The following is a 57,671-nucleotide window of genomic DNA, read 5'->3' on the forward strand; positions in this document are numbered from 1 at the left end:
TAAAGACCCGGCGACCCAGGCCGTCATAGCCATAGCGTACCTGACGGGTTCCCCGGCGAACCGCAGTCAGCTGACGGTGTTCATCCCACACGAAATGCTCCGCTTCAGCATCGCTTTGCCCGGACTGTCGCTGCCGGAGCTCGCCTGCCCGGTCAAAACAGTAGCGAACGCCGTTCAGGCTGCCGGTCCGCGACCAGCGTTCAGGCTGGTTTTCGCTCTCATTAAGGACGGAGGTGAACGGATTGCCCGCCGCGTCCTGCACGAAGCGCCGGATAACGCCCTGCGGATCGCAGTGTGCCAGCAGACGGCCTGTCGGATCATAACGGTATCGATCGTCACCCCACAGGCTGTCCTGTTTCAGCGTCAGGTTGCCGTCGCGATCGTAGCTGAAGCCGGTGCTGAACAGCGGCTGCTCGCCACGCACCACCTGTTGCGCGTTCAGCCTTCCCTGGGGATCGTAGCTCAGCAGGCGGGTGACTTCGTCCGAAAGTTGCTCGTGGCTTCGCTGACCATGCGCATTGTAGCTAAATCTCACGGGCTTATCGCTGTTAAGCTGTACGCCAAGCAGCCGGTCGTGCCCGTCCCATGCGTAAGATACCTGATGTCCGGCATCGCTTTCGCGCGACAGCAGCAGACCGCGTTCATTCCAGCGATAGCGTAGCTGGAAATCATCCTGCTCTTCACAGAGAATCCTGCCTGCCGCATCGTAACGCCAGGTCAGCCTGCGCCACGGGTTTTCGCACAGTACCAGCCGTCCACAGGCATCATACTGGTATCGCGTGTCCGGATTGTCTCCGCAGCGGCGTTCACTGAGCTGACCGGCGGCGTTGTAACGATACCGCACCTCTCTTCCCAGCGGATCCCGGCGGGCGATCAGATTCTCGCTTTTATCCCAGCGATAATGGGTGGACTGGCCATAATAGTCCGTTTCAGTCACCACCCGCCCCAGCGCATCGCGGGTAAGCTGCCAGCGCTGACCGGTCTGATTAATCACCGCCAGCAGCCTGTCTTCCGGATCATAGTGGTACAGGGTGCGGGCCCCGTCTGCGGTTTCGCAGCCAGACAGCATCCCCGTGGGGGTATAGGACAGGCGCGTAATCCGCCCGGCTTCATCGGTACAGCAGACTGGCCTGTCTTCCCGGTCATATTCAAAACGGATTTCGCGGCCGTCTGGTTCGCATATGGCTGTCAGCCGATCTTTCCGATCCCAGAAATAATGTGTTACGGCCCCGTTGCCGTCGGTTTTCTGCTCCGGGTTGCCCCGTACGGAGTGGCGCAGCAGCAGGGAGGCCGCCCCGCTTTCAGTAATGGCGCAGGGAAAACCCAAATCGTCATATTGGTAACGGGTGATGCCGGTCCCCGGTTCATCAGCTTCAGACAGCTGTCCGAGCGAGTCGTAGCGATAACGGCGCGTTACCCCGGTCGGATCGGACTGCGCAGTCAGGTTACCGCGTTCATCGTATTGTAATTGCCATTCTTCCCCGTTTTCATCGATATGCGAAAGGGGCTGTCCCGCCGCGTTGTAGCGAGCGTGGATCACACCACCGCCGGGAAGATGTTCAGCGACTATCCGGCCCTGTTCATCATATTCCCAGCGATAATGGCGTCCCTCAGGATCGATGAGAGAAACGGTGCGGCCCAGCGTGTCATAGCCCAAAATGGTATTGCCGCCTTCCGGATCGATTTCAGAAACAGGCAGGCCATTTTCATCAAACGTGATGCGCGAAGTATGTCCCAGTGAATCAGTGACCACCACTTCGTTGAGCAGGGGATGATAGTCAAAATGGTAATCCCACACGCCACCATCGCCCCAGGCGTGCACTACCCGCCATGCGTCATCGAAGGCATAGTGAAATCCCTGCCCAAGACGATCGATATGGCTTACCATGCGCCGCTGTCGGTAGCGAAAAGTATTCGCATGCGAAAAGGCGTCCAGTTGGGCTATAAGCTCGCCTGCCTGGTTATATTCATAGCGGATTAGTGGAGAAAGATCCCCCGTACGGGTGTCGAGCAGGCGCAGGGCGAGCAGCCGCCCATGTTCACTGGTGACGATGATTTCCCGTCCGGTCGGCCCCAGCAGACAGAACTCCCGAATAGCCTTCAGTTCGCCATGCTGACGAGAGAACAGCCAGGCGTTGCCGTTGAAATCAGCTACTTTTTCCAGCGGCAGCTGGCCTGTCTGACCCAAAAAATGCAGTTCAGTATTGTTTTCAAGCGCCACCCGCCAGCAAGTGGCATCGCTGCCCTGTTCGCGCCAGAGACGCGCGCCTTCCGGCAATCCGTTTACCGCATGTTCAATGCCATCGCTATCTGGCAGAGCCGGGAACAGCATTACGCCTTCCGGCTGATGCAGCATCGCAGCCTGCTCTTCAGGCATGATTTCCAGCGTGATATCTGCCGGTGTGCTCCAGCCGTAGCCGCACCAGCCCTCTTCATCAATATCTGCAGAGGAGTAATAACGTACCCAGCTCAGAGGCAGACGGCCCCGCACCACAAAATCCTGCTGTTCAAGATGCACGCTGCCATCCCGAATATCGACAGGCTCTGCGCGCAGCATATTGCATTTAAGAAAACCGGAATCCATGTTTTTGAACAGTTTTTTGCGTAGCTTCTTAAACCGTTCCATAAACTGTTGCCACTTTGGCGTTTTTTTCAGTTTCTTAATGCCTTTGCCCAGCCCGCTTAGACCGGCTTTCATCAGCAATGCCATAAGATTGATCGTGGGCGGGCCGCCAACGTTCACATTATTAGGCAGGGCCAGATTAAAGGTCAGCGGTAGCGTCAGTGAGAGCTGCTTCGGCTTAGTTGTACGTTTCAGACGCAACGGCGGGATCATACCCACTATATTGCAGCCGAGTACGGGCATTCCGATGCGGGAAAAGGGTTCGCCATCAACGGAAACCGTTTTACTGCCCATAAACAGTTCATTGTCTAGCTGAGGTCCGCCCGGAGCACGGAAGGGGGGCACCCAGACGCCACCAACCGGAATATGTACTGCAATTCCGCCCGTTCCTGCGCTGGAACGTTTAATGCTGTTGACATTCACCGTAGTGCCCAGCAGGGGCAGATAGTCGAAAACATCGAACACCAGCCCAATATGGGGCGTAGGCAGTGGCCAGGGGTAGAGATGAATATCCAGACCAAGCTGCGGATCAAAGTGTGAACTGGAGTGCATCATTCACTCCTTTAGAAAAGCGCCCGCAATAGCGAGCGTAAAAAGGTACGAAATTCCGTCGCCAGCTCGCCGTTGGAGATGCTGAGATAAATAAGGGCAACCACGGTGATTACGCTTATGAAAATGATAGGATTTTTCATGTTTGGTCCGGTGAACTGTGGGTCAGAGAGGGGGCCGCTTCAGCGGTATTTTTCCCCCAGGCTGGCAGGCTCTGCCATTCGCCGGGAGGGGCATCAAAAGGGTGCGCTATGCCAGGTAAACCATTCCAGTGCGGATGCAGCTTCTCGCGCGCCAGATCTATCACCTGGCGGAATTCTCTACTGCCATGCTGGATGAGCGCCTCACGCGCCTGACGGATGGATAAAAAGGCTTTTTCCAGCCGTAGCTGAAAATGGTTATCAATGCGGCTTACCGCCCTGGTCTCCGGCTTTTGTAGCTGGCTGACGGCCGCGTCAGCCTCCAGCACCAGCCGTTTTTTTTCCTGTTGCCAGCGTTCCGCACATGCCTCCAGGGCGCTGACACGCTTTTTGTCCTGAATACGTAACAGGTCCTGGAAAACGAGTGGCAACGAGGTCTGCTCACGTTCTTCGTAGGGAACGGCCTCAGCGGCATGGATGGCGTGGGCATAATCTGACATGGCCTCAGTTGGACGGCCTGCCTGCAGCAGTGAGAACCCCGCCATGCGCCAGGCCTCCGTTTCAAAAAGCGGATGAGGGATTGCTTTTGCCTGCCGGGCCGCCTCGCGATACTGTTTTGCCGCTTCATGGTACTGCTTATCAGCAAACCAGGCGCCCGCTTCACCAAAGGCGCTCTGGGTCATTAACTGGCCGCGAGTCAGGGGATCGGGCACCTGAATGGCGCTGCGCTTCGCCTGTTGATACTGCGTAATCGCGTTAAGACAGTTTTTTTCTTTGAGCCATGCGCCAGCCATAATGTTGTACAGCACCGTTTCCTGATCGGCCCAGCCGCGGCGCTGTACAACCGGTAATGCCAGCTCAGCCCGACTGACCACCTGTGAGGCGCTCCCTTTTTCAAGCAGCAACATGGCATCAGCCAGATAGCGCCGCAGCTGCAGCCGATCGGGATCGGGATCGCTTTGCTGCCGTGCGGTCTGGTGCATGACCTGCATAACATCGGCATCATCAATGATGCGCTGGATTTGTTGCGGATGTGACTGCTCCAGTGCCTGCCAGAGCGGGTATTCAGCCGTTTCAATCAGCAACAGGCGCACGGTCTTTGATGTTTGGGACAACCAGTGTGTTAACCAGCGCTGTAACGCTTGCATATCACTGACGTCAGAAGGTTGCAGCACCAGCACCAGATAACGCATATCTTTTGCGAAAGTTCGGGTGAAATCTTCTGCAAGATCGCGAAAACGGGCGGCACTGTAGCAGGGCAGTCGCGCTTCACCGCGCCAGTGCGCTGCTTCAGGCGTGGCCTCGCAAAGTTCGATAAACTCTCGGGACAGCGACTCACTGTAGCCATATCCGGTATCAAACTGTGTGGTAAAGGTGACAAACAAATCGGGCAGCGTGCGACCTTCCGGATGTTGCTGCATGGCAAATAGCGCATTCAGTAAGGGTTCTCCGGCGGCAGGCACCTGCCAGATGAATAGCGGCGCCTGGCTCTGTTTTGTCGCTTCCAGCCAGCTCATTTCCAACTGGCTAACCGCTTTTTCGCTTGGGTTTTGTTCAGAAGAGATCATGGTAGCTTCCCGTCAGGCGTTCAGATCGATCTTTTTGCCATTCACCATGACGCCGGCGGCGTTGATGGTGATACTGGCCCCGCCAGCCATAATTTCGATGCTGCCTGAATTCAGCGTTATCCCGCTTTCACCCACATTGATAGTAAAGCTGCCGGTGGCGCTGTCGGACACATTTCCTTCGGTAAAACGGGTATCGCCACCCGTAATACTCAGCGTGCGCCCGGCGCCGATCTGAACCGACTGCTTTTGCGCCACCGTGCGGATCTCATTACTGCAGACGGTCACGTTGCGGTCGCCTGTAACATTCAGCGTCTGGTTGCCAGTAACGGCCATCGAGCGATTCTGCTGCACCTGCACCTTTTCATTGCCAGACACCGTGCGGCTGCGATCTTGATTCACCGTTAGCGTTTGATTGCCTTCAACATTACTGGTGTGATTGCTTTTTACCGTGGCGGTATGGTTACCCGTAATATTTTCATCCCGATTCTGCGTGACGCTCAGTGAAGCGTTGCCTTTAACCTCCTGGCTATGGTTCTGCTGCACGGTGATATTTTCGTTTCCGGTAACGGTTTTGGTTCGATCCTGGCCGATTGTGACGGTTTCATTGCCGTCAACGGTACGCGTGCGGTTCTGTTTGATATGGCTGGTTTCATCTTTACCGACGGTTTTGTTTCGATTGCTGCCGACAGAATGGGATTCATCCTGTTTCACTTCGATATCCATGTTGCGTTCGGCTTGCAGCCAGAGTTGCTCTTCACCTGACTTATCTTCAAAACGGAGCGCATTTGCGTTATCCGGCGAGCCGTCTTTTGTCCGGCTCATAAAGCCCATTTGCGTGGCAGCGGCGGGGAGCGACCAGGGCGGCATACTGGCTTCGTTGTAAACCCGGCCGATAATGATTGGGCGATCCGGCTCGCCGTTGATAAAGTCCACGACCACTTCATCGCCAACGCGAGGGATCTGAATGCCGCCGTAGCCCTGACCTGCCCAGGCGCTGGAAACCCTCACCCAGCAGGAGCTGTTTTCGTCGCCATTACTGGCGCGATCCCAGTGAAATTTCACTTTTACCCGACCATATTTATCAGTCCAGATCGATTCTCCGCTGGGGCCTACTACCCGTGCCGTTTGCGGGCCATAGGTGCGCGGCCATGAGGTACGCGCTTTTGGTCGGAAAGGGGTGCTGGCGGGGATAACCGTGAAATTGATGTGGTGCTTCGCGCTACCATTGCTGCCTGACGCGTACTGATTCTCTTCAAAATTATACCGGGCGCTGATTACCAGTAGCGCTCTGTTATCTGTATCGTTAGGCGCGCCCGTCAGGGTAAACTGATAACCCGGTGCAATACCGGTTGCTGTACCGGTTCCCCGAATTTGCTGCTGCCCGGCCTGCCAGCTTTGCTGACGAATACGGGCATAGCTTTCGCCATCAGTATGTTCGATAAAGTGACCCGGCCAGTCGTAGACATCAATTTTGCCGGGATCGGGCGAGACAGGATTTTGCAGGGCCTGTAGCAACCAGGCGTGGGGTTTACGGAAATCGTAATCGTCAATGCTGTATAAGCCGGGCGTCACGACATAGCGCGCTTTCAACTGACTGACGCCTTCTTCATCAATAGCGCCGCCGCCAGCCTGGGCATGCCAGGGGATTGTTTCATAACCAGGAAAGGTGCCGGTTGCGGTGGTATCGTCGCTCAGGATTAGAGTATGCCCGTCCTTTTCGTGGCGGAAATAATAGCTTATTCCCTCCAGCTCCAGCAGACGACTGATGAAGTCAAAGGTGCTTTCGCCATATTGTACGCAGTAGTCCCACTGGCGATAGCTGCCACTCAGCCGATCTTCAATCCTGACGTTATTTTCTGCAAACAGGGATTTAACAATATCCGGCACCCGCTGTTGCTGAAAAATACGAAAATTCTTGTCGCGAGTCATCGGCCAGAAATCAGGCTCCAGCGTGATCTGATAAACCGTATAACGATTATCTTCAATTTCATCCTCACGGATGGAAATAGCGGTAATTTTTCCCGTCAGGTATCGCTCCTGGTTGGCTAAACGTCCAGGTAAAATAACGGTCAGGGACTGACCCAATAATTTCTGACGATCCACTGCCGGGTCCTGACTAAGCAGATCAAGTGAGAATCGAAAAGGCGTGGAGACAGCTTCTTTTCCCTTCAGAGCCCAGAAACGCAGAGATTCTGCTCCTGATGGCGGCTGTATGGTTATCCGGCTAAACATGTTTTTCCTTATCAACACAAATAGCGCTATTTGTTATTAACCATTTAAAATTATTAGGTTAATATTAATTCGCTTCTTTGTTTGCCTGTTTTTCCCTGGCATTTATTAAAATTCACTGATCATTTCATCTTTAAATCAAATATTACCTGGTTCGCCCAATCAGTTTTGTCTGGAAAGTTGAAAAGTGGTGGAGGTGAAGCTGATATACAAAGCAGAGGATCGCGTGCCTGACTACTTTTACTCTTTACCCATAAATCCCGGCCACGAAAGATAATATTACGCAGCCGCGATGCTAAAATTTTTATCGTTTGCCGCGGGTTATTGATGCTGACCAGTTAAAATCATTGACTTCACTTTCTGCCAGCGAAGAAGGTTTCTTTTTACGGACCGGCTTTTTGGCCGCCAGCTCTTTTTCCTTCTCATTATTCTGCTTGATAGTCATGACCATTTGTCTGGCTTCGGCGGTAAATTCTTTCTCTTTTTTACCGTCGGGCTCTTTACCGGTACGAAGTTTATATTTCTGCACCAGTCCCCTGAACGTTTCATCTATAACTGCTCGTTCATTAGTATTAAACCGATCGATGGAAATCATTTTTTTATCGTTCATAGGGCTTGTTCCTGAGAGTGAACTAACTGAACAAGATAGAGGATGCCTGACCTGAGAACAATGACTCTATGCGCCGGGAAGGTAACTAAAGTAAAAACCTGCTAATACCGTCAATCTTCTTTGACTCTTTCCGGCAAGCCGGTGTTAAATTCCAGCTGGCTCCAGGCGGGCCGATAACAAAGATAACGATCTTCCTGCGCGGGTTGCGCCTTGATTCTGACGAGCACAGCTATGTTTCTTTCCTTTTTAACACGACTGCTGATAACCACGGTGGTGACCGGTAGCTATGCGGTTGCCGCCGATCTGCCTGATATTAACGGTGCGATCCTTACGCCGCCTGCGGAACAGTTCTCTATGCTGCCCACCGCATCCGCAGCTGAGACACGAGCGGAAGCCCCTGCGGCGCAGCCGCCAGAGTCGGGCTCCGATGAGGTTACATCGCCAGAGACGGGTACCGATGCGGTTGCGCCGCCTTCAGCTTTGCCTGCGCCAGCAGAGAGCGAAGAGGTAAAACAGGATGCCGTTATCCGCGCGGCGCTGCAGGCAATCCGTCAGCATCAGCTCACGCCGCTTGCCACTGACTGCCTGAGCATGAGTTTTGTTGATAACAGCGACGACCCGGAAAACTACCTGATCGACGTTCGTGAAAACCGTAACTCTCCGGCCTGCGGCGGCGATCCGGAAACCGCGCCGCACCTGTTTTTCCTGAAGGCCAGTAAGGCGGACGGGGCGTTACAGACCGATGCTGGCGTCGAGCCTGATGATTTCTATCCGCTGGAAAACAGTGAACAGCCCGACGTTGCCGCCCTGACGGCAGAAGATTTTTCCGTGCAGGTCAATGGCGTCACCCTGACGCTGGGGCAGGTGTGGAATGAGGATGTTATGATGAGCCTGCCGCCGGAGCGTGCGCAGCAGCAGGATAAGCCAAACGCGAAGTCCGCCTGGCGTTACTTTCAGCACCGCTATGATGCGTTAACGCTGACAGCAAGCAATGAAAACTGGCAGCAAAAGCAGCACAGCCCGGATGACAACTATCTGGGAGAAATCACCCTGGTGAACCCAACGCTGGCGACGCATCGCGGCGTGCACGTTGGCATGACGCCAGATGAGGTTGAGCGCAGGTATGGTCCCGGCGAGGCGGATGAGCGCAATGGTGAAAGCTGGCTTAGCTGGCAGCAGGACGACAACGTGCTCTCGGTGCGTATCAGCAATGGCCTGGTAACGCTCATCAGGCTAAGCAATTTGCAGCCTGACAGGGATGCCGCGGAATAAACCGGCTGCTTTGCGCGCCGCCGCGGAAAACGCGCGATTTCGGCCTGCTTTTTTTATGTACTTAAGGTAAGCTATGCGGCCTCATTGCCTGACTTTTCAACATTGTTATACGGGGCTGGATCCGATGTAGATCATCATCTCTTTTTGCAGCATTTCCGCGGCTTACATGGCGTATGCCTCAGGTGCGCTGCATGGTTCCGGTTCCGGGCCTGGCAATGTCGCAGGCCCTCATGAATTAACGGCTGTGACGCCTGTAATAACGCCGCGTCACGGCATTAACAGAAGAACTCATCGATGTCTAATGCTGCATTTTTGCAAGAAGTGTCGCGCCGTCGCACCTTTGCCATTATCTCTCACCCCGATGCCGGTAAGACCACCATCACCGAAAAAGTCCTGCTGTTCGGACAGGCGATCCAAACCGCCGGTACGGTAAAAGGCCGTGGCTCTAACCAGCACGCGAAATCGGACTGGATGGAAATGGAGAAACAGCGCGGGATCTCTATCACCACCTCGGTAATGCAGTTCCCTTACCGCGATAGCCTGGTTAACCTGCTGGATACCCCAGGGCATGAAGACTTCTCTGAAGATACCTATCGTACCCTGACCGCCGTTGACTGCTGCCTGATGGTGATCGATGCGGCGAAAGGCGTTGAGGATCGTACCCGTAAACTGATGGAAGTTACGCGCCTGCGCGATACGCCGATCCTGACCTTTATGAACAAGCTGGACCGCGATATTCGCGATCCGATGGAGCTGCTGGATGAAGTCGAGAGCGAGCTGAGAATCGCCTGCGCTCCGATTACCTGGCCGATCGGCTGCGGTAAGCTGTTCAAAGGCGTTTACCATCTTTATAACGATGAAACGTATCTGTATCAGACCGGTAAAGGCCATACCATTCAGGAAGTGCGCGTCGTTAAGGGCCTGAATAACCCGGAGCTGGACAGCGCGGTCGGCGAAGATCTCGCGGCACAGCTGCGTGACGAGCTGGAACTGGTAAAAGGCGCTTCGCACGAGTTTGAACAGGAAGCTTTCCTGCAGGGCGAGCTGACGCCGGTCTTCTTCGGTACCGCATTGGGCAACTTCGGCGTTGATCATATGCTGGATGGCCTGGTTTCCTGGGCGCCCGCGCCGATGCCGCGCCAGAGCGATACGCGCAGCGTTGAAGCCAGCGAAGAGAAGTTCTCCGGCTTCGTGTTTAAAATCCAGGCCAACATGGACCCGAAACACCGCGACCGCGTCGCTTTTATGCGCGTTGTCTCCGGTAAATATGAAAAGGGCATGAAGCTGCGCCAGGTTCGTATCGGTAAAGATGTGGTGATTTCCGATGCGCTTACCTTTATGGCGGGCGATCGTGCGCACGTTGAAGAAGCCTTTCCCGGCGACATTATCGGCCTGCACAACCACGGCACCATTCAGATTGGCGATACCTTCACGCAGGGCGAAAACATGAAGTTCACCGGTATTCCGAACTTCGCGCCAGAGCTGTTCCGTCGTATTCGCCTGCGCGATCCGCTGAAGCAGAAGCAGCTGCTAAAAGGGCTGGTACAGCTGTCAGAAGAGGGCGCGGTGCAGGTATTCCGTCCGGTATTCAATAACGATCTGATCGTAGGAGCCGTTGGCGTGCTGCAGTTTGATGTGGTCGTAGCGCGACTGAAAAGCGAGTACAACGTGGAAGCGATTTACGAATCGGTTAACGTCTCGACCGCGCGCTGGGTTGAATGCAGCGATGTGAAAAAGTTCGACGAGTTCCAGCGTAAGAATGAAGTTAACCTGGCGCTGGACGGCGGTGATAACCTGACTTATATCGCGCCGACCATGGTTAACCTCAACCTGACGCAGGAGCGTTATCCTGAAGTTGTGTTCCGCAAAACGCGCGAACACTAATCGGCTTCGTTCAGGCATCGCGGAGGCGGCATTCTCCTTCGCGATGCGTTTTTATAGTACCACCGCAAATTGTCCTTTCCCCGCTACAGACTCCTCTTAAAAAAAGCGTAAAAACACCTTCTTACCTGTTTTTTAACCAGAAAAGCGAGCCGAATGCCGATCCTTGTCTATGCTTAGTTTGTCGGATGCAAAAAGCGGTGGCGAGAGCTTCCCGGCATCCATTTAAGCGACACCGTGGTTGTTGTCGCTACGCTTACGGTTGTAAGTGGAATAACGTATAAGAAGGAAAATATCGATGAACAAGACTAAGATCGCTAAGACTCTGATGGCTGTAATGGTGGGTTCTGCGCTGCTGAGCGGCTCTGCCCTGGCAGATGAATCCATCTCGCAGAAAACGCAGAATACCGCGGATAGCGCAGGGTCCAAAATCGATAGTTCTATGAAAAAAGTCGATGGTTTTATGGATGACAGCGCCATCACCGCCAAAGCGAAAGCTGCTCTGGTAGATGACGAAACGATTAAAAGTACGGATATCTCAGTAGAGACGCAGAAGGGCGTAGTTACCCTGAGCGGTTTCGTTTCTTCTCAGGATCAGTCTGAAAAAGCCGTGGCTCTGGTGAAGAAAGTTGAGGGCGTAAAATCCGTCAGCGACAAACTACACGTTAAAGACAGCGAAAAACAGTCTGTTAGCGGTTATGCGGGCGATGCCGCTACCACCAGCGAAATCAAAGCTAAGCTATTAGCGGATGACATTGTGCCGTCCCGTAAAATCAAAGTTGAAACCACCAACGGCGTGGTCCAGCTTTCCGGTACGGTAGAAAAAGAAGCACAGTCAGAACGTGCGGAAAGTATCGCCAAAGCTATTGAAGGCGTGAAAAGCGTTAAGAATGACCTGACGGTTAAACCTTAATGTCCTGGCAGCACGGCCAGCGTAGCGGCCATGCTGCAGTTAACCCGTTAAAAAGAAAGTTCATGGCTTTACTGTCCATGAATACGCTGAGCTAAGCAGTTCGATTTTCACTATGGTAAAGGAGAGGCTTATGTTTCGTTGGGGTATTATCTTTCTGGTAATCGCATTGATCGCGGCGGCATTGGGCTTCGGCGGTCTGGCTGGTACAGCCGCATGGGCAGCTAAGATTGTCTTCGTGGTGGGTATTATTCTGTTCCTCGTCAGCCTGTTTACCGGTCGTCGTCGACCCTAGGTATGCCGCTGAACAGACAGATTCAGTGAATTTAGCGGAGGCCAGTCATGAATGGCGACATCGTTGCAGGCAAATGGAAACAATGGAAAGGCCAGATGGCGCTAATGTGGGCGGAGTGGTTTGATAACGACGACGCCTGGATGTCAGGAAACAATGACTGGCTCTCCGGTATTTTGCAGGAAGATTACGGCAGGGAGCAGGACGATGCCACTGCCGATAAACGCCGGCGCTGATCTGTTATAGGCTGGTCCGCCTGCGCTGTATGGCGCTGCGCCAGCCGGTTGCTTTTAATCCGCTTCATCCTTTCTTGTCCTCGTCTTTAAGAGGCGCGGCAAACCCTCTCTTTCTTCATCTCCGCTAACGTCACTCCGTTCTTGATTATTTTATCGTTCCAGAACAAGAGGCGGCGTTACGCTACCTTCCGCTGCAGCGGCGGATAAAATAGCGCAGAATAATGCCTGTTATAATTAAGGAGCGCTGGCGTGAGATTTATTGATACCCACTGTCACTTCGATTTTCCTCCCTTTAGCGGTAGCGAGGAGGAAAGCGTGGCACGCGCCGCTCAGGCAGGCGTTGAGAAAATTATCGTGCCGGCGGTGGATGCCGCACGCTTTGCCTCGGTTTTACAGCTGGCACAACAGCATGCGCCGCTGTATGCCGCGCTGGGGCTGCATCCCATTATGATTCATCAGCACAGCGATGCAGCGCTGGAACAGCTGGAGCAGCTTTTGCGTCAGCGGCCCGCTAAGCTGGTGGCGATCGGCGAGATCGGGCTCGATCTTTATATGGATGATCCTCAGTTCGATCGGCAGCAGCATTTTTTGGATGCGCAGCTGCGGCTGGCGCGGGAGTACGATCTTCCGGCGATCCTGCATTCACGGCGCACGCATGACAAGCTGATGCTGCATCTGCGTCGTATCGAGGTGCCGCGCCGTGGCGTGGTGCATGGTTTTGCCGGGAGCTTGCAGCAGGCGCGGGCATTTATCGCCGCCGGTTATGCTATCGGCGTGGGCGGCACCATTACTTATCCCCGCGCCAGCAAAACGCGTAATACCATTGCGCAGCTTCCTCTCAGCGCGCTGCTGCTGGAAACCGATGCCCCTGATATGCCGTTAAATGGCTTTCAGGGCCAGCCCAATCGGCCAGAACAGGTAGTGAAGGTGTGGCAAACGCTGTGCGAGCTGCGTCAGGAAGCGCCGGAAGAGATCGCCGCAGCGCTTGTCGCCAACAGTGAACGACTGTTTCAGCTACGTTAAAAACCGGCTGGCGCGGCTGGCGATGTTAAGAACAGGTAAAGGGCAAATGTGACAATTCTCACATTTGCCCTTCTGCGTTATGATAGGCCGCATAAAGCGGATCCGGCTGCGGCTGTGGCGCTTTTAATGCGATGAGCGTCACATTAAATGTAAACTTGATGATGGCGTTTCTTAATTAAATGTGAGCTTACGCACAACAAAGAGTCTGCCCGCGATGTTAAGATCGTAACATCAAAGCGAATCAGCATCGCTGGCAAGGTGAGATGGATTTCAACCCTCTTCAAGGAACCAAGACCTCGTGTTGAGTCTTCCGCTGGCGGAAGCTCACTGAATCTTTCTGGAGAGCATTATGACTGATGTAACCGCTGCCGCGCTGCGTGCGCTGAAACTTATGGATTTAACCACCCTTAACGATGATGACACCGATGCAAAAGTTATTGCGCTGTGTCAGCAGGCTAAATCCCCGGCAGGCAATACTGCCGCTATCTGCATCTACCCACGTTTTATTCCCATCGCACGTAAAACGCTGCGCGAACAGGGCACGCCCGATATTCGTATCGCTACCGTGACCAATTTCCCGCACGGTAATGATGATATTGATATCGCACTGGCGGAAACCCGCGCGGCTATTGCCTACGGCGCGGATGAAGTGGATGTCGTCTTCCCGTACCGCACGCTGATGGCTGGCGATACCGAAACCGGCTTTAAGCTGGTCAAAGCGTGCAAAGAAGCCTGCGCGGCGGCCAATGTACTGCTGAAAGTGATTATTGAAACCGGCGAGCTGAAAGAGGAAGCGCTAATCCGTCAGGCTTCTGAAATTGCTATCGATGCGGGCGCAGATTTTATCAAAACTTCAACCGGTAAAGTGCCGGTAAACGCCACGCCGGACGTGGCGAAAATCATGATGGAAGCGATCCGTGATAAAGGCGTGAAGGATCGCGTTGGCTTTAAGCCTGCGGGTGGCGTGCGTACCGCGGATGACGCGGCGCTGTATCTGCAGCTTGCCGATGACATTCTGGGCAGCGGCTGGGCGGATGCGCGTCATTTCCGCTTCGGTGCTTCCAGCCTGCTGGCAAGCCTGCTGAACGCGGCGGGCTATGACAGCGCGCGCAGCACCAGCAGCTACTAATTTTCCTTTCACCATAGCGGACGCCTGCCGTCCGCTAAAAATAACGCTTCCGCACCGTTGGATCGGGACACCGGGCCTGATTTATTGATCCGCTAAACAGGGGGTTACCTTGTTTCTACCACAAGAAATTATTCGAAAAAAACGTGACGGCCACGCGCTGAGTGAAGAAGAGATCCGCTTCTTTATTAACGGCGTGCGTGATAACAGCGTATCAGAAGGGCAGATCGCCGCGCTGGCGATGACGATTTTTTTCCATGATATGACGCTGCCGGAACGCGTGGCGCTGACTATGGCGATGCGCGACTCCGGTACGGTGCTGTCATGGAAGTCCTTAAATTTAAACGGTCCGCTGGTGGATAAGCACTCTACCGGCGGCGTGGGTGACGTCACCTCGCTGATGCTGGGGCCGATGGTCGCCGCCTGCGGCGGCTATGTGCCAATGATCTCCGGGCGCGGACTGGGCCATACCGGCGGCACGCTGGATAAGCTGGAGGCGATCCCCGGCTTTGATATTTTCCCCAGCGATACCCGTTTTCGGGAAATCATTAAACAGACCGGCGTCGCTATTATTGGCCAAACCAATTCGCTGGCGCCGGCCGATAAGCGTTTTTACGCCACGCGCGACATTACCGCCACGGTCGATTCTATTCCGCTGATCACCGCCTCGATTCTGGCGAAAAAGCTAGCCGAAGGGCTGGACGCGCTGGTGATGGATGTGAAGGTCGGATCCGGCGCCTTTATGCCGACGTTTGAACTGTCGGAGCAGCTGGCGCAGGCGATTGTTGGCGTGGCCAACGGCGCGGGCTGCAAAACGACCGCGCTGCTGACCGATATGAATCAGGTACTGGCCTCCAGCGCCGGCAATGCGCTGGAAGTACGCGAAGCGGTTCAGTTCCTGACCGGCAGCTACCGTAATCCGCGGCTGCTGGAGGTTACGCTGGCGCTGTGCAGTGAAATGTTGATTTCCGGCGGTCTGGCACAGGATGACGCTGCGGCCCGTCAGCAGCTGCAAAAAGTGCTGGATAACGGCAGCGCTGCCGACGTGTTTGCGCGCATGGTTGCGGCGCAAAAAGGCCCGGCTGATTTTATTGAAAAAATGGACAGCTACCTGCCGGCGCCGATGCTGAGCAAGGCGGTTTACGCCGATGCGCCCGGCATTGTTAATGAGATGGATACGCGCGCGCTCGGTATGGCGGTGGTGGCGTTGGGTGGCGGACGTCGGCGCGCCAGCGACAGCATCGATTACAGCGTAGGCCTTAATGAAATGGTGCAGCTGGGCGACCATGTCGACGCTGAACGTCCGCTGGCGATTATCCATGCCGCCAGCGAAGAAAGCTGGCAGGAAGCGGCGCAGGCGGTGAAGGCAGCGATTAAATCCGGCGACGGTAAACCGGCCGCAACGCCAGTTATCTATCGCAGAATTAGTCAATAAACGTCATACTACTCTGATCGCTTTTTTATTTTTCTCATCGCGCGTAAGCGCAGGAGAGTGACATGAAACGGGTATTTATCATGGTGCTGGACTCCTTCGGGATCGGTGCCAGTAAAGACGCTGAGAAATATGGTGATAAAGGCTCTGACACGCTGGGCCATATTGCGCAGGCCTGCTTTAACGGCGAGGCTGATAAAGGTCGTCAGGGGCCGCTGCATCTGCCAAACCTGACCGCATTGGGGCTGGGGAAAGCGGCGGAAGCCTCTACCGGCACCTTCCCGCCGGGCCTGGATCCGCAGGCGGAAATTATCGGCGCTTATGCCTGGGCGCAGGAGCTTTCTTCCGGTAAAGATACGCCGTCAGGCCACTGGGAAATCGCCGGCGTCCCGGTGCTGTTTGACTGGGGTTATTTTAGCGACACGGAAAACAGCTTCCCGCAGGCGCTGCTGGACAAACTGGTGGAGCGCGCCGGGCTGCCGGGCTATCTTGGCAACTGTCACTCTTCCGGTACGGTAATTCTGGATAAGCTGGGTGAAGAGCATATGAAAACCGGCAAGCCGATTTTCTATACCTCTGCTGACTCGGTATTCCAGATCGCCTGCCATGAAGAGACGTTCGGCCTGCAGCGCCTGTACGATCTGTGTGAAATCGCCCGTGAAGAGCTGGATAAGGGCGATTACAACATTGGCCGCGTAATTGCGCGTCCGTTCGTAGGCGATAAAGCTGGAAACTTTGAACGTACCGGCAACCGTCACGATTTGGCAGTCGAGCCGCCATCGCCGACCATCCTGAAAAAGCTGGTGGAAGAGAAGCAGGGCGAAGTGATTTCGGTGGGTAAAATTGCCGATATTTACGCTCACGTCGGCATCACCAAAAAGGTGAAAGCGACCGGCCTCGATGCGCTGTTCGATGCCACGGTAAAAGAGATGGCGCAGGCGCCGGATAATTCCATCGTCTTCACTAACTTTGTCGATTTTGACTCCGCCTGGGGACATCGTCGCGACGTTGCTGGCTATGCTGGCGGCCTGGAGCTGTTTGACCGCCGTCTGCCGGAGCTGATGGCGTTGGTGAAAGAGGGCGATATTCTGCTCCTCACCGCCGATCATGGCTGCGATCCGACCTGGCATGGCACCGATCATACCCGCGAGCATATTCCGGTTCTGATCTATGGCCCAGGCGTTAAGCCGGGCTTCCTCGGCGCGCGTGATACCTTTGCCGATATTGGGCAGACGGTAGCGAAATACTTCGGCCTTTCCGATATGGAATACGGCAAAAGCATGCTGTAACACGCGGCTTTAATTTAGCGCCAGCCGCTGCGCTGGCGTAATTCATTTTTCAAGGAATAACGACAATGGCTACGCCTCATATTAATGCTGAGATGGGTGATTTCGCGGACGTGGTGCTGATGCCGGGCGATCCGCTGCGCGCTAAACATATTGCGGAAACCTTTCTGGAAGACGCGGTAGAAGTTAACAACGTGCGCGGTATGCTGGGCTATACCGGAACCTATAAAGGCCGCCGCATTTCCGTTATGGGACACGGCATGGGCATTCCATCCTGCTCCATCTACACGAAAGAGCTGATCACGGACTTCGGCGTGAAAAAAATCATTCGTGTGGGCTCCTGCGGCGCGGTACGTGCCGACGTGAAACTGCGTGACGTTGTTATCGGTATGGGCGCCTGCACCGATTCCAAAGTGAACCGTCTGCGCTTTAAAGATCACGATTTTGCAGCGATTGCCGATTTTGACATGGTGCGTAACGCGGCAGACGCGGCGAAAGCGCTGGGGATTGACGCGCGCGTCGGCAATATTTTCTCTGCCGACCTGTTCTATACGCCGGACCCGCAGATGTTCGACGTCATGGAAAATATGGCATTCTCGGCGTGGAAATGGAAGCGGCGGGCATTTATGGCGTGGCGGCAGAGTTTGGGGCGAAAGCGCTGACCATCTGTACCGTTTCTGACCATATCCGTACGCATGAACAAACCTCGGCGGCAGAACGTCAGACCACCTTCAGCGATATGGTGAAAATCGCGCTGGAATCCGTGCTGCTGGGCGACAAAGCCTGATTCATTTACCGGACGGGCCAGCCTCGTCCGGTTATACTGTTCTGCCCGCCTGCGCCTTTCGTATTACGCTTTCCTTTTTTTAGCGCCTCGCCAACCGCTGACGAAAACGCGCATCAGCTTTTTTTAACTTCCGCTGACGCTTCATCAGGTTCGTCGTTATCTTCTTTAACCGGCGTGCTGGCGGTAAGCAGGAAAGGGGACTGTTGCCAGCGGGTACGGCGATCGCGTAGCAGCGTACGGGTAAGGATAATGCCGATGGCCAGCGCCAGCAGCATCATCAGGCGCAGAATATTGGTGGTGTTATCCACCTGCTTCGCTTCGGTCACCAGCACATGCGTATCCAGCGTGACGCGTAAAAAACCCTGTGGGCCATTGCTGTTTTCCAGCGGCTGCACCAGCTGATGATTGAAGTAGCTGCCCGCGCGTTTGCCGTCCAGCGCCAGACGATCGCGCATGCTGATGTTTTCACCGCTGCGCGCGACCAGCGAACCTTCGCTGTCATAAACCGACGCGTCGAGGATACGGCTGTTATCCGTCATTACGTTGAGAATGGCGGTGATTTGCGTGCGGTTATCGTCCTGGCTGTCCATTAACGGCGTGAGCGTAAAAGCGACCTGACGCGTCAGGGTCCGCGCCAGATCTTCAACCTGTTCGGAACGCGCCATCTGATGGCCCAGACTGAACCATGAAGCGCCCTGCATCAGTATGACCAGCAGCGTCAGACAGATCAGCACGATCACCGTGCGGTGCAGACGAAATTTGAGCCTGGATTTAGCCATTGGCAACCTTAAAACGTAATCAACAAACGGTCGTCTGTTTTTGCGACTTTATGTTGCCAGAAGCGCGGCTGACAGGGTAGCCTCTTGCGAGGTTTTCTCTACAGGCTGTGGCCCGGCACGGATGTCAAACAGAACGTCCTTTAATGGCGGCAGCCGATCATCTTTCCGACAGGAGCTGTAATGCCTAATCGTTTGACCTGGTGCGACCTGCCTTCCGATGTTTCTCTTTGGCCAGGACTGCCTCTTTCACTGAGCGGTGACGAAGTAATGCCGCTGGATTATCGTGCCGGGCGTACCGGCTGGCTGCTTTACGGGCACCAGCTGAATAAAGATTCGCTGACGGCGTATCAGCATCAGCTGGGCGCCGCCATGGTGATTGTCAGCGCCTGGAGCGTGGATGATTATCAGGTGCTTCGTCTGGCGGGATCGCTGACGCCGCGTGCGGCGCGTCTGGCTCATGACATGGGTCTGGACGTCGCGCCGCTGGGTAAAATTCCCTATCTGAAAGCGCCGGGCCTGCTGGTAATGGATATGGACTCCACCGCGATTCAGATCGAATGTATCGATGAGATCGCGCGTCTGGCGGGATGCGGCGAGCAGGTGGCTGAAGTGACCGAACGCGCCATGCGCGGCGAGCTGGACTTTACCGCCAGCCTGCGCCAGCGCGTCGCTACGCTGAAAGGGGCCGACGCCAATATTCTGAAGCAGGTACGCGATACGCTGCCGCTGATGCCGGGTTTAAGTACGCTGGTGCATAAGCTGCAGGCGTTAGGCTGGCAGGTAGCCATCGCCTCCGGCGGCTTTACTTACTTTGCCGAATATCTGCGCGACCAGCTACATCTTACCGCTATTGTCGCCAACGAGCTGGAAATCCGTGACGGTAAGTTTACCGGCGAGCTGGTTGGCCTGGTGGTTGATGCGCAATATAAAGCGGATACGCTGGTAAAGCTGGCGCAGCGCTTCAATATTCCTGCTGAGCAAACGGTAGCGATTGGCGATGGCGCTAACGATCTGCTGATGATTAAGGCTTCCGGGTTAGGCATTGCCTATCACGCCAAGCCGAAAGTTAATGAACAAACTGAAGTGACGATTCGGCATGCCGATCTGATGGGCGTATTTTGCATCCTCAGCGGCAGCCTGCATCACGAGACGCGATAATTGAGGAACTGAGTTGGCCAAAGCGGTAAAACGTGCCTTTGTCTGCAACGAATGTGGCGCAGACTATCCGCGTTGGCAGGGGCAATGTAGCGCCTGTCACGCCTGGAATACCATTACTGAAGTGCGGCTGGCGGCCTCGCCGGCTGCGGCGCGCAATGAGCGCCTGTCTGGCTACTCCGGCACCGCCGGCGCCAGCCGCGTCCAGAAGCTGTCGGAAATTAGCCTGGAAGCGTTGCCGCGCTTCTCAACCGGCTTTAAAGAGTTCGATCGCGTGCTGGGCGGCGGCGTTGTTCCCGGCAGCGCCATCCTGATTGGCGGCAATCCCGGCGCCGGGAAAAGTACGCTGCTGCTGCAAACCTTGTGCAAGCTGTCGGCAGAGATGAAAACGCTGTATGTCACCGGTGAAGAGTCGCTGCAGCAGGTGGCAATGCGCGCGCATCGTCTTGGTTTGCCTACCGAAAACCTGAATATGCTGTCGGAAACCAGCATTGAGCAGATCTGTATAATTGCCGAGCAGGAACAGCCGAAGCTGATGGTGATCGACTCCATTCAGGTGATGCACATGGCGGATATTCAGTCTTCGCCAGGGAGCGTGGCGCAGGTGCGTGAAACCGCCGCCTGGTTAACGCGCTTCGCCAAAACGCGCGGCGTGGCGATTGTGATGGTGGGCCACGTGACCAAAGATGGCTCGCTGGCCGGTCCGAAAGTGCTGGAGCACTGCATCGACTGTTCCGTGCTGCTGGATGGCGATGCCGATTCCCGTTTCCGCACGTTGCGCAGTCATAAAAATCGCTTTGGCGCGGTTAACGAACTGGGCGTATTTGCCATGACCGAGCAGGGTATGCGCGAAGTGAGCAATCCTTCCGCTATTTTCCTGTCGCGTGGCGATGAAATTACCGCCGGTAGTTCGGTCATGGTGGTATGGGAAGGCACGCGTCCGCTGCTGGTGGAAATCCAGGCGCTGGTGGATCACTCAATGATGGCTAATCCACGCCGCGTTGCGGTGGGTCTGGAGCAGAATCGCCTGGCGATCCTGCTGGCGGTGCTGCATCGTCACGGCGGATTACAGATGGCGGATCAGGATGTGTTCGTCAACGTCGTGGGCGGGGTGAAAGTCACGGAAACCAGTGCGGATCTGGCGTTAATGCTGGCGATAGTCTCCAGCCTGCGCGATCGTCCGTTGCCCAACGATCTGGTGATTTTCGGCGAGGTCGGGCTGGCAGGTGAAATTCGGCCGGTGCCGAGCGGCCAGGAGCGTATTTCCGAAGCGGCCAAGCATGGCTTCCGGCGCGCCATTGTCCCTGCGGCCAACGCGCCGAAAAAAGCGCCGGAAAATATGAAAGTTTACCCGGTGAAAAAACTGGCTGACGCGCTGGCGATTCTGGATGAGTTATAATTTTTAGCGCAGGTTAACCTGTCGTTGGGGTGGGCCAGTGCCCACCCCTTTTTGCAGGAGGCATTATGTCAACATTTGAATATCTGAAAACCGCCATTCGCCAGCAGGGACATACGTTGCAGCAGGTCGCGGACGCCAGCGGAATGACGAAAGGCTATCTGAGCCAGCTGCTTAACGCCAAAATTAAAAGCCCCAGCGCGCAAAAGCTGGAGGCGCTGCATCGCTTTCTGGGGCTGGACTTCCCCCGCCGCAAGAAAACCGTCGGCGTGGTATTCGGCAAGTTCTACCCTCTACACACCGGCCATATTTATCTGATTCAGCGCGCCTGCAGCCAGGTTGATGAGCTGCATATCATTATGGGCCACGATGAGCCGCGCGATCGCCAGCTGTTTGAAAACAGCGCCATGTCGCAACAGCCTACCGTTAGCGATCGCCTGCGCTGGCTATTGCAGACCTTCAAATATCAGAAAAATATCCGCATCCATGCTTTTAATGAACAGGGCATGGAGCCTTATCCGCACGGCTGGGATGTCTGGAGTCGAGGCATGACGGCTTTTATGGCGGAAAAGGGGATTGAGCCCGGCTGTGTGTATACCAGCGAGGAGCTGGATGCGCCGCAGTATCGGGAACATCTGGGGATTGAGACCATCGTTATCGATCCGCAGCGTTCTTTTATGAATATCAGCGGTGCGCAGATCCGCCAAAATCCTTTTCGTTACTGGGAATATATCCCCACCGAAGTGAAGCCGTTCTTTGTGCGTACCGTAGCGATACTGGGCGGTGAATCAAGCGGAAAATCGGTATTAGTTAATAAGCTGGCTAATATTTTTAATACCTCCAGCGCCTGGGAATATGGGCGAGATTACGTCTTCTCTCATCTCGGCGGCGATGAAATGGCGTTGCAGTATTCCGATTATGACAAAATTGCGTTGGGGCAGGCGCAGTATATCGATTTTGCGGTGAAATATGCCAATAAGGTGGCCTTTATCGATACGGATTTTATCACTACCCAGGCCTTTTGCAAAAAATACGAAGGGCGTGAACATCCGTTCGTACAGGCGTTAATTGACGAATACCGCTTCGATTTAGTGATTCTGTTGGAAAACAATGTTCCCTGGGTAGCCGATGGCCTGCGCAGCCTGGGTAGCTCCGTCGATCGACGCGAGTTTCAAGAGCTGTTAATAAAATTGCTAAATAAAAACCAGGTAAAATATGAGCATGTTACCGAAGACAGCTACGACCAACGTTTTCTGCGCTGTGTTGAACTGGTAAGAAATATGCTGGAAAACGGAAAGTAAAAAGGCTTGCCGGCTGATGGTTATATTATGTCATCAGCCTTTTTATTCGGAATGTTCTCATTGCTATTTTGCCTTGCGTGACTCAGCTTAGTTATTTAATAATCTAACCAATTTTTTTGGAATTTTAATTTAATGGTTTCTTTAAAGAAGCCGTGGGTTGACACGTTCCATATAAAATTTTTTTTGAGATTATTGATTTAAGATATTGATTTATATAGGTTATTTTTCCTGGTTAGTCTCAATGAGTCTCAATGAATTTATTTAGATTATTGACTAACGTGAGGTTTTTTTTGAAGCAGGAGGTAAGTTTGCAACGTTAACTTGAGACATAGCTTATATATTGTCAGGGTTTCATTAACTAAGGTTGCCTGTATATATTAATTTTTCTTTTCCTTATATGAAATCGCAGTAAAGGTATTGTTAACTATGCTTTGGCTTTCTCTGCGTGTGGCAAAATGCGCTGCTGTATTTGGCTTGCTTTAATGGGAGTTGTTAATAACGCTATAATTTTATGGTTTTTTCTGAAGCCATTTTATGTGAGACGGCATCATGTACATTACCTTCAAGGTAGAATCGACCTACAATTTTTATATTGTGGCGCAGTGATAATCGGGAAGAATCAAGGGAGTGTAAAATATGCATAAAGACATTAATCATTTGGTAAGAATGGATTTAAACCTGCTGCCCATCCTGGATACTTTGCTTAACGAAAAAAGCGTGAGCAAAACGGCGGACAAACTTAATGTGACACCGCCCGCAATCAGTAAATCGTTAAATAAGATCAGAGATACCTTTCAGGACCAGCTTTTGGTTCGTTCCGGCATGAGCCTGGAGTTAACGCCGTTAGCAGTACGCCTTAAACCCCAGCTTAGAGAGCTGCTGGATAATATCCAGACCGTTCTGCACCAAAATATTGAGCTTAACGGCAAAGAGCTGCCGCGTTCTTTTAACATCGTGACCAACGATATCCTGATGTCTAAGCTCAGCTATAAGCTAATGAAAAAAAGCATCCAGGAGAACACCAATCATATCTTCAATTTTAACTATGATAATGCGGCATCCTGCGTCTTACGCAGTGAAGATATCGATCTCTATATCGGGGAGGATAAAAGCCTCAGCCCGGAGGTCAAAATACGCACCATCGGCTACAGCGAATGCGTATTTATTGCCAATAAAGACCACCCTGTTTTTCTGATGGAAAAGTCCCTGAAAAACCTTAAAGAGTTTGTTCTCATCGTTCCCAGGAACAAGCTGAAGGAAGAGATGGAAAGCCTGTACCGCGAGCGTGGCTATAAACGTAAAATCCATGGTATTAGCGCGGGCTATCTGCCTATTATTGAAAATATTATTCAGACCGGCAGCCTGGGCATCGTTCCAATGTACGTTGTTGATGTCTTACAGAGAATGAACATCGAGGTAGATTTCTTTAAGCCAGATTTCGAGCTGCCGAAAGTGCGTATCATTCAGGCCTGGCACCCGCGTTATCATAATTGTTCTTCTCATAAATGGCTGCGTGATATTTCGAAAGATCTGCTGGATTTTTAAGTTAAATCGACCGGCTGGGTTTTATTAAAACAATAAGCGTGCACGGATAGCCTCTTTATTTTCATCAAGAATTATCTACGGCGCAACGCTGAACAGGAATAATAGCGTTTATCTTTAATCAAAAGTAATAAAGCTATTATCCGTTATCGTTATTTAAACACTGGATATTGCAGTATGAGTACAGCGGATTGGACAGGAATAAAGTGAGGGAACAGGTTAGCGGTATCGCTTAAAAATAGCGGTTATATAACGCCAGGAAATTAACGCCCCAATAAAGGGGCGTTAATTACTGCCACGGCAGGCCTGGTTTTACACTACGGCGCTTAACGATCTGATGTCACAGGCGCAGCGCATCGGCGCAATCAGTAAATAATAACCACTTTGCCCCGCATATGGCCTTCCAGCACGCGCGAATGCGCCTGGGCTAAGGTTTCTATACTTAATCCGTTTAACGTTTCGTTCAGCGTGGTATTTAATTTGCCCGCATCCAGCAGCTGAGCCACTTCGTTAAGGATCTCGCCCTGACGCGCCATATCCGGCGTTTGATACATGCTGCGGGTAAACATAAACTCCCAATGCAGCGCCGCGCTTTTTAACTTTAACTGTTCCATATTCAGCGGATGCGCATTCTCAACGATGGTACAAATTTGGCCCTGTGGCGCAATCAGCTTACCGATGGTATCCCAGTGGCCATCGGTGTCGTTGAGACAGAAAATATAATCCACCTGTTTGATGCCGTGCTGCGCCAGCTCCTCCGGCATATTTTTATAGTTAATCACTAAATCCGCGCCGCGATCTTTGCACCATTGCACCGAGTCAGGGCGTGAGGCGGTAGCGATCACGCGGGCCTTGCTGTGCAGTTTGGTGAAGGGAATCGCCAGCGATCCCACGCCGCCAGCACCACCAATAATCAGCAGGGTTTGTTCGGCCGTCGCCTCCTGAATGCGCAGGCGCTCAAACAGGCCTTCCCACGCGGTTAATGCCGTTAACGGAATCGCTGCCGCAGCGCTCCAGTCAAGACTGTGCGGTTTACGGCCAACAATGCGCGCATCCACCAGCTGGTAAGTGCTGTTGCTGCCCGGACGCGTAATATCGCCCGCGTAGTAAACTTCGTCCCCAGGCGTAAACTGAGTGACCCGACTGCCGGTTTCGATCACCACTGCGCTGGCATCCCAGCCCAGAATACGTGGCTGCTGCAAACCGCTTTTCTGGACGCCTTTATGTACTTTGGTATCGACCGGATTAATCGATACGGCTTTAACCTCTACCAGCAGATCGTATTCGCCAGGCGTCGGTTTTTCCGGCTGGATCTCAATAAACTGTTTCGGGTTTTGTGGATTAACGGCAACAGCACGCATATTCATGTGATTTCTCCTTAGCAGATGGGTCAGTATAGAAGGGCGCAGTCGGGTGATAACAGTACCAATAATAAAGCGGCCCGTGGGCCGCTTCTTGAGGAAAGTCTCTGCACGGGGAAGCGCAGGCCGCTTCCTGGCTTATTTCGCCATACGCTTATATTTGATGCGTTTCGGCTCCAGCGCTTCCGCACCGAGGGTACGCTTCTTGTACTCTTCGTATTCGGTAAAGTTACCTTCGAAGAACTCCACCTTACCTTCGCCCTGATAGTCAAGGATATGGGTGGCGATACGGTCGAGGAACCAACGGTCATGCGAGATCACCATCGCACAGCCAGGGAACTCCAGCAGGGCGTTTTCCAGCGCGCGCAGGGTTTCGATGTCCAGGTCGTTGGTCGGCTCATCGAGCAGCAGCATGTTGCCGCCAACCTGCAGCAGCTTCGCCAGATGCAGACGGCCACGTTCACCGCCGGACAGCTCGCCAACGCGTTTACCCTGATCGACGCCTTTGAAGTTAAAGCGGCCCACGTAGGCGCGGCTTGGCATCTCGGTGTTGCCGATCTTCATAATATCCAGCCCGCCAGAAACTTCTTCCCAGACGGTTTTTGAATTATCCATGCTGTCACGGAACTGATCGACTGACGCCAGCTTCACCGTGTCGCCGAGCGTGATGCTACCGCTGTCCGGCTGTTCCTGGCCGGACATCATACGAAACAGCGTGGATTTACCGGCGCCGTTCGGGCCGATAATCCCGACAATAGCGCCTTTCGGCACCGAGAAGGTAAGATCGTCAATCAGCAGACGATCGCCGTAGGATTTACGCAGGTTGTTAACTTCCACGACTTTATCGCCGAGGCGCGGGCCCGGTGGAATAAACAGTTCGTTGGTTTCGTTACGTTTCTGGTATTCCGTGCTGTTCAGCTCTTCAAAGCGCGCCAGACGAGCTTTGCCCTTCGACTGACGGCCTTTCGCGCCCTGACGCACCCATTCCAGCTCTTTCTCAATAGATTTACGGCGAGCCGCTTCCTGAGAAGCTTCCTGCGCCAGACGCTGATCTTTCTGCTCCAGCCAGGAAGAGTAGTTGCCTTCCCACGGGATACCTTCGCCACGGTCCAGCTCCAGGATCCATCCTGCGACGTTATCAAGGAAATAACGGTCGTGGGTAATGGCCACTACGGTGCCTTCGAAATCGTGCAGGAAACGTTCCAGCCAGGCGACGGATTCGGCATCCAGGTGGTTGGTCGGTTCGTCGAGCAGCAGCATGTCCGGCTTTTCCAGCAGCAGACGGCACAGCGCGACGCGGCGGCGTTCACCCCCGGAGAGATTGGCGATTTTCGCTTCCCAGTCCGGCAGGCGCAGCGCATCAGCGGCGCGCTCCAGCTGCACGTTCAGGTTATGACCATCGTGCGCCTGAATGATCTCCTCCAGCTTGCCCTGTTCAGCGGCCAGCTTGTCGAAATCGGCTTCCGGTTCGGCATACAGCGCGTAAACCTCGTCAAGACGCTTCAGCGCGCCGACCACTTCAGCCACCGCTTCTTCTACCGATTCACGTACGGTGTGTTCCGGATTGAGCTGCGGCTCCTGCGGCAGATAGCCGATTTTAATGCCAGGCTGCGGACGCGCCTCGCCTTCAATATCTTTATCGATGCCCGCCATAATGCGCAGCAGCGTAGATTTACCCGCGCCGTTTAAACCCAGTACGCCAATTTTTGCGCCCGGAAAAAAGCTAAGGGAGATGTTCTTAAGAATGTGACGCTTCGGCGGAACGACTTTTCCGACGCGATGCATACTGTAGACGAATTGAGCCACGTGAAATGAGCCTCTTATGGTCTGGGTGGTAATCGGGGCACATCGCCCGCTCAGAACTGCAAGTTTAGCGGTTTTCCCTGCTTAATCACAGCCATCATCCAGGCCGATTGTTTGCCTGCCGGGCGGTAAGTCTTTTCAGGGCAGCAGCAGCGTAACCGCCTGTTGCTGCAGATGCTGAGCCAGCGCTTCCGGTGGCGCGCTGTCGCTAATAAGCGCATCAAACCGATCCAGTTCGCCAATGCGCGCGGGCAGAACCTTATTAAATTTGCTGCTGTCAGCCAGCAGCACCTTACGCTGCGCCCGCGCCATAGCGCGAAGCTTTATCGGCAGTTCATTGAAGTTATAGCAGGTCGCGCCCTGGTGTAAGTCAACGCCGGCGGCGGAAATAAAGGCCAGCCCAGGACAGATCTCATCAAGAATAGACTGGCTGCCGGGCGGAGAAAATACCGCATTGTCAGGATGAAATTCACCGCCGCTGAGGATAACGCGACAGGCGCTTTTTTCTTTAAGCGCCAGGAAAGTATTGATGGCGCAGCAGACGGCGGTAAAGGGTAAACTCTCATCAATCGCATCGATCACCCACGGCATAGTGGTGCCGCAGTCAAAAAATACCGTATCGTTGGGTTTAATCAGGCCAGCTGCCAGCTGCGCCAGCTGGCGTTTTTTATTAACGTTATGCGACTGCTGATCGGAGACAAAATAGTGTCCGTGCGCGCTTTTGGGATCGCTAACGATATAGCCGCCGAGCAAAACCAGGCAGGAGGGCTGCTCGTTAAGATCGCGACGAATGGTCATTTCTGAAACGCTTAACAGCCGCGCCGCCTCTTTCAGATGAATTTTATCAATGCGCTTGATCGCCTGCGCCAGTTTGTTGATGCGCTCGTCGCGTCGGGTTTCCATTATCGCGTTCCCTTTTGCCTGTTTCCTCTATGTTAACGCTAAAAAAGTGGATCGTCAGCCGCTGCCGGGCGGCGTCTGTGATCGCCTGCCAAAAAGTAAATTTTGTGAAGAACGTGGCACGACGCCAGCCGCCTGGTTAGCATAAAGGGAGCCAGGCCATACGGCCGGATCGGATAACAGGAAGAGGAGAGCGTATGGTGACCCACGGGAAGGAGAGATGGCGTTACTGGCTGGCTGGTTTCTGTCTGCTTGCCGCCAGTGGCAGCGTATTGGCGGATTCGCTGGATGAACAGCGCAGCCGCTACCAGCAAATTAAACAGGCATGGGATAATAATCAGATGGATGTGGTGGCGCAGCTGATGCCGACCCTGAAAGATTATCCGCTTTATCCTTATCTGGAATATCGCCAGCTGTCGCAGCAGCTTGATCAGGAAACCGGCCTGGCGGTCAACGCTTTTATTAAACGTTATCCGACTTTGCCGCCGGTGCGCACGCTGTCGTCACGCTTTGTGAATGAGCTGGCGCGGCGCGAGGACTGGCGCGGTCTGCTGGTGTTTAGCCCGCAGGAGCCGCAGCCGGTCGCCGCCCGCTGTAACTGGTATTACGCCAAATGGGCTACCGGCCAGCAACAGGTCGCCTGGGAAGGGGCGAAGACCATCTGGCTACGTGGGAGTTCGCTGCCGAACGGCTGCGACAAACTCTTTTCTGCCTGGCAGGCGGCGGGCGAACAGACGCCGATTACCACGCTGGAGCGTATCCGTCTGGCGATGGTTGCGGGCAATACCAGCCTGGTTAATTTCCTCGCTAAACAGCTGCCGTCCAATTATCAAACTATGGCTGATGCCATCGTCGCGCTGCAAAACGATCCCGCCACGGTGGAAGCATTCGCCCGTGGCGTTGGGCCGACTAACTTTACCCGGCAGGCGACCTCATTAGCGCTGGCGCGGCTGGCGCGTGAGGATATGGAAAATGCGCGCGCTATGATCCCCACGCTGGCACGCTTACAGCAGATGAGCGAGCAGCAAATCCAGGAACTGAAAGAAGCCGTTGCCTGGCAGCTAATGAGCCGGGATGTAACGACCGAACAGGCGCGCTGGCGCGATAGCGTGGTTATGAATAGCGCCTCGACGTCGCTGCTTGAGCGGCGCATACGTCTGGCCTTAAGCAATAACGATCGGCGTGGCTTAAATACTTGGATTGCGCGGCTGGACCCTGACGCGAAGCAGAAAGACGAGTGGCAATACTGGCAGGCCGATCTATTGCTGGAGCGCGGGCGCAAAGAGGAAGCGGAAGAGATCCTGCATAAGCTTATGCAGGAGCGCGGCTTCTATCCGATGGCGGCGGCGCAGCGTCTGGGGATGCCATACCCGCTGCGGGTGGATGAAGCGCCGCGTCCGGATAGCAGCCTTGATAACGGGCCGGAAATCGCTCGCGTGCGTGAGCTGATGTATTGGGGAATGGATAACCTCGCGCGTACGGAGTGGAGCCGGCTGGTTGCCAGCAAAACCGCCTCGCAACAGCAGATGCTGGCGCGTTACGCGCTGAATCACGGCTGGTGGGATCTGAGCGTGCAGGCCACGATAACCGGCAAGCTGTGGAATAATCTCGCCGAGCGCTTCCCGCTGGCGTGGCAGGAACAGTTCACCCAATATACGCGCGATAAAGCCATCCCGCCAAGCTACGCTATGGCGATCGCCCGGCAGGAAAGCGCATGGAATCCTAAAGCGCGTTCGCCGGTGGGCGCCGCCGGATTAATGCAGGTGATGCCCGCTACCGCCAGCCATACGGTGAAGATGTACAGTATTCCGGGCTACGTAAACAGCAGCCAGCTGCTGGATCCGCAAACCAATATTCAGATCGGCACTCAGTATCTGGAATATGTTTATCAGCAGTTTGATCAGAATCGGATCTTCTCTTCTGCGGCGTACAACGCCGGGCCGGGAAGGGTACGCACCTGGCAGCGCGTCAGTAACGGCCAGCTGGATGCGGTTGCTTTTATTGAAACCATTCCTTTTTCGGAAACGCGCGGCTATGTGAAAAACGTGCTGGCTTATGACGCTTATTATCGTCATTTCCTCGGTCAACCGGATAATCTACTGTCTAACGGCGAGTGGCAGCGTCGCTACTGAATATGTTATTCTTCCGTACTCGCCAATGAGTACGGAAGAATTTCATGAGTCCACATTCCCCGATCCCGATGACTGAAGATCCGCAGGATGAAAACTGGCTACGTTTTGTTAGCCTGCTGGAGGAGGCGTTCCGGCAGGGTTTACAGCTGCCGCTGCTGCAGCTGATGATGACCCCGGACGAGCGTGAAGCCTTTGGCACTCGTCTGCGCATCATTGAAGAACTGCTGCGTGGCGAGATGAGCCAACGCGAACTAAAAAACGATCTTGGCGTAGGAATTGCGACGATTACGCGCGGTTCTAATAGCCTGCGCGCCGCGCCGCCCGCGTTAAAAGCGTGGCTGGATGCGCAGCTGTTGATTAAATGATATCGCTTATTGCGGTGCGACCGGCTGCTGATAAATAGCGTTATGGAAAGGGCAAAGCGCCAGGACTAACGCCTGATAATAGACGCTGGTACGCGTCAGCAAACCCTGCGTAAATACGCCAATCGCTCCGCCTTTATGTTTGATATTATCAATACCGGTAAGGCGCGCCATCTCTTCACCCAGTTCGTGACCGGCATGGATGCCCGCCATGACGGGCGCAGGTAAGGTGAAACTGGCCGAGCGGGATTCGCCGCGCTGCTTATGATCTTCCACCACCATCCACGCAAAAGCGTCGTCGCCTTCAATGCCCGCTTCAATCGCTACCCAAAAATCTGCTTCAGGTCTGACCTGACGTGCATTCATTACCCGCTGGCGTGCGCCAGTTCGCGTTTCTGCATTCGTTAGCGGCTGAGCGGCCACGCCGCTGTCGACCTCGACGCCCTCAATGTGGCAGGATCCTTCGCCGAAGACATCATGAAAGGCCTGAGAGATGGCACTAACTTTGGCCGGATTGGTGGTAGCAGCAACAACATGGTACATAATTACCTGAACCTTCTACGCAATTTTGACGCAGTATAACGGAAAAAAGCATGTTACAGGTCTATCTTGTTCGCCACGGGGAAACGGTTTGGAACGCGGCCAGGCGCATTCAGGGGCAGTCGGATAGCGCGCTGACTAAAAAAGGTGAGCAGCAGGCTCGGCAGGTCGGCGAGCGGGTGAGACCGCTGGGAATTACGCACGTTATCAGCAGTGATTTAGGCCGTACGCGTCGTACTGCGGAAATTATCGCAGACGCCTGTGGCTGCAGCGTTACGCTCGACGCACGGCTACGTGAGCTGAATATGGGCGTGCTGGAACAGCGTCCGATCGATACGCTGAGCGCAGAGGAAGAGGGCTGGCGGCGTACGTTAGTTAACGGTACGGAAAATGGCCGCATTCCGGAAGGCGAAAGCATGGCGGAACTGGCGGAGCGTATGCATCAGGCGCTAAATGCCTGCCTTGATCTCCCGGCGGGAAGCCGACCGCTGTTGATCAGTCATGGTATGGCGCTGGGCGTGCTGATTAGCACGCTGCTGGGGCTACCTGCCCATGCAGAGCGGCGGCTGCGGCTGCGTAACTGTTCGCTGTCGCGGGTCGATCATCAGCAAAGCGCCTGGCTGGCAACCGGCTGGGTAGTGGAAACCGCAGGCGATATTTCGCATCTCGATCTGCCTGCGCTGGATGAACTGCAGCGCTAAACAAACAGGCCCGCAATGCGGGCCCAAAAAATTATCAGCTGTCGGTGCGGAGGATCGGAATCAAATATTCGCAGCGGATCTCTTTTGGTGGCTCGGAGCGTTTCTTGCCGCCGGGCGTATAAAAACGTTCAATATCTTGCCCCTGACGGCGCGTCAGCTGCAGCGTCGGCATGCAGGTGCCGTAAAGCATCAGGATAAACTCCTGTAGCTGGCTGCGCGGGCCTTCATAATTAAACTGGACATAATCGCCGCCTTCCAGCAGTACGGTTTGCGTCGACTGCATCGTTTTGGGCAACTGATCGGACGGTACTGCAGTGGTATACAGTATCTCCTGTTCGTCATCCTTTTCCTGGCTTGGACGTACCTGATGCAGCCCATAAAGCACCGGCGGGATCGTATCCGTTTCCTGCAGGAACAGCTGCCAGAAATGGTTTCGCATCTCATCGCGATAGCGAGAGATTTGTTCCAGCGTACAGCTATAGCTCTGCGTTTGCCCCACCAGCACGGTTTCCGGCAGCGTGACAAAGCGCGCTTCCGGCAGCGTCGAATTATCCAGGCTAATCGGCGGACGCAGCCCATAAGCGTTCCATTCTGACGCACGACGATAGTATGCCGGCGTTTGATTAAACTGTTTTTTAAAGGCGCGGGTAAAGGTCTGCTGTGAGTCGAAACGGTACTGCAGGGCGATATCCAGAATCGGACGGCTGGTAAGACGTAGCGCTACCGCTGCTTTTGACAGACGTCGGGCGCGAATATAGGCACCAATCGCATGGCTGGTTACCTCTTTAAACATTCTTTGCAGATGCCATTTGGAGTAACCTGCTTTTGCCGCCACATTGTCCAGTGACAGGGGCTGATCGAGATGGCTCTCCAGCCAAACAAGCAAATCGCGAATGATACCAGCTTGGTCCATAAAACATCCTCTTATACTTAGATTGGCGCAGGCAACGCAAGGTCGCGGGATCATAGCACTGAATGCGCACAAAACGCTGAAGGTTTTACTTATTAGATTGTGCTATACCCATGACAAATGGAGAGCGATAAAATGAGTCGGGCTTATCCTTAGCGGGTCGCAACAGCTAATAAACTTAATAATATCTATTGGTAACGAGATGATAATAAAAAATTTGTTAATAATTACAATGGCAACCTTATTCTCTGCCGGCGTGGCCGCCGAAGAGATCGGCTCGGTGGATACCGTGTTCAAAATGTTTGGGCCTGACCATAAAATCGTGGTTGAGGCTTTTGACGATCCGGAAGTGGAAAATGTGACCTGTTATCTTAGTCGCGCTAAAACCGGAGGGATTAAAGGAGGCCTGGGACTGGCGGAAGATACGTCTGACTCGGCTATTTCCTGTCAGCAGGTCGGGCCGGTGACCTTAAGCGATCGCATTGCGCAGGGGAAAGCGCAGGGCGAAATGGTTTTCCGCAAGCGCACCTCATTATTATTTAAGAAGCTGCAGGTTGTGCGTTTCTACGATCAAAAACGGAACGCGCTAATTTATCTTTCTTATTCAGATAAAATCGTGGAAGGATCGCCTAAAAATGCGCTGAGTGCGGTACCCATTATGCCGTGGGGCGCTAAATGAAAAAACGGCGAGTCGCCTCGCCGTTTTTAAAGGATTATTCCTGCAGGTCGCCGCAGAAACGGTAACCTTCGCCGTGGATGGTGGCGATGATTTCTGGGGTATCCGGCGTTGATTCGAAGTGCTTACGAATACGACGAATCGTGACGTCAACCGTACGGTCGTGCGGTTTTAACTCACGACCGGTCATTTTTTTCAGCAAATCGCCACGGGTTTGAATCTTGCCTGGGTTTTCGCAGAAGTGCAGCATGGCGCGGAACTCACTGCGCGGCAACTTATACTGTTCACCATTCGGGCTGATCAGCGAGCGGCTGTTAATATCCAGTTCCCAGCCGTTGAATTTATAGCTTTCAACCTGCTTACGCTCTTCGCTGATCGCGGAGAGATTCATGGTGCGTGACAGCAGATTGCGCGCGCGAATGGTTAATTCACGCGGATTGAAGGGCTTGGTGATGTAATCATCAGCGCCAATTTCCAGACCCAGAATTTTATCAACTTCATTGTCGCGCCCGGTTAAAAACATCAGGGCAACGTTTGCCTGCTCGCGTAGCTCACGCGCCAGTAACAGACCATTTTTACCTGGCAGATTAATATCCATAATCACCAGATTAATATCGTTATCGGTCAATACCTGATGCATCTCTGCGCCATCCGTCGCTTCGAACACTTCATAGCCTTCGGCTTCAAAAATGCTCTTTAGAGTGTTACGCGTGACTAGTTCATCTTCAACGATAAGAATATGCGGGATCTGCATGAGTTCGCTACCTAAAATTTGCCAACAAAATCGGAAACAGGATGTACTGCCGTTAACGCCGCAAAGCAAATAGTGTTTGCCCGAATAACTGAAGTACAGAATTATGTTCTTGATGCACCATCCATCAACGTCAACAACATTGTCAGCTCAGCCATAAGGATGAATCCTGCATGCCTCGGCAGTGCCAAATGGCCGTCATCCTAGCTGCATTAACAGCAACATAACAGCGCAGACTACAACCGATAAGCATTAAAACAACGCTTCGTTGACTTATATCAAATCAAGTGTAGCACGTTAACACTTTTGTGAAAAATGCTCATCAGAATGCCAGCTTAGCTCACAATAATCGGGTCTTAACCCGCGTCTTAGCCAACTGATAGTGGATAAAAGTTTACTAAGTTAATTATTAAAATACAATTTTGATTTATAAGATCTTATTTATGATATTTCTTTGTTATTAATGTTTGGATTAATTAAACAGTTTAAAGACGTTAAATCTCAGTTTTTGCCGTCAAAAATTTTTAGGTTAGTAACTTGTTATGTAATTGATACTATTATTTAACATGCCGTCGTGTCACAGTATGGCCGTTCGTAAATTTATCTTCAGGATTTATATGCGTTTTCCGCTTATTCTTGTTTCTCCTGCCCGCCCGGAAAATATCGGTGCGGCCGCGCGCGCTATGAAAACTATGGGGTTTTCTGAATTGCGTATTGTTCAAAGCGAAGCCTGGCGAGATCCGGCAACGCGTATCGTGGCGCACGGGGCGGGGGACATCATTGATAATATTCAACATTATCCCTCTCTTTCCGCTGCGCTGGCGGATATTGATTTTTCGGTAGCGACTACCGCACGCAGCCGGGCCAGGTTTCGTTATTACGCGACGCCGCAACAGGTAGAAACGATTTTGCGCGAGAAGCAGCAATGGGTAAGCAGTATGGCGCTGGTTTTCGGCCGGGAAGATAGCGGTTTGACTAATGAAGAATTAGAGCAGGTAGACTTACTGACCGGCATTCCTATGGCCAACGATTATCCTTCGTTGAATCTGGGGCAGGCGGTGATGGTCTATTGCTATCAGCTGGCTTCGTTAAGAGAGGTGGCCGCGACGGCGGCCGTAGCGGCGGATAGCCAGCAGCTTGATGCGCTGCGTCAGCGTTTGTCGGCGCTGCTGGAACGGCTGAATGTCGCCGATGATGAAAAGCTGGCGGACTGGTTACAACAGCGTATCGGCCTGCTGGAACAGCGTGACAGCGCCATGCTGCATCGACTGCTGCATGACATTGAAAAAAATCTCTAGAGAAAAATTTGGATTGCGTGCGCGAATCTGGTTAATGATCCCAGCCAGCGGAAAGGGCGTAACAGATTTCTCCGGGCGGCGGCGGCTTTTGACGTTTCCGCTGTGGTTGCGGCTGTTTTTCAGCGGCGATAAAACCGTTGACTTCATCAGGCGATTGCTTTACTTCTGAAAAGCAGACAGACACGGAAACAGACAGACAAAATCGACATGCGTACAAACAGCCTGAACACCACCATTATTACTACCACCATTACCACAGGTAACGGTGCGGGCTGACGCATACAGGAAAAAGAAAAAAAGCCCGCACCTGATAAGTGCGGGCTTTTTTTTCGGCTTAAATTCAGGAGATTCTTAACCATGCGAGTGCTGAAATTCGGCGGAACATCAGTGGCAAATGCGGAACGTTTTCTGCGGGTTGCCGATATACTTGAAAGCAACGCGAAGCAGGGACAGGTTGCAACCGTGCTTTCCGCCCCGGCCAAAATCACTAACCACCTGGTGGCGATGATTGAAAAAACCATCAGCGGTCAGGATGCCTTGCCGAATATCAGCGATGCAGAACAGATTTTTGCCGCGCTGCTGCAGGGACTGCAGGCTGCGCAGCCTGGCTTTGCCTGGGATCGGCTGCAGGCGCTGGTTGATAACGAATTTGCCCAGCTGAAGCAGATGCTGCACGGCATCAGTCTGCTGGGGCAGTGTCCGGACAGCGTTAACGCTGCGATTATCTGCCGGGGAGAAAAGCTTTCCATCGCCATGATGGAGGCGCTGCTGCAGGCGCGCGGGCATCGCGTCAGCGTTATCGATCCGGTCAGCATGCTGCTGGCGCATGGTCATTATCTGGAATCCACGGTTGATATTGCTGAGTCTACGCGCCGCATAGCCGCCAGCCATATTCCTGCCGATAACATAATTTTAATGGCCGGCTTTACCGCCGGTAATGAGCGCGGCGAGCTGGTGGTGCTGGGCCGCAATGGCTCCGACTACTCCGCGGCGGTGCTGGCCGCGTGCCTGCGTGCCGACTGTTGTGAGATCTGGACGGATGTCGATGGCGTTTATACCTGCGATCCGCGTCAGGTGCCGGATGCCCGCCTGCTAAAATCGATGTCTTATCAGGAAGCGATGGAGCTTTCTTACTTCGGCGCCAAGGTGCTTCATCCCCGCACCATCGCTCCCATCGCCCAGTTCCAGATCCCCTGTCTGATTAAAAATACCGCTAACCCACAGGCGCCAGGCACGTTGATCGGCGGCGACGCCAGCGATGATGCTAACCCGGTTAAAGGCATCACTAACCTGAATAATATGGCGATGTTTAACGTCTCCGGGCCGGGAATGAAAGGCATGGTCGGGATGGCGGCCCGCGTATTTGCCGCCATGTCGCGAGCGGGCATCTCCGTAGTACTGATTACCCAATCCTCTTCTGAATACAGCATCAGTTTCTGCGTGCCGCAGGGCGAACAGGCGCGGGCCCGACGAGTTCTGGAGGATGAATTCTATCTGGAATTGAAAGATGGCCTGCTTGAGCCGCTGGATGTGATGGAGCAGCTGGCGATTGTCTCCGTTGTTGGTGACAACATGCGTACCCAGCGCGGTATTTCAGCGAAGTTCTTTGCGGCGCTGGCGCGGGCCAATATCAATATCGTTGCGATTGCTCAGGGCTCGTCGGAACGCTCAATCTCCGTGGTGGTCAATAACGATGAGGTGACCACTGCGGTGCGCGTGGTTCATCAAATGCTGTTCAATACCGATCAGGTGATTGAAGTGTTTGTTGTTGGCGTCGGCGGCGTCGGCAGCGCGTTGCTGGAGCAGCTGCATCGTCAGCAGGCGTGGCTGAAAAACAAGCATATCGACCTGCGCGTATGCGGGATCGCTAATTCCAAAGCGTTGTTGACCAACGTGCATGGTATCGATCTGAGCAACTGGAAAAGCGCGCTGTCTGAGGCAAACGAGCCGTTTAAGCTGGACCGCCTGCTGCGTCTGGTAAAAGAGTATCACCTGCTGAACCCGGTAATTGTTGACTGTACCTCAAGCCAGGCGGTTGCCGATCAGTATGCTGATTTTCTGGCGGATGGTTTCCATGTGGTGACGCCGAATAAAAAGGCCAACACCTCTTCCTGGAATTATTATCAGCAGCTGCGCACGGCAGCCGCCAAATCGCGCCGCAAGTTCCTTTACGATACCAACGTTGGCGCAGGCCTGCCGGTGATTGAAAACCTGCAAAACCTACTGAACGCGGGCGATGAGTTAATCAGCTTCTCTGGCATCCTGTCCGGATCGCTCTCCTTTATTTTCGGCAAGCTGGATGAGGGGATGCCGCTTTCCGAAGCCACGAAGCTGGCGCGTGAAATGGGCTTTACCGAGCCGGATCCGCGTGACGATCTTTCCGGGATGGATGTGGCGCGTAAGCTGCTGATTCTGGCGCGTGAGGCTGGTTATCAGCTGGAGCTGAGTGATATTGCCATTGAAACGGTGCTGCCTGCGGAATTCACGGCGCTGGCTGACGTTGAGACCTTTATGCAGCGTCTGCCTGAGCTGGATAAGACCTTTGCCGATCGGGTTGCGCAGGCGCGCGAGGCCGGTAAGGTGCTGCGCTTTGTCGGCGCGATTGAAGAGGGCGGCCGCTGTTGCGTGAAGCTCGACGCGGTAGATGGCAACGATCCGTTGTATAAAGTGAAAAACGGTGAGAATGCGCTGGCGTTTTACAGCCGCTACTACCAGCCGATTCCGCTGGTGCTGCGCGGCTACGGGGCCGGTAACGATGTCACCGCCGCGGGCGTATTTGCTGACTTGCTGCGCACCCTGTCATGGAAGTTAGGAGTTTAAACATGGTAAAAATTTATGCCCCGGCCTCAATTGGCAACGTCAGCGTCGGCTTCGATGTGCTGGGCGCGGCGGTATCGCCGGTGGATGGTTCCCTGCTGGGCGACTGCGTTACCGTTGAGGCAGCCGATGCGTTCAGCCTGATTAATCAGGGGCGCTTTGTCAGCAAACTGCCTGCCGATCCGCAGGAGAATATCGTTTATCAGTGCTGGCAACGCTTTTGCGAAGCGACAGGGAAAACCGTCCCGGTGCGCATGACGCTGGAGAAAAACATGCCCATCGGCTCCGGGCTTGGCTCCAGCGCCTGTTCCGTCGTGGCGGGGCTGATGGCGATGAATGAATTCTGCGGCAGACCGCTGGACGACACGCAGCTGCTGACGCTGATGGGCGAGCTGGAAGGGCGCATCTCCGGCAGCGTACATTACGATAACGTCGCGCCTTGTTTTCTGGGCGGCCTGCAGCTGATGCTGGAAGAGAACGGGATTATTAGTCAGGCGGTGCCCTGTTTTGATGACTGGCTGTGGGTGATGGCCTATCCGGGAATTAAGGTGTCTACCGCCGAGGCGCGGGCGATCCTGCCGGCGCAGTACCGTAAAGAAGATTGTATTAAGCACGGGCGCTATCTGGCTGGCTTTATTCACGCCTGTCATACCGCTCAGCCACAGCTGGCGGCGAAGCTGATGCGCGATGTTATCGCCGAACCTTACCGTACGAAACTTCTGCCCGGCTTTGCCGCGGCGCGTCAGGCCGCGCAGGATATTGGCGCGCTGGCCTGTGGTATTTCCGGATCTGGCCCGACGCTGTTCGCCGTTTGTGATAATCAGGATACGGCGCAGCGCATGGCGGACTGGCTGCAGCAAAACTATCTGCAAAATGATGAAGGCTTCGTCCATATTTGCCGTGCCGATACGGCGGGCGCACGAAAACTGGGATAACGTATGAAACTCTACAATCTGAAGGACCACAACGAACAGGTAAGCTTTGCGCAGGCGGTGAAGCAGGGGCTGGGCTCACAGCAGGGGCTGTTCTTTCCGCTGGAGCTGCCTGAGTTTGATCTGAGCGATATTGATGCCATGCTGGAGATGGACTTCGTCACCCGCAGCAGCAAAATCCTCTCCGCTTATATCGGTGATGAGGTTGCGCCGCAACAGCTGGCGGAGCGCGTTAAGGCCGCTTTCGCGTTTCCTGCGCCGGTTGCGCCGGTCACGGAAGATATCGCCTGCCTGGAACTGTTTCACGGTCCGACGTTAGCGTTTAAAGACTTCGGCGGCCGCTTTATGGCCCAGATGCTCTCTTATATCAGCGGCGCGGATGAGGAGATCACCATCCTGACCGCGACCTCTGGCGATACCGGCGCGGCGGTGGCTCATGCATTTTACGGCATGGAAAATGTGCGCGTGGTTATTCTCTATCCGCAGGGCAAAATCAGCCCGCTGCAGGAGAAGCTGTTCTGTACGCTGGGCGGCAATATTCACACTATCGCTATCGACGGAGATTTCGACGCCTGTCAGGCGCTGGTGAAGCAGGCGTTTGATGATGAGGCGCTAAAAAAAGCCATTGGCCTGAATTCCGCTAATTCGATCAATATCAGCCGTCTGCTGGCGCAGATCTGCTACTACTTCGAGGCGGTGGCGCAGCTGTCGCAGGAAAAACGCAATCAGCTGGTGATTTCCGTGCCCAGCGGTAACTTTGGCGATCTGACGGCGGGCCTGCTGGCGAAATCGTTGGGGCTGCCGGTAAAACGCTTTATTGCCGCCACCAACCAGAACGATACCGTGCCGCGTTTTCTCTCCAGCGGCGCATGGCAGCCGAATACTACCGTCGCCACGCTCTCCAACGCGATGGATGTCAGCCAGCCGAATAACTGGCCGCGCGTGGAAGAGCTGTTCCGCCGTAAAACCTGGCGTTTAAACGAGCTGGGTTTTGGCGCAGTCGATGATGAAACGACCCGCAGCACGATGCGAGAGCTGGCGCAGCTGGGCTATATTTCTGAGCCGCATGCCGCCATCGCTTACCGTATGCTGCGCGATCAGCTGCAGCCGGGCGAATTTGGTCTGTTCCTTGGCACCGCGCATCCGGCAAAATTTAAAGAGAGCGTTGAAGAGATTCTGCAGCAGACGCTGCCGCTGCCGGCTGAGCTGGCGGAACGCGCCAGTCTGCCGCTGCTGTCGCATAAAATGAAGCCGGACTTTGCTGAGCTGCGGGCGTTTCTTATCCAGCTCTAACGCATAAACTATATAAAGCCGCCCGCTGGAGAAGGCGTTACCCATCTAACGTATGGGGCCCTTCACCGGCAGGCGGCTTTTGACTGTCTACGGGTTAGGCCTGTTCGTGGCGCTTAAACACCAGTTCGTTACCGCGGCTGCTTTCTTCATCAAAGAAATAGCCGTCAAGGTTAAACTGCTTCAGCTGTTCCGCCTGCTGCAGACGATTTTTAATGATGTAGCGGCACATCAGTCCGCGCGCCTTTTTGGCATAGAAGCTGATGATTTTGAATTTGCCGTTTTTCTCATCGAGGAAAACCGGTTTGATCAGGCGTCCGTTCAGCTTTTCCGGCTGTACCGCTTTAAAATATTCATCTGACGCCAGGTTAATCAGCAGATCGTCTCCCTGGGCTGCCAGCGCCGCATTCAACGCTCCGGTGATCGTCTCGCCCCAAAAACCGTAGAGATCTTTACCGGCCGGGTTGGCCAGTTTGGTGCCCATTTCCAGACGATAAGGCTGCATCAAATCCAGCGGACGCAACATGCCATACAGACCTGACAGCATACGTAAATGCTGCTGAGCAAAGTCAAAATCCGCTGCGCTGAAATTTTCCGCCTGCAGGCCGGTGTACACATCGCCTTTAAAAGCCAGAATCGCCTGACGCGCGTTTTCCGGCGTAAAATCAGGATGCCAGTCGTTAAAACGCTGCGCGTTTAACAGAGCCAGCTTATCGCTGATGCGCATCAGCGAAGCGATTTGTGCGGGCGACAGATCGCGTGCCACCGCGATCAGCTGCTGTGATTTTTCCAACAGTGCGGGTTGCGTATAGCGAAGCGTCGCCAGCGGCGTGGTGTAATCCAGCGTTTTGGCCGGCGAGATAACCATTAACATCGATATTTCCTTAGCGTAACCCGCAGGTTTTTAAACTTTGCTTAATTCTGGCCGCCGATGTTAGCAAAAAAGAGGCCGGGCCAGGCAAATCATTACTATTGGCCCGGCCTCTTTGATTCGCACCATCAGTGCATTGCGCGCCGGAATGTGCATGATATTATCGCAACAGATTTTACCCCTGACAGTTACATATCAAGAGAACCCATCATGACGGACAAACTTACTTCTTTACGTCAGCTGACTACCGTTGTTGCCGATACCGGTGACATCGCCGCGATGAAGCTGTACCAGCCGCAGGACGCTACCACCAATCCTTCTCTGATCCTTAACGCCGCGCAGATCCCTGAATATCGTAAGCTGATCGATGAAGCTATCGCCTGGGCGCGTCAGCAGAGCAGCAATAAAGAAGAACAAATTCAGTTCGCTTCTGACAAACTGGCGGTCAATATCGGTCTGGAAATTCTGCAGCTGATCCCGGGCCGTATCTCTACCGAAGTGGACGCACGTCTTTCTTATGATACCGAAGCGAGCATCGCGAAAGCGCGCAGCCTGATTAAACTGTATAACGATGCCGGCATCAGCAACGATCGCATCCTGATTAAACTGGCTTCGACCTGGCAGGGCATCTGCGCAGCGGAACAGCTGGAAAAAGAGGGTATCAACTGTAACCTGACGCTGCTGTTCTCTTTTGCCCAGGCGCGTGCCTGTGCTGAAGCGGGCGTTTACCTGATCTCCCCGTTTGTAGGCCGTATCCTCGACTGGTACAAAGCCAATACCGATAAGAAAGAGTATGCGTCGCACGAAGATCCGGGCGTGGTTTCCGTTAGCGAAATCTATGAGTACTACAAACAGCACGGTTACGAGACCGTAGTGATGGGTGCCAGCTTCCGCAACGTGGGCGAGATCCTGGAACTGGCAGGCTGCGACCGCCTGACGATTTCTCCGTCGCTGTTGAAAGAGCTGGCGGAAAGCGAAGGCAGCATCGAGCGCAAGCTCTCCTTCAGCGGTGAAGTTAAAGCGCGTCCGGCCAAAATGACCGAAGCGGAATTCCTCTGGCAGCACAACCAGGATCCGATGGCGGTAGATAAGCTGGCGCAGGGCATCCGTAACTTTGCGGTTGACCAGGGCAAACTGGAAAAAATGATTGCAGAACTGCTGTAATCGCCCTTCTGCCGCAGCCGGAAACAGGGCTGCGGCAGCTCACGTTAGGCATCCTTCCCCGCCCTGTAGTATTCTTGCCGCTAATCCCACACCTTAACTGCTCGCTTTGCGACAGTACTTTTTATGAATATCACTATGAATACGTTACGCATTGGTCTCATTTCGGTTTCAGATCGCGCCGCCAACGGCATTTATCAGGATCAGGGCATTCCGGCGCTGGAAGCCTGGCTCTCATCCGCGCTGACCACGCCTTTTATTATCGAAACGCGGCTGGTGCCAGATGAACAACCGCTGATTGAAGAGACGCTTTGCGAGCTGGTCGATGAGCGTTTTTGTCACCTGGTTTTAACCACCGGCGGCACAGGCCCGGCCCGACGCGACGTTACGCCGGACGCGACGCTGGCCGTAGCCGATCGGGTAATGCCGGGATTTGGCGAGCAGATGCGGCAGATCAGCCTGCAGTTTGTACCAACGGCGATCCTTTCGCGACAGGTTGGCGTGATCCGCAAGCAGTCTTTAATTCTCAACCTGCCGGGCCAGCCGAAATCGATTAAAGAGACGCTGGAAGGATTAAAAGATGAAGGCGGCAAAGTGCAGGTAGCGGGTATTTTTGCCAGCGTGCCTTATTGTATTCAGCTGCTGGAAGGCCCTTATATCGAGACCAACCCGGAGGTCGTAGCAGCATTTCGTCCAAAAAGCGCCCGCCGTGAAACAAACTCCTGAAAATCAAATATTTCAGGGATAAGATCCAGCGCGGCTGGTGTGGAGAGAAAAGTTGACGCTATAGTAACGTGAATTTTACAAAGGCACGTTAATCACTTTCTTTCACCTCTGGAAGCGCAAATAAAATTATGGATCAACCACAGGCTCGCCGGCTTAACCGGCAGGATTACAAGACGCTGTCGCTGGCTGCGCTCGGTGGCGCGCTCGAATTCTACGACTTTATCATCTTTGTTTTTTTCGCTGCGGTGATTGGCGAGCTGTTCTTCCCGCCCGATATTCCTGACTGGCTGCGCCAGCTGCAAACTTTTGCCATTTTTGCCGCCGGTTATCTGGCGCGCCCGCTGGGCGGCATTGTGATGGCGCACTTTGGCGATCGGGTCGGAAGAAAAAAAATGTTTAGCCTGAGTATCCTGCTGATGGCCTTGCCAACGCTGGCGATGGGCGCCTTGCCCGACTATCACGCCATCGGCCTGACGGCCCCGCTGTTGTTGCTGTTATTGCGTATTTTGCAAGGCGCGGCGATTGGCGGCGAAGTGCCGGGCGCCTGGGTATTCGTGGCGGAACATGTGCCTGAAAAGCGTGTGGGCTTCGCCTGCGGTACGTTAACCGCCGGCCTGACTGCCGGCATCCTACTGGGTTCGCTGGTGGCCACGCTGATTAACAGTATGCTGTCGCCGGAGGCCATCGCGGCGGGCGGTTGGCGCATTCCGTTCTTTTTAGGCGGCGCCTTCGGCCTGCTGGCGATGTATCTGCGGCGCTGGCTGCATGAAACGCCGGTTTTTCAGCAAATGCAGGCGCGTAAAACGCTTGCTGATGGGTTGCCGCTGCGTAACGTGCTGCAAAACCACAAGCGCGCGGTGATGGTTTCCATGCTGCTGACCTGGCTGCTGTCAGCCTGCATCGTGGTGGTTATTCTAATGGCGCCGAGGCTGCTGCAAAACAGTATGCGCTTCCGGCCGCGCTCACGCTGCAGGCCAATAGCGTGGCAACCGTTATGCTGCTGGCTGGCTGTATTATTGCCGGACTGCTGGCGGATCGACTGGGCGCGGCCAAAGTTTTAACCGTCGGCTGTTTGCTGCTGGCGCTATGCAGCTGGATTTTTTTTACCCATGCCGCCCGCTCTGTCACGGCGCTGTTTATGACCTATGCGCTGGCGGGATTAAGCGTCGGCGTGGTCGGCATCGTGCCTTTTGTTATGGTGCGCGCTTTCCCGGCGGCGATACGCTTTACCGGCATCTCTTTCTCTTACAATCTCGCCTACGCCATTTTTGGCGGACTGACGCCCGTTTGCGTCACGCTGTTAATGAAGCTCTCGCCGCTGGCCCCCGCCTGGTATGTGCTGGCGCTGGCGCTGATCGGCATTCTGACCGGGCTATGGCTGGGCTGGGCCGGGCGACGCGACAATATTCTGCAGCAGGTGAACGCCTGATACGCATGGATAAAACCGCCGCCGCCATCGCGCCGCTAAAAAATTTTTTTTTACTTAACCCTTGATGCGCTGCGAAGCGGCCCCATTTTGAAGTCATCCAGCGTTGTGAAGCGCAAAGAGCGCAGGCGGACAGTTGTAAATAAACAAATCGTCCGCATTATCTGATTCACAACCCTAATTGAGACCGTTTTTAAGTAGGAGACGTTTAGATGGGTAAGATTATTGGTATTGACCTCGGTACAACCAACTCATGTGTTGCGATTATGGATGGCACCAAAGCACGCGTGCTGGAAAATGCCGAAGGCGATCGCACCACGCCGTCAATTATTGCATATACCCAGGATGGTGAAACGCTGGTCGGTCAGCCTGCTAAACGTCAGGCCGTGACTAACCCGCAGAACACGCTGTTTGCAATCAAACGCCTGATTGGTCGCCGTTTCCAGGACGAAGAAGTACAGCGTGACATTAAAATCATGCCTTACAAAATCATGCAGTCCGACAATGGCGATGCATGGCTGGACGTAAAAGGCCAGAAAATGGCGCCGCCGCAGATTTCTGCGGAAGTGCTGAAAAAAATGAAGAAAACGGCGGAAGATTACCTGGGCGAACCGGTAACTGAAGCAGTTATCACCGTACCGGCCTACTTTAACGATGCACAGCGTCAGGCAACGAAAGACGCAGGCCGTATCGCGGGTCTGGAAGTAAAACGTATCATCAACGAACCGACCGCAGCTGCGCTGGCTTACGGTCTGGATAAAGGCCAGGGCAACCGTACTATCGCGGTTTACGACCTTGGTGGCGGTACTTTCGATATTTCTATTATCGAAATTGATGAAGTCGATGGCGAAAAAACCTTCGAAGTTCTGGCAACCAACGGTGATACCCACTTGGGTGGTGAAGACTTCGACAGCCGTCTGATTAACTACCTGGTAGCTGAGTTTAAGAAAGATCAGGGCATCGATCTGCATAACGATCCGTTGGCCATGCAGCGTCTGAAAGAAGCCGCTGAGAAAGCGAAAATCGAGCTTTCATCTGCCCAGCAGACCGACGTTAACCTGCCGTACATCACGGCGGACGCTACGGGTCCGAAACACCTGAACATCAAAGTGACCCGTGCGAAACTGGAATCACTGGTTGAAGATCTGGTTGCCCGTTCTATTGAGCCGCTGAAAGTGGCGCTGCAGGACGCTGGCCTGTCCGTATCTGATATCAATGATGTGATTCTGGTCGGTGGTCAGACGCGTATGCCAATGGTGCAGGCGAAAGTTACCGAGTTCTTTGGTAAAGAGCCGCGTAAAGACGTTAACCCTGATGAAGCGGTCGCGGTAGGTGCTGCGGTACAGGGCGGCGTGCTGGCCGGTGACGTAAAAGACGTGCTGCTGCTGGATGTTAGCCCGCTGTCGCTGGGTATCGAAACCATGGGCGGCGTAATGACCGCTCTGATTAACAAGAACACCACCATCCCAACCAAGCACAGCCAGGTGTTCTCTACCGCGGAAGACAACCAGTCAGCGGTAACGATCCATGTGCTGCAGGGTGAGCGTAAACGTTCAGCGGATAACAAATCGCTGGGTCAGTTTAACCTGGATGGTATCCAGCCGGCACCGCGCGGTATGCCGCAGATCGAAGTCACCTTCGATATTGATGCTGACGGTATCCTGCACGTATCGGCGAAAGATAAGAACTCAGGTAAAGAGCAGAAGATCACTATCAAGGCATCTTCTGGTCTGAACGAGGAAGAGATCGCGAAGATGGTACGCGACGCGGAAGCTAACGCTGAAGCCGACCGTAAATTCGAAGAGCTGGTACAGGCGCGCAACCAGGGCGACCAGATTGCCCACAGCACCCGTAAACAGCTGGACGAAGCGGGCGATAAACTCTCTGCTGACGACAAAGCGCCGATCGAATCTGCGCTCAACGATCTGAACAGCGCGCTGAAAGGCGAAGATAAAGCTGCAATCGAAGCGAAAATCCAGGCGCTGGTAGAAGTTTCCGGCAAGCTGATGGAGTTCGCTCAGCAGCAGGGGCAGCCAGCTGACGCCGGTGATGCTTCCGCGAAGAAAGAAGATGACGTTGTCGACGCTGAGTTCGAAGAAGTTAAAGACAAAAAATAATTGCCCTGACCGGGCGCGGCGGTTGCCCTGACAACCGCTGGTAACCAGCACGGGCGTAGGAGTTTCTCCACGCCCGTGCATGCATGTTAAGGGCAGGAAATATAATAATGGCGAAAACAGACTACTACGAGATTTTAGGCGTCCCAAAGTCTGCGGATGAGCGTGAAATCAAAAAGGCCTATAAACGCCTGGCAATGAAATACCATCCTGACCGCAATCCGGACGATCAGGAAGCCGAAGCCAAATTCAAGGAAGTGAAAGAGGCTTACGAAATTTTGACCGATGCGCAGAAGCGCGCAGCCTACGATCAGTACGGACATGCGGCCTTTGAACAGGGCGGCATGGGCGGTGGTTTTGGCGGCGGCGGCTTTGGCGGCGGCGCAGACTTCAGCGATATCTTTGGCGACGTGTTCGGCGACATTTTTGGCGGCGGCCGTCGGCAGCGCGCAGCCCGTGGCGCCGATTTACGCTACAACATGGAGCTGACGCTGGAAGAAGCGGTGCGCGGCGTGACCAAAGAGATCCGTATTCCTACGCTGCAGGAATGTGACGTTTGCCACGGTAGCGGGGCTAAATCGGGTACGCAACCGCAGACCTGTCCAACCTGTCATGGCGCGGGTCAGGTACAGATGCGTCAGGGCTTCTTCACCGTGCAGCAGGCCTGTCCGACCTGTCATGGGCGCGGCGCTATCATTAAAGATCCCTGCAACGCCTGTCACGGACATGGCCGCGTAGAAAAATCAAAAACGCTGTCGGTAAAAATTCCGGCGGGCGTGGATACCGGCGATCGCATTCGCCTCAGCGGTGAAGGCGAAGCGGGTGAGCATGGCGCACCGGCGGGCGATCTGTACGTTCAGGTTTCGGTGAAAAAACACCCGATTTTTGAACGTGAAGATAATAACCTTTACTGCGAAGTGCCGATTAATTTTGCTATGGCGGCGCTGGGCGGCGAAATTGAAGTGCCGACGCTGGATGGTCGCGTGAAGCTGAAGGTTCCGGCGGAAACCCAAACCGGCAAACTGTTCCGTATGCGCGGCAAAGGGGTGAAATCCGTACGTGGCGGAACGCAGGGCGACCTGTTATGCCGCGTAGTGGTTGAAACGCCGGTAAGCCTGAATGAAAAACAAAAATCGCTGCTGCGTGAGCTGGAAGAGAGTTTCGGCGGTCCCAGCGGTGAGAAAAACAGCCCGCGCTCGAAAAGCTTTTTCGACGGCGTAAAGAAGTTTTTTGATGATTTGACGCGTTAATCGCGCACCTCCAGGCGCCCCGTTCAGGGGCGTTTTTTATATCTTTTCCCGTTCCGGGCGCTTTAGCCGTTTTACGGTCAGCCTGAATACTCCGCACCGGCTCGGTGCCATTAATTTTTTGCCATTTTCTTCGGTGCGATAATTTATACTTTATACGATTATTCTTATTAAACCTGGCAAGGCTCAGCGATGATTCCTTTTTTCGGATCATGATGCCAGTTAACCTGTTTTTACCGCGTAATCAGAGCCAGTATGCTTACGCTTAACGCTATGTTTTTAACAAGGAGATTTGAAGATGATGAAACGCTTATTGGCCAGTGAGGCGACAGGCGGCATCGTGCTTATCCTGGCGGCAATACTGGCCATGCTGCTGGCAAATATTGACGCTACCCAGCCTGTATACGCTTCGCTGCTGGCGATGCCGGTAGAGTTTCGCTTTGGCGACCTGCATATCAATAAAAATATGCTGCTGTGGATTAACGATGCGCTGATGGCTCTGTTCTTTTTAGCGATCGGGCTGGAAGTTAAGCGCGAGTTAATCGCAGGCTCGCTGGCCAGCCGTGACAAAGCCGTGTTTCCCCTTATCGCCGCCATCGGCGGTATGCTGGCTCCGGCGCTGATTTTTTTGTTATTTAACGGTGCTGATGAAATTACCCGTAACGGTTGGGCAGTGCCTACCGCTACCGATATTGCCTTTGCGCTTGGCGTGCTGGCGCTGTTAGGCAGCCGGGTGCCGCCAGCGCTAAAAATATTTCTTATGGCGCTGGCGATAATTGATGATTTAGGGGCGATTGTCATTATCGCGCTGTTTTATACCCATGAACTGTCGCTGCTTTCCCTGAGCGTTGCCGCCGGGGCTATTATCGGGCTGGTGCTGTTAAATCTGTTTAATGTTCGCCGCACCTCGCTGTATATGGTGGTTGGCACCGTGCTGTGGGTGGCGGTATTAAAATCGGGCGTGCATGCCACGCTGGCAGGAGTCGTGATTGGCTTCCTGGTGCCGTTATCTGAAAAAGAGGGGAAATCGCCTGCCAGAGCGCTGGAGCATGGCCTTCATCCCTGGGTTACCTGGTTGATTTTGCCGCTGTTCGCTTTCGCTAACGCTGGCGTGGCGCTGGATGGAGTTTCCGTCAACGCGCTATTCTCGCCGCTGCCGCTGGGCATTATTCTGGGGCTGTTTATCGGTAAGCCGTTAGGGATTACTTTATTTTGCTGGCTGAGCATCCGGCTGGGCGTGGTGAAACTGCCGCAGGGCGTTAACCTGAGCAGTATCGCGGCGGTGGGCGTGCTGTGCGGAATCGGCTTTACTATGTCGATTTTCATCGCCTCGCTGGCCTACGGCGACTTAAACGCAGAGCTGATGGTGCTGGCCAGGCTGGCCATTTTAATCGGTTCGCTGCTGTCAGCCGTGGTGGGGTATTTGCTGCTGCGCGCTAAGTTAAGCTAGCCGCACAGCCCGGAGAAGCCGTGAGTATGTTCCCCGGTCACTATTTTTCTATTACATTTTGGCGCGTTGGTAAAACCAGCTTTTGGTGTACGCCATCGCTGCCGAACAAACCCTTTCCCGCCAGCCTGGCAGCGCGGGAAAGGGAAAAGTCATGGCGAAGTATTAAATAAGCTTCGCCGAACGGCTGTTTCAGCCTCCAGCCGCGCAGCGTATCTGTAAGCATGTTTTTGCCGCTTCAATCTGGCGTTTAATAAAAAAGTATAAATATGTGGATCTATTTTTAGGCGCTATTTATTTCCCGACGCCTGTTATTAGCGTTCCTGGAAATAGCTGACGTGGCGATTCGATCCAGAAGTTACCAGAAGGATTGAGAATTTATCCCGGTTATTCCAGATAACGGGCATTAGGCAAAATTCTCATTTTTCCATTTTCCATTTACTGCCATTTTACCTTTCTTTACGCTACGTGCTGTTAACTCACAACCTTGAGGACCATATTCCCCCGACGCGCTGACGGTGGGGTATGAAGTCCATCCATCGGACGGAATAAGGTCATCTCAGGAGCGAAGTATGCAAAACGAAAAAAATAAAACGGCGTCAGTATTACCTGTTCCCCATCAGGGATTAACACAGCACTTTTCTTCTTCCGTTCTTTCTCATTATCAAATGCTGTTTATTACTGTCAGCATGTTTAATCTGTCAATAATGAGTTGGGCTTTAGTCAGCGGCAGCTGGTGGGATGAGAACCATATTTCTCTGGGCAACTTCGGCAATATGGTTATCGCTAATCTCTGTGTGACAATACTGATTCGTCAGCAATATCTTATTAACGGGCTGTTTCGGCTGGTCTGGCGTGTTCCTGTGCACTGGCCGCTGCGGCTGCGGCGTCATCTGGCGAATGTCTATCAATTCGGTGGACTGCACTCCGGCTGCGCCACCTTTAGCTGCCTGTGGCTGCTGCTTTTTACCCTGGGCGCCTTTTATCAACAGCAGTTGCAGGGCGGGCTCTCAACGCAGCTACTCACGGTAAACACGCTGCTGGTGCTGATGCTATGCGCCATTTCCCTGACGGCGCTGCCGCAGGTGAGGCAGCGCTACCATAACCTGTTTGAACATATGCATCGCTACGCTGGCTGGAGCTCGCTTGCGCTGTCATGGCTACAGGTTTTATGGTTCGTGCGTGACAGTCATCACGGAGAATGGCGCTGGCATCATCTCAGCCACGCTTTCGCCTTCTGGGGGCTGTTGGCTATTACCTGCAGCATTCTTCTTCCCTGGCTGCGTTTGCGGCGCGTTCCCATCGAAGTTACGCGGCCTTCTTCCCATGCGGTGATTATTCAGTTTGCTTTACCGCAGGAGCCCTTTCCCGGCTCGACGCTGGCAATTAGCCTGGATCCGCTAACGGAATGGCATGCTTTTGCCAACATTCCGCTGGTAACCAGGCCGGGATGCCGAATGCTAATCTCACGCGCCGGCGACTGGACCTCCCGCTTTATCGATAATCCGCCTTCGCACGTCTGGTTTAAGGGCATTCCTACGCCGGGCGTAGGCAGCATGAATAAAATATTTAAATCCGTGGTGTACGTTGCCACCGGAAGCGGAATTGGTCCGCTGCTGCCGCATCTGGTGAACAATCCGCGCCCCTGTAAACTGATTTGGTCAACCCGTAATCCGGTGGTTACCTATGGCGAAGCGTTCGTTAATGAAATTATTGCGGCGCATCCGGGCGTGCTGATCTGGGATACCGATGCGCACGGCAAGCCGGATCTGCTGCTGCTGGCCTGTCAAAAGGTCAAAGAGATTAATGCGGAGGCGGTAATCTGCATCGCTAATCGTCCGTTAACCGATTATGTAGTGGAAGGATGTGAAGCGCAGGGTATTGCCGCCTACGGGGCGATTTGGGATTCGTAAAATAAGGATGAAAAAAAACCGGCCACTGGCCGGTTCTTTCAAAGCTGATTAACAAGTGGCGATTAAGCCAGTTTGTTGATCTGTGCAGTCAGGTTAGCTTTATGACGTGCAGCTTTGTTTTTGTGGATCAGACCTTTAGCAGCCTGACGGTCCACGATCGGTTGCATTTCGTTAAATGCTTTCTGTGCAGCTTCTTTATCGCCAGCTTCAACTGCTGCGTATACTTTCTTAATGAAAGTACGCATCATAGAACGACGGCTTGCGTTATGCTTGCGACGTTTCTCAGATGTTACGGCGCGTTTCTTAGCTGATTTGATATTAGCCAAGGTCCAACTCCCAAATATGTTCTGTACGGACAAATCAAAGGCCGAGGACTATGCCTTTTACGCCTTATTTTGTCAATGGATTTGTGCAAATAAGCGCCGTTTTACAAACAACGCTCGGTTACGTAATTGATGGCGCAAGATTCTACCAGTTTCCCCGTGCTGAATACAGTATTTCGCAAGAAAAAAAGCGGCCCGGCGCTGCTGGCAGGGAAATCGCCGTCGGAAAGCGGGAAAGGCACCGTGACGGGTTAACCTTGGCGGTTGTACAAGGTATAATCCGCCGATTTCCACCAACTTGAGTCAGCCATGAAGTTTATACGCGGCATTCATAATCTCCGGACGCAGCCCCGCGGCTGTGTGCTGACTATCGGCAATTTCGATGGGGTGCATCGGGGCCATCAGGCGCTGCTGGCTCGCCTGTGCGAAGAGGGACGGCGGCGCAACCTGCCGGTCATGGTCATGCTGTTCGAGCCGCAGCCGCTTGAGCTGTTTGCGGCCGATAAAGCGCCGGCGCGCCTGACGCGTCTGCGTGATAAGCTGAAATATCTGGCGCAGGCGGGCGTCGATGCCGTGCTGTGTGTGCGCTTCGACCGCCGGTTTGCCGCCGTCAGCGCGCAGAGCTTCGTTAACGATCTGCTGGTTGATAAGCTTGGCGTGCGGTTTCTCGCCGTTGGTGATGATTTCCGTTTCGGCGCTGGTCGCGAAGGGGATTTCCTGTTATTACAGAAAGCGGGTGTGGAATATGGCTTTGATGTCATCAGCACCCAGACTTTTAGTGAAGGCGGTAAACGTATCAGCAGTACGGCTATTCGCCAGGCGCTGGCGAATGACGATCTGACCCTGGCGCAGTCGCTATTGGGCCATCCGTTTGCCCTTTCTGGTCGCGTCGTGCATGGTGACGCGCTGGGCCGCACCATCGGTTTTCCCACGGCTAACGTTCTGCTCCGGCGCAGGGTATCGCCCGTTAAAGGCGTTTATGCCGTAGAAGTTTATGGGCTTAGCGAGCAACCGCTGCCGGGAGTGGCTAATATTGGTACGCGTCCAACGGTTGCCGGCCTGCGTCAGCAGCTTGAGGTGCATCTGCTGGATGTCACAATGGATATGTACGGGCGTCATATTGACGTGGTGCTGCGCCAAAAAATACGTAACGAGCAGCGTTTTCCCTCGCTGGATGCGCTTAAAGAGCAAATTGCTAAAGATGTGGTGACTGCCCGCAAATTTTTTGGGCTTAAAACACCGGTGTAACAACCGAAACACGGGATCGAGAATCTGATGAGTGACTATAAATCTACCCTGAATTTGCCGGAGACGGGGTTCCCGATGCGTGGCGATCTCGCCAAACGCGAACCGGGTATGCTGCAACGCTGGACTGATGACAACCTGTACGGCATCATCCGCGCCGCCAAAAAAGGGAAAAAAACCTTTATCCTGCACGATGGCCCTCCGTATGCGAACGGCAGCATTCATATTGGTCACTCAGTTAATAAGATTCTGAAAGATATTATTATTAAGTCTAAAGGTCTGTCGGGCTTCGATTCACCGTACGTGCCGGGTTGGGACTGTCACGGTCTGCCGATCGAACATAAAGTCGAGCAGATGATCGGCAAGCCGGGTGAGAAGGTCAGCGCCGCTGAGTTCCGCGCAGCCTGCCGTCAATATGCGGCGGAGCAGGTTGCCGGCCAGAAAACCGACTTTATCCGTCTGGGCGTGCTGGGCGACTGGGATCGTCCTTATCTGACGATGGATTTCCAGACCGAAGCCAACATTATCCGTGCGCTGGGCAAAATCATCGGTAACGGCCATCTGCACAAGGGCGCCAAGCCGGTGCACTGGTGCCTGGACTGCCGTTCCGCGCTGGCGGAAGCGGAAGTGGAATACTACGACAAAACCTCGCCTTCCATCGACGTGATGTTTAACGCCACCGACGCGGCGGCGGTCGCGGCGAAATTTGGCGCAGCCCAGGTAGAGGGGCCGATCGCGCTGGTTATCTGGACCACCACGCCGTGGACCATGCCGGCCAACCGCGCTATTTCACTGCATCCTGAATTTGAATATCAGCTGGTGCAGATTGCAGGCCGCGCGCTGATCCTGGCGAAAGATCTGGTGGCAAGCGTGATGCAGCGTGCGGGCGTCAGCGAGTGGACCGTGCTGGGCACCACGACCGGCGCGACGCTGGAGCTGATGCGCTTCCAGCATCCGTTCCTCGCCTTTGACGTACCGGTAGTGCTGGGCGAACACGTTACGCTGGATGCCGGTACCGGTGCGGTGCATACCGCGCCTGGCCACGGCCCGGACGACTATGTGATCGGTCAGAAATATGGTCTGGAAACCGCTAATCCGGTAGGCCCGGACGGCAGCTATCTGCCGGGCACTTATCCTGGGCTGGACGGCGTCAACGTCTTCAAAGCTAACGATATGATCGTTGAGCTGCTGCGTGAGAAGGGCGCGCTGCTGCATGTGGAGAAAATGCATCACAGCTATCCACACTGCTGGCGTCATAAAACGCCGATTATCTTCCGCGCCACGCCGCAGTGGTTTATCAGCATGGATCAGAAAGGGCTGCGCGCGCAGTCGCTTAAAGAGATCAAAGGTGTGCAGTGGATCCCGGACTGGGGCCAGGCGCGTATTGAATCAATGGTCGCTAACCGCCCTGACTGGTGCATCTCGCGTCAGCGCACCTGGGGCGTGCCGATGGCGTTGTTCGTGCATAAAGAAACCGAGCAGCTGCATCCGGATACGCTGGCGCTGATGGAAAAAGTGGCGCAGCGCGTTGAGCAGGATGGCATTCAGGCGTGGTGGGATCTCGATCCGCGCGATCTGATGGGCGACGATGCCGACAACTACATGAAGGTGCCGGATACGCTGGACGTCTGGTTTGACTCTGGTTCGACGCACGCTTCCGTGGTTGATGTGCGTCCGGAATTCCACGGCCACAGCGCCGATATGTATCTGGAAGGATCGGATCAGCATCGCGGCTGGTTTATGTCCTCGCTGATGATCTCAACGGCGATGAAAGGCAAAGCGCCTTACCGTCAGGTGTTGACGCACGGCTTCACCGTCGATGGACAGGGCCGCAAGATGTCCAAGTCGCTGGGCAACACCGTTAGCCCGCAGGACGTGATGAACAAGCTGGGCGCCGACATTCTGCGTCTGTGGGTCGCCTCGACCGACTATTCTGGCGAAATGGCGGTATCAGATGAGATCCTGAAGCGTTCCGCCGATGCCTATCGTCGTATCCGTAACACCGCGCGCTTCCTGTTGGCTAACCTTAACGGCTTCAATCCTGAAACCGATCTGGTGAAGCCGGAAGAGATGGTGGTGCTGGATCGCTGGGCCGTAGGCCGTGCGAAAGCGGCGCAGGCGGACATCATCGAATCTTACGCGAACTACGACTTTCATGAAGTCGTGCAGCGACTGATGCAGTTCTGTTCGGTCGAGATGGGCTCTTTCTATCTCGATATTATTAAAGATCGTCAGTACACCGCGAAAAGCGACAGCGTGGCGCGTCGTAGCTGTCAGAGCGCGCTGTGGTATATCGTCGAGGCGCTGGTGCGCTGGATGGCGCCGATCATGTCTTTTACCGCCGACGAAATCTGGGGCTATCTGCCGGGTAAACGCGCACAGTATGTGTTTACCGAGGAATGGTATGACGGCCTGTTCGGTCTGGATGAGAGCGAATCGCTGAACGACGGTTACTGGGCTGAGCTGCTGAAAGTGCGTAGCGAAGTGAACAAGGTGATTGAGCAGGCGCGTAGCGACAAACGTATCGGCGGTTCGCTGGAAGCGACGGTCACGCTGTATGCCGATGCCGCGCTGGCCGAGAAACTGACCGCGCTGGGTAATGAACTGCGCTTCGTGCTGCTGACGTCGGGCGCGCAGGTCGCAGATTATGCGCTGGCGCCGGAAGAAGCGCAGCAGAGCGAGGTATTAAAAGGACTGAAAATCGCCCTGCATAAAGCGGAAGGGGAAAAATGCCCGCGCTGCTGGCATTACACGACTGACATTGGACTGGACGCCGCGCACCCGGATATTTGCGGACGCTGCGTCACTAACGTTGCCGGTAACGGCGAAGAGCGTATGTTTGCCTGATGCGTAAATCTCTTTTTGCAACCGGACTGCGCTGGCTTTGGCTGGTAGTGGTAGTTATTGGTATCGATTTGGCCAGCAAGCTATGGGTGATGAACAACATGGCGCTGCACGAAACGATCCCGATTGTGCCGTATTTCAACCTGTTCTATGCCCATAACTTCGGGGCGGCTTTTAGCTTCCTCGCGGATAAAGGCGGCTGGCAGCGCTGGTTCTTTGCGGGTATCGCCATCGCGATTGCGGTGGCGCTGCTGGTAATGATGTACCGTACCGCCGCCAGCCAAAAAATTAACAACATTGCCTACGCGCTGATTATTGGCGGCGCGCTGGGTAACCTGTTTGATCGCGCCTGGCACGGCTTTGTGGTCGATTTTATCGACTTCTATATTGGCGGGTGGCACTTTGCCACCTTCAATATTGCCGATTGCGGTATCTGCGTCGGCGCCGCGCTGATCGTGCTGGAAGGTTTTATTACGCCGTCTGGCAAACAGGCTAAGCAAAAGGGTAAGGCATGACCGATTCTGTACAGCACGACAGCGCGGTGCTGCTGCACTTCACCTTAAAACTGGAAGATGGCTCCACGGCGGAGTCAACGCGCGCCAATGGCAAACCGGCGCTGTTTCGTCTTGGCGACGGCAGCCTTTCTGAGCCGCTGGAGGCGGAGCTGCTGGGGCTGCAGGCTGGCGATAAAAAAGCGTTCACGCTTGAGCCGGAGGCCGCCTTTGGCAGCATTATTCCCGACTTAATTCAATACTTTTCCCGGCGTGATTTTATGCAGGCGGGCGAGCCGGAAATCGGTGCCATTATGCTGTTTACCGGTATGGACGGCAGCGAGATGCCGGGCGTGATCCGCGAAATCGCCGGGGATTCGATCACCGTCGATTTTAATCATCCCTTAGCGGGCCGTACGGTTCACTTCGATATTGAAGTGCTGGAGGTCGATCCGGTTCTGGAGGGCGATGCATGAAGATCCTGTTAGCTAATCCGCGCGGCTTCTGCGCTGGCGTCGATCGCGCCATCAGTATCGTCGAGCGGGCGCTGGAAATGTATGGCGCGCCGATCTACGTGCGTCACGAAGTGGTGCATAACCGTTACGTGGTGAACAGCCTGCGTGAGCGCGGTGCGATTTTTATTGAAGAAATTACGGAAGTGCCGGATGGCGCGATCCTGATTTTTTCCGCGCACGGCGTCTCTCAGGCGGTGCGCGCCGAGGCGAAAGCGCGTCAGCTCACTATGCTGTTTGATGCGACCTGCCCGTTGGTGACCAAAGTGCATATGGAAGTGGCGCGCGCCAGCCGCAAAGGGACCGAAGCGATTCTGATCGGCCACGCAGGCCATCCGGAAGTGGAAGGCACCATGGGGCAGTACAGCAATCCGCAGGGAGGAATGTATCTGGTCGAGTCGCCGGAAGATGTGTTTAAGCTGCAGGTGAAAAATGAAAACAACCTGTGCTTTATGACGCAAACCACGCTGTCGGTTGATGATACCTCTGCGGTGATCGATGCGCTGCGCCAGCGCTTCCCTAACATCGTTGGGCCACGCAAAGATGATATTTGCTACGCCACCACCAACCGTCAGGAGGCCGTTCGCAGTTTAGCTGCCGAGGCGGATGTGGTGCTGGTTGTTGGCTCCAAAAACTCATCCAACTCCAACCGGCTGGCAGAGCTGGCCCAGCGTGCCGGTAAACGCGCACAGCTGATCGATTCCGCCGCCGATATTCGGGAGAACTGGCTGCAGGGCATTC

Annotated in this window: 47 protein-coding genes, 2 pseudogenes and 1 other annotated feature (1 of these 50 running past the window's edge); of the genes and pseudogenes, 35 read left to right on the top strand and 14 right to left on the bottom strand. The window is 54.2% G+C overall.

All coding sequences use genetic code 11. The features are described from left to right. From COO59_RS10675 to COO59_RS10690, 5 genes are all read right to left on the bottom strand, one after another. The coding region (locus COO59_RS10675) for a DUF6531 domain-containing protein (protein WP_103059786.1) at positions 1-3,175 on the bottom strand (3,175 nt) is incomplete at its 3' end. 11 nt (positions 3,176-3,186) lie between these two features. Then, positions 3,187-3,315 carry a hypothetical protein gene (locus COO59_RS21480; protein ID WP_276308266.1) on the bottom strand — a complete coding sequence of 43 codons (129 nt, stop codon included), beginning with the start codon at positions 3,313-3,315 and terminating at the stop codon, positions 3,187-3,189. After that, on the bottom strand, positions 3,312-4,880 hold the full coding sequence (locus tag COO59_RS10680) for a hypothetical protein (RefSeq protein WP_240614126.1): 1,569 nt from the start codon (positions 4,878-4,880) through the stop codon (positions 3,312-3,314). The genes COO59_RS21480 and COO59_RS10680 overlap by 4 nt, the downstream gene beginning before the upstream one ends. A 12-nt stretch (positions 4,881-4,892) precedes the next feature. Then, positions 4,893-7,112 (bottom strand): type VI secretion system Vgr family protein, encoded by a 2,220-nt coding sequence (locus tag COO59_RS10685; protein ID WP_103059787.1) that lies wholly within the window; start codon positions 7,110-7,112, stop codon positions 4,893-4,895. Positions 7,113-7,413: 301 nt separating this feature from the next. Next, a complete protein-coding gene (locus COO59_RS10690) occupies positions 7,414-7,719 on the bottom strand; it encodes a hypothetical protein (protein ID WP_103059788.1) in 306 nt (101 codons plus the stop codon). A 231-nt stretch (positions 7,720-7,950) separates the two neighbouring features. On the opposite strand from COO59_RS10690, the gene COO59_RS10695 reads away from it, so the two are divergent. From COO59_RS10695 to deoD, 10 genes and pseudogenes are all read left to right on the top strand, one after another. Beyond that, the gene (locus COO59_RS10695; protein WP_103059789.1) at positions 7,951-8,991 is read left to right on the top strand and encodes a hypothetical protein; all 1,041 of its coding nucleotides are present in this window, start codon (positions 7,951-7,953) and stop codon (positions 8,989-8,991) included. 294 nt (positions 8,992-9,285) lie between these two features. After that, entirely contained in the window at positions 9,286-10,875 is a 1,590-nt protein-coding gene (gene prfC, locus COO59_RS10700; protein ID WP_103059790.1) for a peptide chain release factor 3, read from the top strand. Between the two features lie 295 nt (positions 10,876-11,170). Next, the gene (gene osmY, locus COO59_RS10705) at positions 11,171-11,785 is read left to right on the top strand and encodes a molecular chaperone OsmY (protein ID WP_103059791.1); all 615 of its coding nucleotides are present in this window, start codon (positions 11,171-11,173) and stop codon (positions 11,783-11,785) included. Positions 11,786-11,915: 130 nt separating this feature from the next. Further along, positions 11,916-12,077 carry a DUF1328 domain-containing protein gene (locus COO59_RS10710; RefSeq protein ID WP_003856556.1) on the top strand — a complete coding sequence of 54 codons (162 nt, stop codon included), beginning with the start codon at positions 11,916-11,918 and terminating at the stop codon, positions 12,075-12,077. A gap of 47 nt (positions 12,078-12,124) precedes the next feature. Continuing rightward, a complete protein-coding gene (locus COO59_RS10715; RefSeq protein ID WP_103059792.1) occupies positions 12,125-12,310 on the top strand; it encodes a CsbD family protein in 186 nt (61 codons plus the stop codon). A 249-nt stretch (positions 12,311-12,559) separates the two neighbouring features. Continuing rightward, a complete protein-coding gene (locus COO59_RS10720) occupies positions 12,560-13,333 on the top strand; it encodes a TatD family hydrolase (protein WP_103059793.1) in 774 nt (257 codons plus the stop codon). Between the two features lie 349 nt (positions 13,334-13,682). Next, positions 13,683-14,462: a deoxyribose-phosphate aldolase gene (gene deoC, locus COO59_RS10725; protein WP_103059794.1), complete on the top strand. Its 780-nt coding sequence runs from the start codon at positions 13,683-13,685 to the stop codon at positions 14,460-14,462. Positions 14,463-14,571: 109 nt separating this feature from the next. Further along, complete coding sequence (deoA, locus tag COO59_RS10730; RefSeq protein WP_103059795.1) at positions 14,572-15,894, top strand: thymidine phosphorylase; 1,323 nt, start codon at positions 14,572-14,574, stop codon at positions 15,892-15,894. A gap of 62 nt (positions 15,895-15,956) precedes the next feature. Next, entirely contained in the window at positions 15,957-17,180 is a 1,224-nt protein-coding gene (deoB, locus tag COO59_RS10735) for a phosphopentomutase (RefSeq protein ID WP_103059796.1), read from the top strand. 119 nt (positions 17,181-17,299) lie between these two features. Next, positions 17,300-17,964 (top strand): annotated as a pseudogene (gene deoD / locus COO59_RS10740) (purine-nucleoside phosphorylase). Positions 17,965-18,077: 113 nt separating this feature from the next. Here the strand turns inward: deoD and COO59_RS10745 are convergent. Further along, complete coding sequence (locus COO59_RS10745) at positions 18,078-18,743, bottom strand: YtjB family periplasmic protein (RefSeq protein ID WP_103059797.1); 666 nt, start codon at positions 18,741-18,743, stop codon at positions 18,078-18,080. Positions 18,744-18,923: 180 nt separating this feature from the next. On the opposite strand from COO59_RS10745, the gene serB reads away from it, so the two are divergent. The 4 genes from serB to COO59_RS10765 all read left to right on the top strand — a co-directional run bounded on the left by serB (position 18,924) and on the right by COO59_RS10765 (position 24,140). Further along, the gene (gene serB, locus COO59_RS10750) at positions 18,924-19,901 is read left to right on the top strand and encodes a phosphoserine phosphatase (RefSeq protein WP_103059798.1); all 978 of its coding nucleotides are present in this window, start codon (positions 18,924-18,926) and stop codon (positions 19,899-19,901) included. A gap of 13 nt (positions 19,902-19,914) precedes the next feature. After that, positions 19,915-21,297, top strand: coding sequence for a DNA repair protein RadA (radA, locus tag COO59_RS10755; RefSeq protein ID WP_103059799.1), 1,383 nt, complete (start codon positions 19,915-19,917; stop codon positions 21,295-21,297). A 65-nt stretch (positions 21,298-21,362) separates the two neighbouring features. Then, positions 21,363-22,595 carry a multifunctional transcriptional regulator/nicotinamide-nucleotide adenylyltransferase/ribosylnicotinamide kinase NadR gene (nadR, locus tag COO59_RS10760; RefSeq protein ID WP_103059800.1) on the top strand — a complete coding sequence of 411 codons (1,233 nt, stop codon included), beginning with the start codon at positions 21,363-21,365 and terminating at the stop codon, positions 22,593-22,595. 636 nt (positions 22,596-23,231) lie between these two features. Beyond that, on the top strand, positions 23,232-24,140 hold the full coding sequence (locus COO59_RS10765) for a LysR family transcriptional regulator (protein WP_103059801.1): 909 nt from the start codon (positions 23,232-23,234) through the stop codon (positions 24,138-24,140). Between the two features lie 362 nt (positions 24,141-24,502). Here the strand turns inward: COO59_RS10765 and COO59_RS10770 are convergent, their stop codons facing one another. The 3 genes from COO59_RS10770 to deoR form a co-directional block, all read right to left on the bottom strand. Further along, positions 24,503-25,504 carry a zinc-binding alcohol dehydrogenase family protein gene (locus COO59_RS10770; protein ID WP_103059802.1) on the bottom strand — a complete coding sequence of 334 codons (1,002 nt, stop codon included), beginning with the start codon at positions 25,502-25,504 and terminating at the stop codon, positions 24,503-24,505. 132 nt (positions 25,505-25,636) lie between these two features. Then, a complete protein-coding gene (gene ettA, locus COO59_RS10775; RefSeq protein ID WP_103059803.1) occupies positions 25,637-27,304 on the bottom strand; it encodes an energy-dependent translational throttle protein EttA in 1,668 nt (555 codons plus the stop codon). Positions 27,305-27,439: 135 nt separating this feature from the next. Beyond that, the gene (gene deoR, locus COO59_RS10780) at positions 27,440-28,204 is read right to left on the bottom strand and encodes a DNA-binding transcriptional repressor DeoR (RefSeq protein WP_103059804.1); all 765 of its coding nucleotides are present in this window, start codon (positions 28,202-28,204) and stop codon (positions 27,440-27,442) included. 194 nt (positions 28,205-28,398) lie between these two features. Here deoR and sltY point away from each other — a divergent pair, with 194 nt between their 5' ends. Further along, positions 28,399-30,333, top strand: coding sequence for a murein transglycosylase (gene sltY, locus COO59_RS10785; RefSeq protein ID WP_103059805.1), 1,935 nt, complete (start codon positions 28,399-28,401; stop codon positions 30,331-30,333). 44 nt (positions 30,334-30,377) lie between these two features. Continuing rightward, positions 30,378-30,698: a trp operon repressor gene (gene trpR, locus COO59_RS10790; RefSeq protein WP_103059806.1), complete on the top strand. Its 321-nt coding sequence runs from the start codon at positions 30,378-30,380 to the stop codon at positions 30,696-30,698. A gap of 6 nt (positions 30,699-30,704) precedes the next feature. Here the strand turns inward: trpR and yjjX are convergent, their stop codons facing one another. Beyond that, positions 30,705-31,238 (bottom strand): inosine/xanthosine triphosphatase, encoded by a 534-nt coding sequence (yjjX, locus tag COO59_RS10795; protein WP_103059807.1) that lies wholly within the window; start codon positions 31,236-31,238, stop codon positions 30,705-30,707. A gap of 50 nt (positions 31,239-31,288) precedes the next feature. On the opposite strand from yjjX, the gene gpmB reads away from it, so the two are divergent. Beyond that, positions 31,289-31,936 (top strand): 2,3-diphosphoglycerate-dependent phosphoglycerate mutase GpmB, encoded by a 648-nt coding sequence (gene gpmB, locus COO59_RS10800; protein ID WP_103059808.1) that lies wholly within the window; start codon positions 31,289-31,291, stop codon positions 31,934-31,936. Between the two features lie 34 nt (positions 31,937-31,970). On the opposite strand, the gene robA is transcribed toward gpmB, so the two are convergent. After that, positions 31,971-32,849, bottom strand: a complete 879-nt coding sequence (robA, locus tag COO59_RS10805; RefSeq protein WP_103059809.1) for an MDR efflux pump AcrAB transcriptional activator RobA — start codon at positions 32,847-32,849, stop codon at positions 31,971-31,973. A 199-nt stretch (positions 32,850-33,048) separates the two neighbouring features. Between robA and creA the strand changes: the two genes are divergently transcribed. Then, complete coding sequence (gene creA / locus COO59_RS10810; protein WP_103059810.1) at positions 33,049-33,525, top strand: protein CreA; 477 nt, start codon at positions 33,049-33,051, stop codon at positions 33,523-33,525. 34 nt (positions 33,526-33,559) lie between these two features. Here the strand turns inward: creA and arcA are convergent, their stop codons facing one another. After that, on the bottom strand, positions 33,560-34,276 hold the full coding sequence (gene arcA, locus COO59_RS10815; protein ID WP_103059811.1) for a two-component system response regulator ArcA: 717 nt from the start codon (positions 34,274-34,276) through the stop codon (positions 33,560-33,562). Positions 34,277-34,890: 614 nt separating this feature from the next. On the opposite strand from arcA, the gene COO59_RS10820 reads away from it, so the two are divergent. The 5 genes from COO59_RS10820 (at position 34,891) to thrC (ending at position 40,613) form a co-directional block, all read left to right on the top strand. Beyond that, positions 34,891-35,571 (top strand): tRNA/rRNA methyltransferase, encoded by a 681-nt coding sequence (locus COO59_RS10820; RefSeq protein WP_103059812.1) that lies wholly within the window; start codon positions 34,891-34,893, stop codon positions 35,569-35,571. 207 nt (positions 35,572-35,778) lie between these two features. Beyond that, positions 35,779-35,847 carry a thr operon leader peptide gene (gene thrL / locus COO59_RS10825; RefSeq protein ID WP_103059984.1) on the top strand — a complete coding sequence of 23 codons (69 nt, stop codon included), beginning with the start codon at positions 35,779-35,781 and terminating at the stop codon, positions 35,845-35,847. Next, positions 35,786-35,902, top strand: a sequence feature (Thr leader region). (Overlaps the previous gene by 62 nt.) Before the next feature lie 26 nt (positions 35,903-35,928). Continuing rightward, positions 35,929-38,391, top strand: coding sequence for a bifunctional aspartate kinase/homoserine dehydrogenase I (thrA, locus tag COO59_RS10830; RefSeq protein WP_103059813.1), 2,463 nt, complete (start codon positions 35,929-35,931; stop codon positions 38,389-38,391). A gap of 2 nt (positions 38,392-38,393) precedes the next feature. Then, entirely contained in the window at positions 38,394-39,323 is a 930-nt protein-coding gene (thrB, locus tag COO59_RS10835; protein ID WP_103059814.1) for a homoserine kinase, read from the top strand. Between the two features lie 3 nt (positions 39,324-39,326). Beyond that, on the top strand, positions 39,327-40,613 hold the full coding sequence (thrC, locus tag COO59_RS10840; protein ID WP_103059815.1) for a threonine synthase: 1,287 nt from the start codon (positions 39,327-39,329) through the stop codon (positions 40,611-40,613). 94 nt (positions 40,614-40,707) lie between these two features. On the opposite strand, the gene yaaA is transcribed toward thrC, so the two are convergent. After that, entirely contained in the window at positions 40,708-41,484 is a 777-nt protein-coding gene (gene yaaA, locus COO59_RS10845) for a peroxide stress protein YaaA (RefSeq protein ID WP_103059816.1), read from the bottom strand. Positions 41,485-41,691: 207 nt separating this feature from the next. On the opposite strand from yaaA, the gene tal reads away from it, so the two are divergent. The 7 genes and pseudogenes from tal (at position 41,692) to COO59_RS10885 (ending at position 51,515) form a co-directional block, all read left to right on the top strand. Beyond that, positions 41,692-42,645 carry a transaldolase gene (gene tal, locus COO59_RS10850; RefSeq protein WP_103059817.1) on the top strand — a complete coding sequence of 318 codons (954 nt, stop codon included), beginning with the start codon at positions 41,692-41,694 and terminating at the stop codon, positions 42,643-42,645. 135 nt (positions 42,646-42,780) lie between these two features. Further along, positions 42,781-43,368 (top strand): molybdopterin adenylyltransferase, encoded by a 588-nt coding sequence (gene mog, locus COO59_RS10855; RefSeq protein ID WP_103059818.1) that lies wholly within the window; start codon positions 42,781-42,783, stop codon positions 43,366-43,368. A gap of 128 nt (positions 43,369-43,496) precedes the next feature. Next, positions 43,497-44,797 (top strand): annotated as a pseudogene (locus COO59_RS10860) (MFS transporter). A gap of 209 nt (positions 44,798-45,006) precedes the next feature. Beyond that, the gene (dnaK, locus tag COO59_RS10865; RefSeq protein ID WP_103059819.1) at positions 45,007-46,911 is read left to right on the top strand and encodes a molecular chaperone DnaK; all 1,905 of its coding nucleotides are present in this window, start codon (positions 45,007-45,009) and stop codon (positions 46,909-46,911) included. A 107-nt stretch (positions 46,912-47,018) separates the two neighbouring features. Beyond that, positions 47,019-48,158, top strand: coding sequence for a molecular chaperone DnaJ (gene dnaJ, locus COO59_RS10870; protein WP_103059820.1), 1,140 nt, complete (start codon positions 47,019-47,021; stop codon positions 48,156-48,158). Between the two features lie 289 nt (positions 48,159-48,447). After that, positions 48,448-49,605 carry a Na+/H+ antiporter NhaA gene (nhaA, locus tag COO59_RS10875; RefSeq protein WP_205960864.1) on the top strand — a complete coding sequence of 386 codons (1,158 nt, stop codon included), beginning with the start codon at positions 48,448-48,450 and terminating at the stop codon, positions 49,603-49,605. Positions 49,606-50,174: 569 nt separating this feature from the next. Continuing rightward, positions 50,175-51,515, top strand: coding sequence for a ferredoxin reductase domain-containing protein (locus tag COO59_RS10885; RefSeq protein WP_103059823.1), 1,341 nt, complete (start codon positions 50,175-50,177; stop codon positions 51,513-51,515). A gap of 62 nt (positions 51,516-51,577) precedes the next feature. On the opposite strand, the gene rpsT is transcribed toward COO59_RS10885, so the two are convergent. Continuing rightward, positions 51,578-51,841, bottom strand: coding sequence for a 30S ribosomal protein S20 (gene rpsT / locus COO59_RS10890; protein WP_038628374.1), 264 nt, complete (start codon positions 51,839-51,841; stop codon positions 51,578-51,580). A gap of 306 nt (positions 51,842-52,147) precedes the next feature. On the opposite strand from rpsT, the gene ribF reads away from it, so the two are divergent. The 5 genes in view from ribF to ispH are tightly spaced (at most 27 nt apart) and all read left to right on the top strand, a layout consistent with a single transcriptional unit that may run on beyond the window. Then, positions 52,148-53,086 (top strand): bifunctional riboflavin kinase/FAD synthetase, encoded by a 939-nt coding sequence (gene ribF / locus COO59_RS10895; RefSeq protein WP_103059824.1) that lies wholly within the window; start codon positions 52,148-52,150, stop codon positions 53,084-53,086. Between the two features lie 27 nt (positions 53,087-53,113). Beyond that, positions 53,114-55,930 (top strand): isoleucine--tRNA ligase, encoded by a 2,817-nt coding sequence (gene ileS, locus COO59_RS10900; RefSeq protein ID WP_103059825.1) that lies wholly within the window; start codon positions 53,114-53,116, stop codon positions 55,928-55,930. Next, the gene (gene lspA / locus COO59_RS10905; RefSeq protein WP_103059826.1) at positions 55,930-56,442 is read left to right on the top strand and encodes a signal peptidase II; all 513 of its coding nucleotides are present in this window, start codon (positions 55,930-55,932) and stop codon (positions 56,440-56,442) included. Before ileS ends, lspA begins: the two co-directional genes overlap by 1 nt. Next, positions 56,439-56,894 carry an FKBP-type peptidyl-prolyl cis-trans isomerase gene (gene fkpB / locus COO59_RS10910; RefSeq protein ID WP_103059827.1) on the top strand — a complete coding sequence of 152 codons (456 nt, stop codon included), beginning with the start codon at positions 56,439-56,441 and terminating at the stop codon, positions 56,892-56,894. Before lspA ends, fkpB begins: the two co-directional genes overlap by 4 nt. Beyond that, positions 56,891-57,671: the 5' portion of a 4-hydroxy-3-methylbut-2-enyl diphosphate reductase gene (gene ispH, locus COO59_RS10915; protein ID WP_103059828.1), read on the top strand. It continues 173 nt past the right edge of the window; only the first 781 of its 954 coding nucleotides appear in the window; its start codon is at positions 56,891-56,893; its stop codon lies beyond the right edge, outside the window. Before fkpB ends, ispH begins: the two co-directional genes overlap by 4 nt.

Origin of the sequence: Mixta theicola, from assembly GCF_002895925.1 — a bacterium.
Lineage (GTDB): Bacteria > Pseudomonadota > Gammaproteobacteria > Enterobacterales > Enterobacteriaceae > Mixta > Mixta theicola.

Excerpts from the sequence above, each read along its gene's own strand:
- COO59_RS21480 (WP_276308266.1), bottom strand. The coding sequence starts at position 3,315 with ATGAAAAATCCTATCATTTTCATAAGCGTAATCACCGTGGTTGCCCTT.
- COO59_RS10680 (WP_240614126.1), bottom strand. The coding sequence starts at position 4,880 with ATGATCTCTTCTGAACAAAACCCAAGCGAAAAAGCGGTTAGCCAGTTG.
- COO59_RS10685 (WP_103059787.1), bottom strand. The coding sequence starts at position 7,112 with ATGTTTAGCCGGATAACCATACAGCCGCCATCAGGAGCAGAATCTCTG.
- COO59_RS10690 (WP_103059788.1), bottom strand. The coding sequence starts at position 7,719 with ATGAACGATAAAAAAATGATTTCCATCGATCGGTTTAATACTAATGAA.
- COO59_RS10695 (WP_103059789.1), top strand. The coding sequence starts at position 7,951 with ATGTTTCTTTCCTTTTTAACACGACTGCTGATAACCACGGTGGTGACC.
- prfC (WP_103059790.1), top strand. The coding sequence starts at position 9,286 with ATGTCTAATGCTGCATTTTTGCAAGAAGTGTCGCGCCGTCGCACCTTT.
- osmY (WP_103059791.1), top strand. The coding sequence starts at position 11,171 with ATGAACAAGACTAAGATCGCTAAGACTCTGATGGCTGTAATGGTGGGT.
- COO59_RS10710 (WP_003856556.1), top strand. The coding sequence starts at position 11,916 with ATGTTTCGTTGGGGTATTATCTTTCTGGTAATCGCATTGATCGCGGCG.
- COO59_RS10715 (WP_103059792.1), top strand. The coding sequence starts at position 12,125 with ATGAATGGCGACATCGTTGCAGGCAAATGGAAACAATGGAAAGGCCAG.
- deoC (WP_103059794.1), top strand. The coding sequence starts at position 13,683 with ATGACTGATGTAACCGCTGCCGCGCTGCGTGCGCTGAAACTTATGGAT.
- deoB (WP_103059796.1), top strand. The coding sequence starts at position 15,957 with ATGAAACGGGTATTTATCATGGTGCTGGACTCCTTCGGGATCGGTGCC.
- COO59_RS10745 (WP_103059797.1), bottom strand. The coding sequence starts at position 18,743 with ATGGCTAAATCCAGGCTCAAATTTCGTCTGCACCGCACGGTGATCGTG.
- serB (WP_103059798.1), top strand. The coding sequence starts at position 18,924 with ATGCCTAATCGTTTGACCTGGTGCGACCTGCCTTCCGATGTTTCTCTT.
- nadR (WP_103059800.1), top strand. The coding sequence starts at position 21,363 with ATGTCAACATTTGAATATCTGAAAACCGCCATTCGCCAGCAGGGACAT.
- COO59_RS10765 (WP_103059801.1), top strand. The coding sequence starts at position 23,232 with ATGCATAAAGACATTAATCATTTGGTAAGAATGGATTTAAACCTGCTG.
- COO59_RS10770 (WP_103059802.1), bottom strand. The coding sequence starts at position 25,504 with ATGAATATGCGTGCTGTTGCCGTTAATCCACAAAACCCGAAACAGTTT.
- deoR (WP_103059804.1), bottom strand. The coding sequence starts at position 28,204 with ATGGAAACCCGACGCGACGAGCGCATCAACAAACTGGCGCAGGCGATC.
- sltY (WP_103059805.1), top strand. The coding sequence starts at position 28,399 with ATGGTGACCCACGGGAAGGAGAGATGGCGTTACTGGCTGGCTGGTTTC.
- trpR (WP_103059806.1), top strand. The coding sequence starts at position 30,378 with ATGAGTCCACATTCCCCGATCCCGATGACTGAAGATCCGCAGGATGAA.
- yjjX (WP_103059807.1), bottom strand. The coding sequence starts at position 31,238 with ATGTACCATGTTGTTGCTGCTACCACCAATCCGGCCAAAGTTAGTGCC.
- gpmB (WP_103059808.1), top strand. The coding sequence starts at position 31,289 with ATGTTACAGGTCTATCTTGTTCGCCACGGGGAAACGGTTTGGAACGCG.
- robA (WP_103059809.1), bottom strand. The coding sequence starts at position 32,849 with ATGGACCAAGCTGGTATCATTCGCGATTTGCTTGTTTGGCTGGAGAGC.
- creA (WP_103059810.1), top strand. The coding sequence starts at position 33,049 with ATGATAATAAAAAATTTGTTAATAATTACAATGGCAACCTTATTCTCT.
- arcA (WP_103059811.1), bottom strand. The coding sequence starts at position 34,276 with ATGCAGATCCCGCATATTCTTATCGTTGAAGATGAACTAGTCACGCGT.
- COO59_RS10820 (WP_103059812.1), top strand. The coding sequence starts at position 34,891 with ATGCGTTTTCCGCTTATTCTTGTTTCTCCTGCCCGCCCGGAAAATATC.
- thrA (WP_103059813.1), top strand. The coding sequence starts at position 35,929 with ATGCGAGTGCTGAAATTCGGCGGAACATCAGTGGCAAATGCGGAACGT.
- thrB (WP_103059814.1), top strand. The coding sequence starts at position 38,394 with ATGGTAAAAATTTATGCCCCGGCCTCAATTGGCAACGTCAGCGTCGGC.
- thrC (WP_103059815.1), top strand. The coding sequence starts at position 39,327 with ATGAAACTCTACAATCTGAAGGACCACAACGAACAGGTAAGCTTTGCG.
- yaaA (WP_103059816.1), bottom strand. The coding sequence starts at position 41,484 with ATGTTAATGGTTATCTCGCCGGCCAAAACGCTGGATTACACCACGCCG.
- tal (WP_103059817.1), top strand. The coding sequence starts at position 41,692 with ATGACGGACAAACTTACTTCTTTACGTCAGCTGACTACCGTTGTTGCC.
- mog (WP_103059818.1), top strand. The coding sequence starts at position 42,781 with ATGAATACGTTACGCATTGGTCTCATTTCGGTTTCAGATCGCGCCGCC.
- dnaK (WP_103059819.1), top strand. The coding sequence starts at position 45,007 with ATGGGTAAGATTATTGGTATTGACCTCGGTACAACCAACTCATGTGTT.
- dnaJ (WP_103059820.1), top strand. The coding sequence starts at position 47,019 with ATGGCGAAAACAGACTACTACGAGATTTTAGGCGTCCCAAAGTCTGCG.
- COO59_RS10885 (WP_103059823.1), top strand. The coding sequence starts at position 50,175 with ATGCAAAACGAAAAAAATAAAACGGCGTCAGTATTACCTGTTCCCCAT.
- ribF (WP_103059824.1), top strand. The coding sequence starts at position 52,148 with ATGAAGTTTATACGCGGCATTCATAATCTCCGGACGCAGCCCCGCGGC.
- ileS (WP_103059825.1), top strand. The coding sequence starts at position 53,114 with ATGAGTGACTATAAATCTACCCTGAATTTGCCGGAGACGGGGTTCCCG.
- lspA (WP_103059826.1), top strand. The coding sequence starts at position 55,930 with ATGCGTAAATCTCTTTTTGCAACCGGACTGCGCTGGCTTTGGCTGGTA.
- fkpB (WP_103059827.1), top strand. The coding sequence starts at position 56,439 with ATGACCGATTCTGTACAGCACGACAGCGCGGTGCTGCTGCACTTCACC.